Source organism: Metabacillus crassostreae (genome assembly GCF_016908395.1).
GTDB classification, from domain to species: Bacteria; Bacillota; Bacilli; order Bacillales; family Bacillaceae; genus Metabacillus; species Metabacillus crassostreae.
Window position 1 is genome coordinate 57672 of the sequence record NZ_JAFBDU010000011.1, and the last position, 57671, is coordinate 115342.

Consider the following 57671-nt stretch of genomic DNA (forward strand, 5'->3'; position numbering starts at 1 on the left):
CACACAGTAAGAGGCGTTGGCTATGTCTTGAAGGAAGCAAAATGAAGCTGCGAAATAAAATAAATGTTTATACAACAGGTTTATTTATCATTTTATTAATTATTATGAATATCTCCATCTATTTTATTTTTAGCGAGCTTATGCTGAAAAATGAACGTGACCAAGCAAAGGCTGAAATGGAAAAAACAGCTTATGAGATTAGTCAAAATAGTTCTCAAATCCCACCAACAGACCTACTTCGTGCCTATGTTCCTATCGATGGAATGATCCAAATTGTTAAGGAAAACAATCAAGGTGAACCACCGATTACCACCGATCCAGAAAATCAATTGTATCAACGAAAACCAACCTTTTACCAAGGAGAGCATCTAGAAATCATCACCCATAACGAAAGAAGCTTTGTATATGCTTCAAGTCCAATCATTTGGAATGACGGAAGTATTGTCAATTTACAGGTGACAAAAAGTATTGAGTCAACTGTAGCGATTCTTTCTATACTGAAAATTGTTTTACTCACAGTTACACTGATTGCAATGATTCCAATATTTATCTCAACAACTATTTTGAGTAATTTAATCAGTCGTCCGATTCGATCGATGATAAATACAATGAAGGACATTGAAGCAAGTGGGCAATTTAAACAGTTAGAGCTTGAAGGGAAATCAAAGGATGAGCTCTTCGAAATGGGTAGTACCTTTAATCATATGATTGAGCTGCTGCAAAATAACTTTGAAAAGCAGGAGCAGTTTGTTTCAAATGCTTCACATGAACTTAAAACGCCAATCACGATTATTGAGAGCTATGCAAGTCTTTTAAAAAGAAGAGGCTTCGAACGTCCCGATTTAGTTGAAGAATCGCTCGAAGCCATTCATTCAGAAGCGGTACGAATGAAGGATTTAACAGAACAATTGCTTTTATTAGCGAGGAACCAGGAGCAATGGAATAGTAATAATGAGATGTTAAATTTAACTGAACTTTTAACAGATTTAGTGACTAATTTTCAAAATGCCTTTCATCGCAAAATTGAATTCATAAGTAATGCCAATATTGAAATCGTGACGGATGCCCAAAAATTAAAGCAATTGTTATTTATTTTTCTAGATAATGCAAGAAAATATAGTGATGATCTGATATCGATTAAGGTTGGCGAAACTGGTGATGAAATTTATATTGTGATAGAGGATAGAGGAATCGGAATCCCAAAGGAAGATCTACCTAAAGTGTTTGATCGCTTTTATCGAGTTGATAAAGCAAGAAGCAGAAAACATGGAGGATCAGGATTAGGGTTATCCATGGCAAAAGAGATTGCAGATGTAATTGATGTCAGGATTGAGCTGGAAAGCTTAGAAGGTAGAGGCACAACAGTTAAATTATTTTTAAAAAGTTAACTTTTCTCATCAAGTTCTCATTTTTACAAGATATACTAAATCAAATATTGTGATGATAGAGGTGAGATGATGAGTAAGAAAAAAGTGGTTGTTATATGCAGTGCTTTGCTAATTCTTGTACTAGTGATCGTTGGCTTTCAGTATTTGCCTCACTCAATTTCAGCTAAAGCATTAACAGAAGCGGAAGCAAAACAGGTGGCTTTAAACAAATATCCTGGTGAGATTTTGGAAATAAAGAACGTTAAAGGTGAATTTAGAGTGGAAATGCTACTTGAAACAGGAGTATATCAAATTAAAATTGATGAACAAAATGGTGATGTTGTTTCAATTGAAAGAGAAGAAAAAACTGAAATAGTAAAAGAGCCACAAAGAAAAATGCTATCTGAGGATGAAGTGGAGAAGCTTGTTGCATCATATGGTGATCTTCAGTCACTTGAATATGTGGAAAAAAAGGATACATCACATTATCTAGCGGTTGTTACCAAAAAAAATGAAACAACTACAGTCAAGGTTGAGCCATATACAGGTGAGATTTTAAATACGGATATAGAAAAGGAAGTAACACGTGTTATTTCAGAAGCTGAAGCAATTACTCTAGCCCAACAGCATGTCAATGGTATGGCTGATGATGTTGATTATGTAGAGCCAGCTGATCCAACTATCACTCCATATTTCCTTATAGAGGTGGAGGTTTCGAATGAAAAAGAAGGTGTTGTGCAAGTTGATGCAATAACTGGCCAGATAAGGTCAGTTACATGGGAAGCTGCTGATGAAGGTGATGATGACAATTCAGAATAATTAATGTGAAAAAGAGCTGTTTCTCATCAAATTTTAATCTTCCTATCTCTTTCCTCTCATCTTACATGTTTATAGTTAGAAATGTAAGATAAAACAATTTAGGAGGAAATTAGGATGAAAAAAACTGTAACAATAGCATTGGCAGCTGTCATTGTTTTAGGTGGTTCTATCGCAATTAATCATGGATATGCTCAAGAAGATCAGGCAAAAAAGAAAGTGGAAATCAATTCAAAATATATTGGAATTGAAAAGGCTAAAACAATTGCACTGGAAAAAGTGGATGGAACGGTTAAAAGTGTGGAGTTAGAGAGTGATGATGGTCAAACTTACTATGAAGTAGATATTGAACAAAATTCTAAGGATTTTGATATAGATGTGGATGCAGCTACTGGGAAGATAATTAAAGTTGACGAAGAGCAAGCTGATGATAACGACAACAACGACCATGAAGATGACGTAGAAACACATGAGGCAACTAATTCTAACCAACCTCTACTATCAGAAAAAGAAGCCATTGAAATTGCCAAAAAGAAAATCACAGGTAAACTTGTAGAAATAGAGCTTGACGAAGATGATGGTCGATATGAATATGAAATGGAATTCGATACTTCGGATGGAGAAAGAGATATTACAATCGATGCAGTGACAGGAGAGGTATTGGAGTTAGAACAGTAAGCGGTGCCTGTCACCACCCGGTTTTTCTTGTTTCACATTCAAAATGTTCCACAAACCAAAGGGACCATCAACTAGTTGATGGTCCTTTTAATCATTTCCTTCCTCATTTCTTCTCCAATTGCATAGGCAGCATCTGAATTGAATGATTTAACGTATCTAGCTTGCTTTCTATCCTATTAAGCAAAAACAACGTGACAACAATAGGAAAGCCCACTTCACTAATAACTGATAACCATTGCTCCATCTTCTTACACCTCACTTTCATTAAAAAAGGACTAACATGACTAGAATTCACATGTTAGTCCTTTCTATCATTTGTTATGCAAGTCCAATATCAGATACATTACGTTCAATCATTCTTGCACCTTTTTTAGCTACGAATTCACCACCCGTTGTGATGAAAACATTAGCAGCTAAAATTGCGTCCATTGCAGATGCAAGTGTTGCTGGATCAACAGGGTCGATTGGTGAATCTATATTGACTTTTACTGTTTTTCCTTCTGTGTTCAAAAATTGAAGCTCTAGAGTTTTAGCCATTCTTTACACCTCCTTCCTAAAGGTAATATCAACTCAAAATGTTACGCCAAAATTTGATTTGAGTTATTACGCTCAACAGATGATAATGTTTCAGTTTGTAAGCTAACGATTGCTTGAGCTACACTCAGTAATTCATCAGCCGTTGCAGATGTTTTGATGTTGTTGTAGTTTTTGTTTTTGAAAATGATCTTACCTTTCTCATCAACACCCATATCAAAGACTAATCGTAACTGTGAATCTAGTAAAACTTGATTTGCCATGCTTTTCCACCTCCTTTCACCTGTTATATACAGAGAAGGTGGAGGTAGAGTATCGTGTGTATGGATTTTTTTTTGACAGGCACCTGTTTCGACAGGTGCCTGTCACGCCCCGGTTTTTGTCGAATGGGTTTATTTGAATATAGACTTATCGTTTGTGATATATAATAATAGTAATATTGAAGTTTTTGTGCGAGTTGATCGTTTAATAGAAAGGTAGGGATTACTTTAGATGATTGATATTCATTGCCATATTTTAGATGGAATTGATGATGGTGCGAAAGATATTAATGCTTCTTTAGATATGGTGAAGCATGCGGCAAATGAGGGTATTACAAAAATCATTGCTACACCACACCATAAAAATGGGAAGTATGAAAATACTGCTGAAACGATTAAAGATAAAGTGATCATGTTGAATAAATTGATTAGTGAGCATAATATCCCACTTGAAATTCTTCCTGGACAAGAACCACGGATTTATGGGGATCTTTTGGAGGATTATGAAAAGGGTGAGATTTTAACTCTTAATCAATCAAAATATGTATTTATTGAATTACCTTCAAATCATGTTCCGAGATATACAAAGAAGCTATTATTTGATATTCAGTTAGCTGGTCTTTCACCAATTATCGTTCATCCTGAGCGTAATTCAGAGATTATTGAAAATCCTAATATATTATATAAATTTGTTGAACAAGGTGCTGCAACACAGGTGACAGCTTCAAGTGTTACAGGTGATTTTGGGAAAAAGATTAAGAAGTTTTCACTACAATTAATTGAGTCAAGTCAGGCTCATTTTATAGCATCTGATGCACATAATCTATCTGGACGAACATTCCGTTTAAGAGAGGCTTATGATGTAATTGGCAAAGAATTCGGTAGTGAGCTTGTTTATATGTTTCAGGAAAATGCCGAGTTAGTAGTAGAGGGAAGTACGATATACAGACAGCCCCCACAAGAGATTCAGCGTAAGAAGTTTTTAGGGATTTTTTAAAAGGTGCCTGTCACGCCCCGACTTTTGTCGGATATTGAAAGTTTCATAGACTATACTAAAACAGATAACCAATTTTAATTGGTTGTCTGTTTTTTTTCTTTATCTATTCCTCTGTAATGAAAGAGAACTCTTTAAAATAGAATGAAAAATTCAACATTATAGACTAGTATGATTTCACTATTACTTATATTTTTGGGATACATTCCCTTACAGGATTGTTCACAAAAATATTATTTACTCTACAATCAAGTTAGATTAACTATTGGTTAATATTAATCTAAAAAGAAGTGCGGATTAAGTAATCTGAATATTCATAAATTTGTTAGTAGATCGGTAAGAATTTTTTATCATGCAATATGTGACCATAAAAGCTATGAAGGGAGAGTAAAGAAAAAATACATTTACAAAAATAGAAAGCATGAGATGGATTAATCGAGATACTTTGTGGATTTTCGACGGAAATCTATAACAGAGTAGTTGAAAACCGACTATAGTTCTACCAAATTTTACAAAGGTTTACATATTTTTAATAGTTGATTAACAATCATGAGCTATTGTTGTATTTGTATGTTAATTTAGTAAACATTATTTAGGAGGAGAGTTATGCAGAGATTAGCAATAAGGAAGTATTTTGCTTTTGTTCTAATTTTATCGTTAGTTCTACCATCATTTTTAACTAGCTTTGCTCCACAAGCGAGTGCTGCAAGTGATGTGTTAACTGTTGAAGAGGCATTAACTGAATCACGAGGTAAAGCCGTTACAATGAAAGGGATTATTGTTGCAGCAACAAATGGAGAATATGCTATTAAGGTAGCTAATCGTGTTGATAGTGAATCTACGATCGTTGTTCAGCTAACAAAGGATTATCGTGCAGAGTTTAGTCCACAAAATAATCCTGCAGCTCTTAACAAAGAAATTATTGTATCAGGTAAAAGAGATGTATATTCCGGAAGTGAATCTATTGAGAGTGTCACTTCTTTAAAGTTCACTAAGCCTACTTCTGGTGAACCTTCACCACAACCTGCAGAAGGTACAATTGCTGATGCTCGCACTAAATTGGGACAAACTGTAACAGTAGAAGGAATCGTTACAGCTGATAATTCAAGCATTGGTGGTGGGAAATTATCTACATACATTCAAGATGAAACAGCAGGAATTAATATTTATGCTTATGATGGAACAGGTTTTCCTGCTTTAAAAGAAGGTCAATCTATTAAGATAACAGGTAATATCGAGGCTTATAAAGGACTTACTGAAATTGTGCCAGCAGCTGGCGGGATTGAAGTTCTTTCTGAAGGAAATGAACTGCCCGAGCCGAAGAAAACTAGTTTAGTAGACTTAAACAATAACGATAAAGCTGAGGCTTTAGAAGGACAGCTTGTTAAAGTTGAAGGCTATGTTCAAAGTGTGCCAACTAGCCCAGCTGGTGGGGGATATAATGTAAGTATTATCGACAAAGAATTTAACAGTACAACAGTACGTATTATGGAAGGTACAAATGCAATTGAAGCAGTACAAGAAGGAAAATGGTACAGCTTTACTGCTATTGTTAGTCAATATGATTCATACCAAGTGTTGCCGCGTAAGCCAGCAGACATAAACCTGCTTCAAGAGCAGCCTGAAGCTCCAAGTGTTGCGGGTGAATATACTTCAAAAGTGGCAAGTGTTGTTGATGGAGACACAATTCATCTTTCAACACCTGTATTAGGTACAACAAAGGTTCGATACGTTAACATTGATACACCAGAAACGTATCATTCTCCGAAAAATGCAGAAGATGAAAGTCAGAAATATCATGGAGAGCAAGCGAAGCAATACTTAAATCAGCTCCTTAAAGCTGGTGATGAGGTTATTGTAAAAGTAGGCGAGGAAGCATTAGATACTTATGGTCGTTTACTTGCACAAGTTATTCATAAGGATACTGGTGTGAATACGAACTTAAAAATGGTTGAAGAAGGCTATGCTACTACCTATTTTATTTGGCCTGTAGGAAATCAAAGTGAGTATGAACAGTATCAAGCAGCTGTAAAAGAAGCAAAGCAACAAGAAAAGGGAATTTGGAATCCTGATAACCAGCTTGCTGAATTGCCCTTTGAGTTCCGTGCAAGAGAGCAGGGTAAAGGTTTATTAAGATATGTTGGTAACTCTGAGACAATGAAATATGTTTCTCCAGAGAATTTTGAGGATGTACCTGTTGAGGCACGTGTTTTCTTTAGTAATGAAAAAGAAGCCCAAGATAATGGGTATAAAGCAGCTACTGCTGAAGAACCAAAGGATAATTTACTGCTGCAATTATTAAGCATTAATGATTTACATGGCAAAATCGATCAAACGTATAGCTTAGATGAAGGCACTTTAGGACGCATGGATTATGTTTCAGCGTACTTAAAAGAGCGTGAGAACGATAACCCGAATACAATAAAAGTTCATGCAGGAGATATTATTGGTGGAAGCTCACCAGTATCAGCACTTTTACAGGATGAACCTACAGTAGAAATTATGGAGGCAATTGGGTTTGATGTAGGTGTTGTTGGTAACCATGAATTTGATGAAGGTGTAACAGAATTAAAGCGTATTTTAGAAGGTGGAGCTCATCCTAATGGTACGGAAAATTATGATGGTCAAAACTTTCCTCTTTTATGTGCAAACTGTGAGTATAAAGAAACAGGAAAACCTTTACTAGATTCATACTTTATTAAAGAAGTAGATGGTGTGAAGGTAGGTTTTGTTGGAGCGATTACTCCTTCAACGGCTGGAAAGGTTATTCCTGATGGGATTAAAGATATTCGTTTTACAGATTATACAGAAGGTGTAAATAAAGCAGTTGCTGAGCTAAAAGAGCAAGGTGTAAAATCTATCGTTGTTCTTGGTCACTTAACAGCATCACAAGATGGTGACACAATTACAGGTGAAGCAGCAACTTTAGCAAATGGTGTTGATGATGAAGTAGATATTATCTTAGCTGGTGATAATCACAAAATCGTCAATGGTTATGTTGATTCAAAATTAATCGTACAAGCTTGGGAATATGGAAAAGCTTTTGCAGATATTGGTGTAGAAATTGATCGCTCTACAGGCGATATTGTGAAAGAAACAGCTGAAGTTGTTTATGTTGATCAAAGTAAAATCGAGCCAGATCCAGTTGTAGCTGATATTCTAGCTAAATATGAAAATAAAGTATCAGATATTTTAAATGAAGTTGTTGGACAAGCCGCAACTGAAATGAGTGGTGGATATTCAGCATTTGGTGCAATTGGCGATAATGAGCTTGGAAATTTAATTGCTGATGGTATGCGACATTCAATGGATTCAGATTTTGCCCTAATGAATGGTGGGGGAATTCGTGATGGATTGAACGCAGGTCCAATTACATGGAATGAGTTATTTAATATTCAGCCTTTCAACAATGTATTAACAAAGCTTGAAATTAAAGGTGCAGATTTATATAAGATTATGAAGGCGCAGCTTTCAACATCTTATGGTCCTGATTATAGTATTTCAGGCTTTAAATACAAATGGACAAAGTCTCCATTAGAAGTAACTGAAATTACAATGCCAGATGGTACAGTAATTAATGAAGAAGAAACGTATACAATTACTGTAAATAATTTTATGGCAACAGCAACTGGAGCGAAGTATCGTCCAATTGGTGAATTGGGAAAAAATCCTATTGTTGGATCAGAAGACTTAGAAGCTACAGTTAATTTTGTAAAGAATTTCAAAGGTCCTATTTCATATAATGTAGGACGTATTTTCCAGGAAGATGCTGAAAAGCAAGCAGAGCTAATCGATGCACAAATTTTAAGTGTAAATGATTTACACGGGAAAATTGATGTTACATCTAAAGCTGAAATAAATGGTGTGAAAGATACAAAAATTGGTCGTATGGATTATTTAGCTACTTATCTTCGTCAGCATGAAGCAGAAAATCCAGCTAACACACTAATCGTTCACCCAGGTGATATGGTTGGAGGAAGCTCTCCTGTTTCTAGCTTGCTACAAGACGAGCCAACAGTTGAGATGATGGAGTCGATCGGTTTTGATGTAGGTACAGTTGGAAACCACGATTTTGATGAAGGTGTGGCAGAAATGCTTCGTTTAAATCAAGGTGGAGAACATCCTAACGGAACAAAAAATTATGATGGAATTAATTTTCCAATGGTTGCAGCAAATGTTGAATATAAGGATTCTGGTAAGCTTGTTCTAGATCCGTATACAATTAAAGAAATTGCTGGAACAAAGGTAGGATTTATCGGTATTGCAACAACTGAAACACCGAATATGATCATTGCAAAAGGTAATGAAAATGTACGCTTCACTGATGAAGCTGAAGCAATTAACAAATATGTGCCAGAGCTACAAAAGCAAGGAATTGAGGCAATTGTTGTTTTAGCACATGTTCCAGGTAATCAAGAAGGAAATACAATTACAGGGGAAATTGCTGATATTGCTAACAAAGCAAATGATGCGGTAGATATGATTTTTGCTGCACATAATCATGTAAAGCTGAATGCAGAAGTTGATAACAAGTTAATTATTCAAGCGTGGGATTATGGAAAAGCATTTGGTGATGTTGATTTTAAAATTGATCCTTTAACAGGTGATATTGTTGAAAAATCAGCTCAAATCGTAGATGTTGTTCAAGAAGGAGTTACACCAGATCCTGAGGTAAATAGCATTTTAACGAAATATCTTGATGCTGTTGGACCAAAACTAAATGAAGTAATTGGTGTTGCCGCTACAGAAATAAATGGTGGTTATGCAAAGAAAGGCGAAATTGGTGACAATGCGCTTGGTAACTTAATAGCCGATGGTATGATTCAAGCAATGGACAGTGATTTTGCACTAATGAATGGTGGTGGAATCCGTGCTGGAGTAGATGCCGGAGATATCACATGGAGTGAGCTATTCAATGTTCAACCATTTGGTAATACATTAGTGAAGCTAGAAATTACAGGTGCTGAGCTTAAGGAAATTCTAAATGCACAATTTAGTAAATATGGTCCTGATGTTAGTGTTGGTGGATTCAAATACACTTGGAACAGCTCCCTTGGAGAGTTCGGACAAGTTGTCGATATTTTCCACTTAGATGGAACAAAGATTGATCACAATGAAACATTCACTGTTACTGTGAACAATTATATGTATCCTCATAGTAGTGATCAATATCGTTTAAATGAATTTGGGGAAAATTCTGTTCAAGGTCCTGATGATCTTCAAGCAACAATTGATTATATCAGTAGCTTAACAAGCCCAATCTCATATAACGCAGAAGGTCGCATTAGTGAAGTGACTGATGGTGGAGAAGATCCAGGCAATGGAGAAGATCCAGGCAATGGAGAAGATCCAGGTAATGGAGAAGATCCAGGTAATGGAGAGGATCCAGGCAATGGAGAGGATCCAGGCAATGGAGAGGATCCAGGTAATGGAGAGGATCCAGGCAATGGAGAGGATCCAGGTAATGGAGAAGACCCAGGTAATGGTGAGAATCCAGGAGAAGATCAAGATCCAGCAAAAGACAAAACGAAAACAACAAAAGCAGTTAAAAAAGGAAACACATATAAAATTTCAACTGATGTGATAGAAAGTATTCAACAAGATGGTTCACTTACTATTGAAGTGAATACAAAGGGAACAGCTAAGGTGGAGCTTTCTAAAGAGCAAGTGAATATGCTTAAAGATAAAAATATTCCAATTACAATCTCTAAAGAAGATATTCAATTAGTGATTCCAGTGGAAAATCTTTTAGCTGATAAAAAAGTTGAAATCTTGATTTCACCGATGAAAGCAAAAGGCTCATTAGCGGTATTCGACTTTACTATTTTTGCAGATGGTAAAGAGTATCACCAATTTGAAGAAGATATGACATTAGTTTTTCATGTAGATTCCAAAAAGGTGAAAAATCCTAATAATGTGAAGGTTTTCTATTATAACGAAGAAAAGAAAGCCTGGGAATTAATCGGTGGAACTTACAAGGATGGTAAGATTACTGCTAAAACAAAGCATTTTAGCACATATGGAGTGTTTGAGGTAGAAGCTGAACCTACTAAAGCTGAGGAAGATAAAGATACAAATACAGGTACAGATACAGATACTGATACTAATAAACTTCCAAGCCCAACTCCTAAGAGTGGAAATAGCTTACCAAGCACGGCAACAAATGCATATAATACGCTAATTTTAGGTGCATTCTTATTATTTGTAGGCTTTAGTGTTTATGGAGTTAAAAGAAGACGAGGAATTGGTGCCTGACACCACCCGAATATTGTCGAATAGAATAATAGTTTGATTGAAGGAGAAGTGCTTAGCTGTTGGCACTTCTCCTTTTCTTAGAAAGCCCTTTAAACTTCATTATAATATTGTGCACTTTCAATCATCAGTTCGCAATCTAAGTAATACGAATCCTGTAAGTCAATTTCGAAGATAAAATCAGTGTCCTTAATAAATGGCTTCACCATTTTCCAATCGACTTTTCCCTTTCCAAGTGGTAATGAATCATGCTCGACTCCATAGGAATCAACAAGATGAAAATAATCAGCATAGTGATGATATAATTCCAAATGCTTTTTGAGAGCAGTATTATCTCCTCTTAGTGCAATAAAGGAATGACTAATATCGATATTCAGTGATAAATTGAGCGGCTGAACAATTTCTGATAATAGATAGGGATTAATTGCTGAAAATATCCCTTGAGTTGTGTCTTCCCATAGAAAAACTGTTGGGCAAATCGTTAAAATTTCTTCTATTCTATGCTTGGTTTCAAGTCTCTTATTTCTGTCAGTAAGATGGCTGCTTTCTGATTGCATGTAATGACAGTGAATCACACACTTAATGTTCTCTTTTTTGCAAATGTCTGCAAGTACTTCACAAGACCAATCATAAAATCTCCGCATGTCAGGATCTGTACTTATTATATCTAAATATTGCCCTTTGTATTTCATAGGATGATGTAGATAAACCCTAGCTCCTTTTGATTTTATTAGCTGTATGTATGATATGATTCTGTGTGGTTGATATAGGTCTTTTTCGACTAAGTGTAGTTCTATAATCTCAGGTTTGTAGGCTAATCTATTTTGAATTTGTTCACGGTTTAGAGCGGCTTTTAGACGAATGTTTTGGATGTGTGTTCACTCCCTACATAATTTCTCTCCTCTTTTACCATATCATTGTTTTTGTGTATTCATGTCTTGTTTTTTATGAAAAGTTCGTCAAAAAAAAGAGCACCCATATAGAGTGCTCTCAGTAACTCAGTAATTATATTTTTAATATACGCCAACCTTATCCCATGCTGATTTTACGCCGTTATAAGCGCTGCTTCCATTTCCATATAAATCTGCAGCAGATTGTAGAAGGGCTGCTCGTGCATAGCTAAAGTTACTTGTTGGAGTTAAGTAAACTGTTAGAGCACGATAGTAGATTTTTTCAGCTTGAGCTTTACCGATGCTGCTAATTGTGTAATAGGCTGCTTTATTAGGGATACCGCTGTTTGTATGAACGCCACCGTTATCAGATGTTGTGTTTACATATTGGTTCATATGCTCAGGCTGTCCGAATTGACTCGGGTTTGAGAGACTTCGTAGTGCATCACCTGATTTGGTAGGTGTGTACACATCTTCACCCATTAGATAATCCTGTGGATCTAGGAAATACCCGAAAACATCTGAGAAGGATTCGTTTAGAGCACCTGATTGATCACGGTATTCAAGTCCTGCCGAACGTTCTGTCACAGCATGTGTTAGCTCATGTGCCACAATATCAAGAGCACCTGATAATGGAGCAAATACACTTCCATCGCCATCACCATAAACCATTTGAGAGCCATTCCAGAATGCGTTGTTGTAGTTGCTTCCGTAGTGAACAGTTGATCTTATTGTTGCACCATTATTATCAAAGCTATTACGGTTGTGAGTGTTTTTATAATAGTCATAAACTTGTCCAGCATAATAATGAGCATCAACATCTGCTCCTTGAGTTGATGATGTCCAAGCATTATTACTATCAACAGAACGTGAGCCAGGATATGTTGAACGATTTTGAGCTGTGAAGGTTTCGATTACACCATTCATTGGTTTTGTGACATCATATAGATAATATGTCCCACCTGATGAATAGGTGTTTAATGTTTTACTATCACCTTTTATTCCGTATCCTGATCCCGTTGTAGCGGCATCATTCACTGCATTATATGAATCAACAATTGAACCATCTTTAGCGTTAACGAAGATTTGCCAGTTAGCTCCGTAAGGCTCAATGAATTGTAATTGAACCTTATAGGCCAACGTAAATTCGCCATCTTTTTCGTAAACAACTAAGTCTTTTTTGACCTGATTATGCTCTGTAGCTGTGTGTGCTTTTGGAGATAAATCCTTTACTGAATCATTGTGTATATTTGTTTCTTCTTCAGAAAGATTAATCAAGCTCCATGAAAGATCTATTGCTTTCTGCTCTGTAATGGAAGGCTTTGTATCCTTAAGCTTAGCTGATGCTTCAGGATATAACTGACCAGCTGTTGTGATGACTTCATTATTTTTATTTGTATGAACGGAGAAAACTGCACCTTCTACAGGGACATTTTTTACTACCTGTGAAAAGGTATAATGTGTCATTCCTAATTCATCTGTTTGCTTATCTAGTAGTTGAAGTTCTTTAGTAGAATCAATTTTAAATAATTCTTTATTGGCTTTTAAAAATGCTTTTACTTCTTTTTCTGTTTTTACTTTGTTTTTTGATAGTTTACCTGATAAAAAATTAGGAACTTGTTTATCTTTCTCTAGTAGTTTTTGTTCTAGCTGCATGTTTTCCATGAGTTTCTCTGAGGGTGTTAAGGCAAAGGAAGTTGAGGTAGGTAAGATGGTGCTAAAAGCTAATGAAGTGCCGAGTACAATGGTTGCTAGTTTTTTTGACATTTTTCATTCCCCTTTTTGCTTATTTTAGAATTAGCTAACTCTATTACCACGTGTTAAAGCTAGTATAGTAGGATAATAGTTTTTCTACAAAGCTGATATTATGGGCTATTTGGTGGTTTGAAGCTAGTAAAGTGTTAACAAGATGGAGGTACTTGCTAGTTTAGAAAGTTATATAATTTTACGCATAATTTACTGGTCTATTGACCTAGAGAGTTAGGACTATAGAATACCTAGCTAGGTTCGTGGTATGTTGGTTTTAATGAAGGCTCTTTTCTGAATTGTGTGTCTAGGCGCAATAAGGTTTATGAAATAAGCCTCCATAACTTGACTTGAATTCTACTATATAAAGGGGAGCTTGATGATGTATGAATCTATCGAAATAGGACATGTAATCAAGAGCTTAAGAAAGTCTATGGATTTAAGTCAGCAGCAATTAGCAGAGGGAATATGTACACAAGCCCAAATTAGCAAAATTGAAAATTCGAACGAAATTCCTTCTTCATTGATTTTATATAAGCTATCAAGAAAGCTTGGCGTTGATATGAATTATTTTTTTGAAATAGCAGAAACACCAAGACTAGATTATGTAAGAGATGTTTATAAAATGATAAGGTTTTTTATAAGAGAACGTGATTATCATTCAGTTTCACAGATTGTGACACAGGAAAAAAACAATCCATTGTTTCAGTCAGTTGAACATAAGCAATTTTTAGTATGGCATGAGGGAATCTGTGATTTTTATTTAAATGAAGATATTCATAGTAGTGTTGAGAAGGTAACAAGGGCATTGTTCATGACATATAAAAATGAACGATCTCTCATGAAAGAGCGGGAAATTGAAATAGCTAATAGTTTAGCCATTTTATATAAGGAACAGGGGAAATATACTCGGTCATTGGAGCTTTATACAAAGCTTTTAAGAAGTATGAAGTCAATTGATGTTATGAAGGATGACTCTATTAAACTTCGGATTTATTATGGAGTTGGTAAAGCGTACACAGATATGGGGGAATATCAGAAATCCCTGCATTATTGTCAAAAAGCTATTAAGCTTGCGATGAAAATGGAGACAATGTACTTATTAGGTGAGCTTTATTTTCAATGTGGTTCAAACTATTATCGGATGGGTGATGGGGAAGGTGGTTCATCACATATTAGAAAATGCTTAACCGTTTTTAAGCTGCAAGGTAAAGATGAGATGATTTCTTTTGTGGAGAGTTTACATGATAAGCTACGGCGGAAGCATATTTCTTAGATAGATGTTTGTCGAAAATATTCCAATAGTTATATTCACGGCTATGTATGCTTAAGAACATGGTATATATAGTAGGAATTCCTGTTACATCATCGCTAGTCAAGAATTCAGAGCAGTTATTATTTTTATATAATAGAGCTACAGTTTAAAAAATAAATTAGGAGGAATTATTAATGAAAAAAACATTACTTAATGGTTTATTTGCAATTGCACTAATTGTTTCCACTGTTTCATTTTTACAGTATGCACCAGTAGAGGTTTCAGCTCCTTTTTATGAGGATTTACCTGATCAGCATTGATTGATTTGGTGCCTGTCACCACCCGGTTTTTGTCTGAACATGTCGAATAACTGAATAGCTATCTTGTAGACTAAACGAAAAAAAGTCACCCTCACATGTCAAGAAAGGGTGACTTTTTTAATAGCTTCTCCACGCTTTTTCGTATTTCTCAATGATTGTAGGACGCATTAGTGTGTTTGTTTCGAGTTCAACAGCTTCACCGTCTGCATTTGTTATTTCAGAGTCGATATCTTTACCAAAGGTAGTGAGTCCTTTTAACACATCATCTGTTAGAAACTTTGTTTGTACTGAAATTTTAGACTCTTCAAGTGAAAATTCTTCTCTTTTTGCTAAAATAAATCCCCAATCACCAAAGCTTGGAACATCTACATGGAGATTTTCAGTATATAGCTGTGCAGCTTGTACGGTTTTATCGATGGACCAATAAACTTCTGTTGCAAATGTTGGGCTTGTTGCTTGGATCATAATTGATCCACCAGGTGCTAAATGATTCCGTAGAAGCTGGTAAAATTCTAATGTATAAAGCTTATTTAAAGACTCATTATTAGGATCAGGTAAATCAACAAGAATCACATCATAAAAGGTTGTTTGCTGCTTTTGTAAAAATAAGAAGGCGTCCTCATTTTTTACTTCAACACGCTCATCTTCAAAGGCATGCTTATTTAAAGAAACGAGATCTCGGTGTTGTTTTCCTAACTCAACAACTGCGGGATCTAGGTCGACTAACGTCATTTTTTTGATATCATCATATTTTTGTAATTCTCTTAAAGCTAACCCATCACCACCACCAAGAATCAACACATTCTTTCGTGTGTTGGCAGAAGCGATTGCAGGGTGAACGAGTGTTTCGTGATAACGATATTCATCGTTTGAGCTAAATTGAAGCTGTCCATCTAGAAATAAGCGTACATCTCCTTGTTCCTTCGTCAGAATGATTTGCTGGTAATCTGTTTGATCTGTATAGACAATTGGGTCACGATAGAGCTTTTGTTCGAATGAAAAGGCAGTTTCTTCACCAAAAAGAACACCAGAAACTAGTAATAATAGAATGACAATTCCCGCAGAAAAATGAAGCTTAAATCGTTTAAATTCTCGTTTGAAATAAATGAGAATCCATAAAGCAATAGCTACATTTATAATTGCCACTAAAAAAGCAGTTTTAACAAGTCCGAATTCAGGTCGTAATAAATAAACAAAAAGAAGACCACCAATCAGTCCTCCAGCATAATCAGAAAAAAGAACTCTTGCCGTACTTTTCTTAAGAGTAACGCCAATTTCATTCGCCTTCCTAATTAAAATAGGTAGCTCAACACCAGTGAGGGCACCAACAATTAACGTAACAGAATAGAGGAAAAATGCGTCCATTCCAGAAGAAAGGTAGGCAGTTACTCCAAATAATAAAAATGTGGAGAAGCCAGCAATAATCCCAATTAAATATTCAATCCAAACAAATGATAAAATTAAATTCTTTGTCACTTTCTCACTAATTGATGCACCAATTCCCATTCCTGTTAGAAAAAGAGAAATGGTGAGGGTGTATTGTTTAACACCATCACCAAGTAAATAGGAGCCGACCGCACCAAATAAGACTTCAAAGATAATTCCGCATACAGACACAATTCCTGATGCCCAATAAATGGCATTGCTTTGTTTTCGACTTTGATCAATCACAAAAGAATCTCCTTGCTTTGTAAAATACATGTGTTCGACTGCTTTTTAAATCCGCAACTTATTTTTAGGTAATGGAATTAGCGTGGGAAATCTCTTACTCTTATGTAATCGAAGCACCAATAACAAAGGCTAATCCAATTGACACACACATGCTAATAATTCCTACAGATATATTTCCTTTGTGTAGCTGCTCTTCAACAGAGAATTTTCTAGTGAAAAGCTCAAATAAAAGATAAGCAATCATTTGTAAAAGAACACCAAATGCACCCCAAATCAATGTATCTAGCACGCTAGCACTATGATAGATAGAAAAAGATAGTATGATGCAAATACCGATAATTTTACCACCAATTGAAAGGGTTACAGCATGATTTCCTTTTAATACCTCATCCCAGTCTTTATACTTCTTTGTTAAGGATTCAAATATAGCTAAGCCAATTAATACGATGACAATTGCAATGGCAAAGTATACGGCTGTTAAAATAAATGGTTCCATTGTATTCATCCCTTCTGAAATTAATTACTTACCTGTACCTGGTCCACCACCACGGACAGATGAAGTGCCACCTCGAACGGTCGAGGATGATCCTGGTGTTTTGAATAATCCACCTGATGATCCGTAGCCTCCATAACAATTATCATTATTATTTGAGCACTTTTGACGTTGCTTTTTGCCCCAGTCATCAACATCTAGAATTTCATCTAACACCCATAAAACTAATAAACCATCAAAAAAGCTAGGATTATAATGATTGCGCACAAATTCATAGTCTGACACTTCAACCATCGTATTTTCAGGATTGTCAGGATCATTTGTTAAAATGACAAACAGATTGTCATAGACTAGTACTTGTTTATTATCTTTTTTCTCACTTATTTCACGAGGTTTTTCATAGTTTTGTAAATCACTTGCTAATGTTTCAATAGACTGATTTTCAGCTATATAAATCTCGGAAATTTCAGCAGAGCCTTCTTGACTTGATACAACATCTTGAAGCATATACGTTGTTTGAATATATTCTGCGATTCCATCTTTAAAAAGTGTCCCACCGGTCGAACCTTGGACACCACTTCCGCAAGCTGACAAAATAAGGACAAGTGACAGCATAACAAAAAGAAGTGGTTTTCTCATGTACTCACCTTCTTTCACCACAATCTATGAGACAGACATCAAATCTATGTCCTTTATCTAAACCTTCATTTAAAGTCCCAGCAAAGAGGGATTGCTAGGACCTAATTGGTAAAAAGGTTCGTTATCTTGATTATTTTCCGAGTTTTTTCTTTAAAGCAGCTAATTCATCATCAACTTCATTTGTTTCAAGAGATTTAAATTCATCATCAAGGCTTTTATTTGATGAACGCATATCTTCACTTGTTTCAGCTTCAGCTTCATACTGAAGAACCTTTTCTTCCATACGATCAAAGCCATGCTTAGAATCATCACTACCTATTCCAGAAAGTGTACGATTCATTTTTGTTCTCGTTTTCGCAGATTCTGCACGAGCTTTTAGTGAATCTTTCTTTAGTTTCATTTCATAGTATTCAGCTTTCATTTCATCTAATTTCTTTCGTACTGAATCAGAATCTAGCTTTGCGCGGTCATATGATTCTTTTAACGTATCAGCTGTTTGGCTGTGAATCTTTTTATCTTCTAGTGCACGACGAGCTAGATCATCATTTCCTGCTTCAATCGCTTTGATTGCTTGCTCATCACGTTTATCAACCATTTTTTGCGCATCTTCGTATTTCTTTTGAAGCATTTTTTCATTTGCGATTTGCTTTGCAACAGCTGCTTCAGCTTCACGAATATCACTTTCCATATCTCTCATAAACTGCTCAAGCATTTTTACTGGATCTTCAGCTTTGTCTAGTAAAGAATTTAATTCAGAATCAACAACGGTTTTCACTCTTTTGAATAATTTAAACATAGAAATCCTCCTAGTTACTTGCTATAATTTTTAATTCAAATTGTTCGATTTCATACCCTACACTAACTTCAACTTCACTGCCCCATTTTTCAACAGACAGAAATTTTTCCTCATCATCATCACAATAGTCAAAGTATTGACAGTTCATTCCATTAATATTTTGACTTCTCCCTAATCCAGTTACACGTGCGGTTCCAGATTCATCAAGATAGAAGGTAGTTCCTTCGTGTTCGATTTTCTTCGGAAAAGGCTCTTGCGGCTTAAGTTTAATTTTCTCATACATTCCAAGATAAAGCTCATCATCCATTTCAACACTCAGCCACATCGTTCTGTTCACACCTTCTAGCTGATAAGCATGCCATGTAAACCCATGATCATCATAACTAATTTTTCCAACAACCTTATAGTCCTCTAAATCATAGGTGATAATGTCATCCGTTTGCAAATTGAACATGTTCCGTTCCTCAACAGGTTTTGTAGAAGAAGGCTTCTTACCAAACAACTTACTAAAAAAACTCATGTATCCACCTCAACCTTTTGTCCATTTTACTTCCATTATATAACTACGTAGGAGATTTGAGAAAGTTTCATTTTTTTTTGGTGCCTGTCACCACCCGAGTTTTGTCGAATAGAAAAATAAAAAAACAGCCTCTTGTTTAAAAGGGGCTGTTTTTAGTTGCTATCGGACATTCTGTTCAGACTAGACTAGCTCAGTCTGTTTTGTTTCCTGGAAGCTATATTTATTTTCTATAAAGACTTGATGCCAAATCATAAAGATCAGAACAGTCCAGATTTTTCTACTGTTATCAGCTTTTCCATTACAGTGATCTTCTAATAGGTTGGTAATCACTTTTTTGTTGAGCAGATGATCTGTTTGACTTTCATTTATAATATTAATGACCCAATCATGCATTTCATTTTTTAACCAATGACGGATTGGAACAGGGAAGCCAAGTTTTTTACGAGTTAATACATGCTCAGGAACAACACCTTCTGCTGCTTTTCGAAGAATGTATTTTGTTGTATTATTGCTTGTTTTGAATTCAGTTCCCACTTTTGAAGCGACTTTAAATACTTCTTTATCTAAGAATGGTACGCGAAGCTCAAGTGAATTAGCCATTGTCATTTTATCTGCTTTTAAAAGAATATCTCCTCTTAACCAAGTATGAATATCAATATATTGCATACGATCAACTGGATCATAGTTCTTTGTTTGATCATAAAAAGGCTTTGTGATGTCAAGATAATGTGAATTCGGATTATACCATTTGAAAAGCTTTTCCTTCTCTTTTTCATCAAACATTTTTGCATTTCCGATATAGCGACTTTCCATCGGAGTACAGCCGCGTTCGATAAAGCTTTTGCCTGTTACACCTTCTGGGACAATTTCCGAAAGTCTTCTAAGTAGCATTTTCATGGTTTTTGGCACTTTGTTGAAAATAGCTAAATCCTGTGGTTCACGATAGATGTTATATCCACCAAATAATTCATCTGCACCTTCTCCAGAAAGCACTACTTTTACATGCTTTCTTGCTTCACGTGCGACGAAATACAATGGAATTGCAGCAGGATCAGCTAAAGGATCATCAAGATGCCACACAATCTTCGGTAATTCTTTCATATATTCCTCAGGACTGATCAGGTAGCTGATGTTTTCGATGTTTAATTTATCTGCCGTTTCCTTTGCTACATCTATTTCACTAAAGCCATTTTGTTCGAAGCCAACAGAAAATGTTTTAATTGCAGGATTGTACTTTTGTGCAATAGACGCAATTAATGATGAATCGATTCCACCTGATAAAAATGAACCAACAGGAACATCACTTCGCATGTGAACATTAACTGAATCAAACATTACATCGCGAATTTCTTTTGCTAGCTTATCCTCTGTTGTAGCTACTGGTGAAAATGAAGCATTCCAATACTTTTTGATTTCCATGTTACCATTTGGTTTTTTTGTGAAATAGTGTCCTGGAAGTAGCTTTTGAATACCATCAGACATCGTGGCAGGCTCTGGTACATATTGATAAGTTAAGTATTGTTGAAGTGCTTCACTGTTTATCACATCATTTTTCATAGCTAGCAAAATGCTTTTCTTTTCTGATGCGAAATATGTGCGATCTTCCTCCTTTTTGTAGAAAAAGGGCTTTATACCGAAATGATCTCTTGCTCCGAATAAAACTTCCTCTTGTTTATCCCAAATAAGAAACGCAAACATTCCTCTTAGCATTTCAGGAGTTTTCTCTTTGTACTTACTGTACATGGCAATGATAACCTCTGTATCAGAATGTGTTTCAAAATGAAAGCCTTCCTGTGCTAATTCATTTCTCAGTTCAACATGATTGTAAACCTCTCCATTAAAAATAATCCAATAACGAGAGTTCTCGTATGAAAGTGGCTGATGTCCGCTTTCAAGATCAATAATACTTAGTCGTCTAAATCCGAAGCTAATATAGTCGTCATAAAAATAACCAGAATCATCTGGTCCTCTATGTTCAATGATGTTATTCATATTCTCAAATAGGTGTTTGAATTGTTGACCTTGATTTATCCCTTTCTCGTGTATGCATCCAATAAATCCACACATGAAAGTTCACCTTCTTTTCTATTAATTAATACATCGTACGTTAAACGGATGTTTATTCTAGATTGTTTCAAATCTGAAGAAAAATATCCGGAAAATTAGAAAAAACATATTTTTACAGATATTTCAACATAAAGTAACACTAAGTCCAATCTTAACACAAAAATTACCTAATTAATATATGAAATGGTGCCTGTCACTACCCGAAATTTGTCGATTAAAATTTACTAGATTGTGGTATAGTCTTAGGTAGGAGGGATGTATGATGATTAGTGAAAAACTTGTTGATGGGTTAGTGAAACAGATGAATTATGAGTTCTATTCTGCTCATGCATATTTAGGGATGGCAGCTTATTGTTCAGCAGAAAGTTTAGATGGTTTTGCTAATTTCTTTCTTGTGCAAGCTGAAGAGGAACGCTTTCATGCGATGAAATTTTATAACTTTATTAATGATATGGGAGAGCGTGCTTTATTAGAGGGCTTTCCAACGCCACATAATGAATTTGATTCGGTTTTAGATGTGTTTGAAAAAGGTCTTTTACACGAAAAGGAAGTAACACGTCGTATTTATGACCTTGCAGACATGGCTCTAGATGAGCGTGAGCATGCAACAATGACATTTTTAAAATGGTTTATTGAAGAACAAGTAGAAGAGGAAGCTAGCTTTGATACGCTAATTCAGAAATTAAAACGTATTGATAAAGACAGCAACGCATTCTTTATGCTTGATAGTGAATTAGGAAAAAGAACGTTTGTAGCTGGAGAGTAAGAGGGGGAGGCGGTGCCTGTCACTACCCGATTTATGTCGAGGGATATAGGTATTCTTCTTGTTATAACTCTTTAAGATATACTTAAAAACAGTCACTCCTAAAGGGATGACTGTTTTTTTATTCGACGGGTGCCTGTTTCGACAGGTGCCTGTCACGCCCCGAGTTTTGTCGAAGCTACAGCTAGCTTCGACTATAATCTCAGTTAAGTAATTCGACAAATACCGGGTGGTGACAGGCACCACAGCACAGCATCGGATACCGCGCCTCCTAAACCGCCTTCCTCTGAATATACATCAATCCACTCACAAAAAAGACGATGAAGCCAAGTGTAATAGCGTAGATGATGGATTCGAATGAGACGAAGAAGCCTCCCCAGGGGCCTTCTTCTTTTGGAATCATTGTAAGAAATGGCTGAACCCACGGGTAGTAGGGCGCGTATGTTTCGGAATTTGCGACAAGTATATTTGGCATAGTGAAGAAAACGTTAAACGCAAGTGGAGCAGCAAAACTTGACCAAGCCATTGAAACTAAAAGCATAATGGTAGCTAATGGTAGCGTTGAAATCCATCCTCCAAGAATACTTTTAAGGATCATCTCCATAGGAAATGGATCTGTAAATCCTTTCACAAGTCCAACGACAATCCACCCCCCCATAAAAACAAGTTGATTAAGAGCAATTAGCAGCATCACAAGTAGAAATTTTGACATGTACACATGAGTTCGTTTCACAGGTAAGCTTAATAGCTGTTTCCAGCCGCCATTTTTATGCTCATAACGACAGATGAAGCTTGTGAAAACACCAATAATTAAAGGTAGAAATAAAATCGTGTGCATCGGTGTCATGATGAGTAATGTTAGTGACCATTCATTTACTGCTTCCTCGATCGGTGGGGTAGAAGCTAGAGCGGCCACTGTTGCAAGAAATGGACTAACAAACAATAAAAGCCACACATGGGTTTTTCGCATTTTCAGAATTTCTGATTGTAGTAAATGGATAAACATTATTTCACATCCCTTTTTTCAAAATCAATCATTCCTATCAAAAGGATGATGATTCCGAGCGTTGTTCCTGCTGTTACATACCAAATCGGCTCATGCTCCCCCAATAATAACGGCCATTTCCAGATCACCCAATCAGGGGCATAAAAGGCAAACATTGAAAAAACAGCTCCGAAAATTCCAACGCTCAATGATACAGCTTGATTTTCGATCGTAATAGATAACCATATTTGAAGAGCTAAAATCGGTAAACCAGCCAAAAGTGGATAAAAGCTATTTTTCAAAATATCTGTTAGTGGCATGCCAGAATTGAATCCTAGACCAAGTCCTAATAAAATGGTTCCAACAAACAATAAAATTGATGAAAGTAACAGCATCATTAATGTCACGAAAAATTTCGATGAAAACACAACTCGACGTTTTATAGGTAAGCTAAGTAGTTGTTTCCATGAGCTTTGCTGGTGCTCAATTGTGGCAATTTGTGATGCTAAAATCGTTATCCCAAGAAGAAGAGCAGGGCAAACAAACATATTCACATTTGCAATCAGATCCTGCCAGACGTTTTCGCTATTTTCTACTAAATAATCATAACGAACACCGTAATTCACCATTTGCATGGCAATCACACCAAATGGACCTAGAAAAACAAGGAACCAAAACCATTTTCGCTTAATTTTTAATAAGTCAGCTTGAAAGACTGTTAGCATGCTTAAGTCCTCCCTCACTTGTTAGGTCGAGGAATATATCTTCTAATGATTTACGTTTTTCCTCCACACGATAAACCGAGTGACCACCTGTAACAAGTAGATTTATCATTGCTGCAATTTTTTCATCAGACATATCTTGAGAAATTAATCGATCCTCTACAATATCAGTCAAAATACCCTTCGATAAAAGCAGTGCTTTTGCTTTTTTCGTATCCTGAACTTTTACTGTGATTTCAGCCTTTGCTTTACTTCGAAGGTTTTCAATTGAATCCTGAAAAATCATTTTTCCGTTTGAAATAATGCCAACCTGTGAAGCCATTTGATCGATTTCACTAAGAAGATGACTAGATATTAGGATTGTGATTCCAAATTCTGTTGGCATTTTTTTAATTAAATCCCGAATTTCATGAATGCCTGATGGATCTAGTCCATTTGTTGGTTCATCCAAAATGAGTAATTCTGGATTTCCTAATAAAGCAGACGCAATGCCAAGACGTTGCTTCATCCCGAGTGAATATCCCTTCACAGCTCGGTCGGCGTCTTTCGTTAAACGTACAATTGATAAGACCTCATCAATTCGACTTTTCGGAACCTGAAGGATTCTGCGAAGAGCTTCTAAATTTTCTCGTGCTGTTAAATGTCCATAATAAGAAGGAGATTCTACTAAAGAACCAATCTTTTTAAGTGCTTTGATTTTATTTGCTTTTGCATCTTCACCAAACAACTCAATTTGTCCATTTGTTGGCTCCATTAACCCAAGCAACATACGAATCGTTGTTGTTTTTCCCGCACCATTTGGACCAAGAAATCCGTAAATTTCTCCTTTATTAATCGATAAATTAATTTTGTCCACAACTGGTTTTCCTTTAAATTTCTTTGTTAAATTATTTGTTTTAATAATTTCGTTCATGATTAATCACCTCAGTTAAAGCTTAGACGGCTAGAGTTAAAACGAGGTATTTGTTTTGTTTAAATTTTGTTTAAAAATCTTCAATAAATGAGAAAAAGCACCTTAAGAAGTAGGTGCTTACACTTTTTTATGATGTTCGATTGTAATTGTTGTTCCTTGATCACCAGTTTCGATTGACCAGGTTAAATTCATTTCCTTTATCATCACATCAACTATTGTTAAACCAATTCGGGCACCTTGTTTTTCACTTTTCTCATTAAATCCTTTGCCTTTGTCTGTGATCACAAGCTTTTCAAGATTTTCTTCACTAATGAGGGAAATCTCTAAAAATTTACCTTCTGCTGCATGGCGAACGACATTTTGTAGAAGATTATCGAAAATTCGCTCCATCCACTGTGGATCAATATTCCAAAAAATCTGTTCAGGATTTGTGTTAATCGTAATATCAAATTTCTTTTCTTCAAGAACTGGATACCACTGAGCTGTTATTTTTCTAATAAAACGATTTAGCTCTGTTTTTTCTGGATGAAAAGGATATTTTTTTGCTGATAAAAGTGTGTACGATAATAAGTTATCAATGAGACTACCAAGATAATCAATTTTTTGATCGATAGAAGCTAGTGCTTCTTTTCCTTTGATTGTTTTAACTTCATCTTTTACATGGTCTAGCTGAGCACGAATCGTTGTTAGTGGTGTTCGCAGATCATGTGATAAATTGGCGATAAGGTTTTTACGCAATTCCTCTTGCTTTTGTTCTCGTTGATTACTTTGCTCTAATTCTTGAATCATCCTGTTAAAGCTATCCTCAAGCTGACCAATTTCATCTGTTTTTGAAACAATAACCGTTTGAGGTATACCGTTAGCACCTTTATTTTCCATAGCGTGTGAAAGTCGAAGTAATCTTTTATGGATGCTTTTGAAAAATAACCACGATAGAAAAATAAATAGAAGTAGTATAAGGATGTTTACAACAATAAAGATATATGTGTAATGATCGCCTAAACGTTGGATTGGTGGCTCGAGTAAAATTCGATCAACTTTAATGACCATAAATCCATTGTTAGGATTATTTTCAAAAAAGGCAACAACTGTGAACGGATCTGCATCATAGGCGTTCTTCATAAACTGAATGGTGTAAGAAGAAGACCATTTTTCAGGAAGCGTATCTTCAACAGAATAAGTATCCCGAGTGATCCCGTCTGAATCTACCCAAAATAGCTGTGCTTCTGGATGCTTTTTTTGGATACTTTGTAACCTATCACGGATTTCATCTTCGTTTTCTTCTGATAATGATTTTGCTTGTTTATGCCACATCTCTTCTAAATCTATTGAACCTGAAAAGGAAGACTTTTTTGCTGGGTCTTCGACAACTAGTGCTGGAATATAAACAAGCATCGAAATAAAAGGGACAGAGATGGGGAGAATTGCCATAGCTAGAAAAATGATCATCAAGTATTTAAATTGTAATGATTTTATCCATTTCCATTTCATGCTTTCACCCTGTATCCAATTCCGCGAATCGTTTCAATAATTTCTGGCTTGGAAGGATTGAGCTCAATTTTTTCTCTAAGAAAGCGGATATGTACCATTAGGGTTTTGTCTCCTTCGATATAGGGCTCCTTCCATACGCCCTCATAAAGTTGCTCCTTGGTTAAAATTTGGTTAAGATGCTGTAAAAAGAATGAGAATATATGGTGCTGCTTTCCTGTTAAAAGTATTTCCTCACCAGTTGTTGTATTCGTAATCACATGATTGGTGGTATCTATTTCAAGATGCTTGATTTGCTTTTTTGTTGTGGTTTCTTTATGAAATCTGCGGAGTAAAACCTCAATTCGTTTTGAGAGCTCCTGTGGATGAAAGGGCTTTGTCAGATAATCATCTGCAAATTCTAAGCCTTCAAGCTTATCTTCAATCGATGAACGTGCTGATAGCATAATGATTGGAATATCGCGGCTGTTTCTCTTTATTCTCTTTCCAATCGAAAAACCATCTAATCCAGGAAGCATCACATCCAAAATCACAATAGAAAACTTACTCAAATCACCAGGCAAATCAAGACCAGACGTTAACCAGCTAACATCATACCCCTCAGCAACTAACTCACGCTCAACCCACTGACCAATCTCCTGATCATCCTCAATATATAATATTGAATTCATTTTATTGCACCGCCCTTATTTATTTCGGGCGGTGCCTGTCACCACCCGGAATTTGTCGAAAGAATTGATCGATTCGTATTCGTATCTATTTTGATAGTACTTGGAAATGTGGTGCCTGTCACTACCCGGTTTTTGTCGAATGATAGTATCTTGACGAGAAGTCTGGTTTCAAATATATTTAAAGCGAAAAACATATATTGGAAGGGAATGGTGGTTAAGATCAAGTTATCAATAGTAGATTGTTGTTTTAGGATGTATCATAATGAAAGGCAGCTTTTTGCCACGGAAAAAAGTAGTTTAACAGTTTCCAGCTATAGCACGCTAAATTCCTCCTTCGTTTGCTGTTGTAATAGATAGCATGGGAAGAAAGCCGCGTATATTATCACCTCTATATTTCTATCACATTGTTTGTCGTGGAAACCGCCGCGATCCGCTTTTTATGGATGAAAGAGACATTCAAGCCTTTGTATTTATTCTCAGAAGAATTCATGAAAGACTCCCCTTTGAAATTGCTTCCTTTTGTTTAATGACAAATCATTATCATCTTCAATTAAAATCTCAGGATCACTCCATCTCGAAAATCATGGCACTCATTAATAAGCAATATGCAAATTACTATAATAATCGATATAACCTTACAGGACATGTGTTTGAAAAGAGGTTTTTTGATAGTGTAATTCTTGCGAGAAGGGGAATGCTTGAGGTTTCTCGGTATATACACCTAAATCCTGTTGAAGCTAATATCGTGAAGAGACCTGAGGATTATCTATGGAGTAGCTACCATTTATTTTTTATAAACGAAGCCGAATATGATTATTTGCCGTTTTTTAATCCGGGGATTTTATTAGATGAAATGGAAGGGGACACGTTAGATGAAAGGCAGGAGGAGTTTCGAATTTATCATAGGTTAAGAGATATTGATTTTGAAATTTATAAAAATGATTTATGAATGAAGTATTAGTAATTATAGGAGTTAAAAAGCAGAAATATATTTAATTAGAAAAAAGAAGGAGCCGCCAAGCCTCATTGTGAGGTCTGGTGGCTCCTTCTCTTTATAAGTTAAACATCTCAATCGACAAAAATCGGGTGGTGACAGGCACCCCGACTTTCGACAAAAACCGGGAAGTGACAGGCACCAACTCTGGCACCAAATCTACTCCACAATCTTATCCGATATCCATCCAGTTTTACCGTTTGGGGTTTCGACTTTGAGCCAGCGGATTCCTTGGTTGTCGGTTTGTTCTTCTTCTAGGTATGTGATGGTTTCGCCTTGCTTGATGTCATCAACGATGTTTCCGTTTAGGGACGGGGTTTCACGGATGTTTCCGCCTTCTTGATATTTTTCTTTGAGTTTTAATGTTTTCGGGTTCACTTTTGAACTGACTTCCTCGAATTTTCCTTTTACATTTGCTTGCAGCTTGGTGAGATCATAGCCCAGCTCTTTTTGAACCTTTTCCTTTGTTACCCATGTTTCGAAATCGATCCAGGTTTTTGAGTAAGAAGTTGTTGGGTTATTAACGATCGCAAGTGGAAGCAAAATGGCAAGAGAAAAGGCAACAAGTCGAACCATTTTTTTAATTCTTGCTTTGTTTCTCGTTCGTCTTTTTGATAAATCCTCTAATCTTTCAAAACTCTTTAGTAGCACAGCACATAGGTCTTCACCTGCTTCGAGCCAGTAGGGAATTCGGTGATCTCCATTACTACGTCGCTTTGATAAAAATTTATGAAAAAATACCATAAGCGGATAAGAAAGATATTCAACAGCTTTCTTCACCAATATGCTAGCCCATTCGATTAGCTTAGGTAAAAGTAGAAAGATAATCGGTCTAGCAAGAATAATGAGAACATACGTAACAATGGCGATTCGCAGCCAGACGGGCAATAATGTGAGTGGTACCCAAATCCAGAAAACTTGATTAAGTATGGTTTCCACTTATTTTACTCTCCTTTAGTAGATTGGTAGACACTTCTTAAATCCTCAAGAGGGTCTTCTGCATATTCATTTCTGTTGCTATTTTTTTGAGCTTCTGCAAAATTTTCAGAAGGGAAGTACACTCTAATTTTTTCTAGCTGTTGCTCGATTTCGATTCTGTCTACTGTTGGATCTGAAATTAATTTCCGCACTTGATCTTGAACCTCTGATCGGAATTTCTCTTGGTTTGCAATTCTACCTTGAACAATTTCTAGAGCTGCTTTGTTTTCCTCAGATAATAATAACGCATTAAATAGGTTGCCATTTTCAATTTCTTTTTGAATTCTTTCGGCAAGAGCTAGTGCTTGGCGTTGTTTTACTTCTCTTTCATGCTCAGCAAGCTCACCTTCACGATCAATATCCCAATATTTCTTATCATGCTCTTGATCACTTCGACTTTGCTTCACAAGTACATTTATATCTGAAACAACAATGCCTACCTGCTTTAAGCCTGCTACCATTGAGGAGTGCTCATGTAAATCCTCAATATGCTTCTTCACCCGTTTTGCATCAGAGATTGAATAATCTGTTGTGATTTCTTCAAGCCAGTAAGGAAGCTTCTTTTTTATATACGTAACAATTTCACCTGCATCTTGCTGGACAAGGGAAATTGGATCAACCACTTTATAATCGATTGATAGATTAATAAGGAAGCTGCGACCTCTGTCTAATGAAAGATATTCTTCTTCACTTTGATAATTTTGTGTTGCCATGTTGACGATATATACCTTCGTATATTTTCCTGCACGTAAATCACTACGAGTTAACCGGTCACCATTTTTAACAACCTGAAAGTTATTTTCTCCATTCACATAAACAAACGCTTGATTAAGTGAAGAAGCTGGTGGTTTTTCAAAAAAGCTAAATTTTACTGGTTGAACTTCAATCAAATTCATTGTTATTTCCTCCCTTTAACACTCATCATTTCTTCGTATAAATCATTGAATGCTGTATTATTTTGCTTCATCATATTTACTTTTAAAAGATCCTTCGCTCGTTCACTTACAGCACGATCATCATTGTATAGGAGTGAGATCATAAGTGGTGCCAGCTTTTGTGGAAAATGAGCAACAGCATTTGTTATGAACTGTTCACCAGATCTTTTTGTTTTACTGGATTTTAGTGAGGTGCTCACAAATGGACCAATATGCTCGGTTATTTCCTCTTTTGACAAAATACTAGTTAGTTCATACCTGTTTCTTCTAATAATTGAAAAATAAAAGTGTAGTAGTTTAGCTGGATATTGTTCTTCTGTTAACCAGCTTTGGAAGTGCTGCAAATATGCAATTACATAATCGCGCTGATTACTTCCTAGCTTAAAAAGATTTATGTAGCTTTGTCCGACGATATGCCTTAAAGATGCTGGATTTGTTAAAAAAGTTTTCTGTAAAAGCTGAAGTGTTTTTGGATAAAGAAAAACACCGATCTCAGAGCCAAGTGCACTTGCTGCTGTCCACTGTAAATTATGGTTATTACGCTGAGAGCTCCAGCTGTTCACGAGGTTGATTACTTCTTGAACATAATGCCCTGATTTAATGAGATTTGTTAAAATGCGTACAGCTGCTAAGCGGTATAATGTATTGTCATGCTTTGCCCATTGCTGTAATAGCTCTTGACGAACAGAAGCCAAATCATAGCTAGCTAAAACGGTGAGAGCTGAATTCATTTCAGGAAGTGCCGCTTTTTTAGCTTTCTCTAGATATTCATTAAACCATGCGAAAACTGCATTTCTTGAAAAACGATAGTGTGTCCAAAATTGAGCTAGCATGATGTCTGCTTCATCTGGACGTGTAAGCTTAATATGTTCAACTGAAATATAGCCCATATCCGAATTTACTTTTTTAGAAAAACGTTTCGCCTGTAAAAGGTCTAGTCGTACATCATCAGATAAAAAGGTTGTATCTTGTCCAAATTGCCAGGACTCTTGTAAATAAGCTTCCATTAATTTTGAAGCTTCTAGGAGGGTTTTCTCAGGCACTTCCTTCAAAATTGCTAGAGTTACATAATTAGCCACAAGTGATAATGACTGTCCGTTTTGCTCAAACCATTTCGCTACACGATCTTCAACATGACCTTGAAATTGCTCAACCATCTCAACCATTGTTAATGTACCTTGAACAACATTAACAATTTTCTTTGAAATATCACTAATTTCATAAGGAAGCAATTTCTCTAAAAAAGGCTCAATTCTATCTATAATAGTGCCTTCAATGTTTTGTAATCCAGCTTCTTCACCATGCTTGATTAGTACGGTTATTTTATCAACAGGCGGATAGATCGTAAAAACCTCAATCCAATCAGGTAGCTCAGAATCTTCTGTACTTAAAATAAGATAACTGTTTGCTTCTCTAAAAGCTTGGAACAACTGATCCCACATTACTGGAATGAGATTTTCATAAAATCCAAGACTTACCTTATCTATTATATATCCTGTGTTATGCTGTAGTGGCATTTTTAATAAATCTACTGGTGTAATAGTAGGCAAAATCTCAATGATTTGCTCTACATTTTGATGTAGTAGCAAGTTGATGCCTGTGGAATATTTGCCCGTACGTTCTGCATTCTGTAAGATAGTAACGTGATTTTCACTTAGACTCTTTTGTGCTTCCTCAAAATTTTCTACAGGGACATAAACACGTTTTAATTGTTCAATACGCTCATTTTTCAGCAAAAAGGCTGTTGTTGAATTGAGTGCGTAATGCTTGCTGATAATTGGCGTACCTAAGGATTGCACCCAATCTGTTGATACTTCCTGTTGCTGGGACTCAAGCTGATAAGCCACCAATCGACTATTTAATACTGCAGCTGCTTCTGAAATCGATGGAAAATCAAGCAAGGAAGTCATTTGCATGCTTCGTATAATTAGCACAAGCTGCTTGGCAATTGGTGCATCATCAATTAACACAGGTAAAATAAGCTTATTCATTTGATCAGCATATTCAATTTCTCTGTACACATATTTTGACTCATGAACTTCTTTAGAATGAAGAAGAATTACCACATCCATTTGCTCAATAGCATCAACAATATCAACAAGATAATTGTTGCCCTTCGCGATATTTCGCGGAGCATACCAACAAATATAGCCAAGACCTTCAAGAATATCAGCTATTTCCTTCATAACAGGGAAATTAACACTAGCATGACTAAGAAATATCTTTAGTTTATTTGTCATTATGGTCCTCCTTTTTATATAGAATTGTATTGTTCTAAAGTTAAGTAGCTTCCCTTAGGGTGAAAAAAATCATCTGTGGAACGTGGTGTTATAATCCAAACTGTTTTTCGATCAAAAACAGGTGTTTTTATTCGGAAGGACTCAGGAAAACCTTCAAGCTGACATCTGATAATGTGATTTGTTCCACCAGTTTTCTCCGGGAATTTTTCTCCATTCCATAACCCAAATAAAAGCTGACTACGTTGAGCAACAAAAGCCCCAACTGCGAAATAACATAATGTTTCATTCTTTTGATTAACAGCAACATCTGGTATGAAAATACGATCAACTTTGTTAGTTAGTTTCAAAAAAATGTTTCGAGCTTCTCCTTCTGGAAAATCGAGACAATAACGTTCAATAGGGAAGGGAATAGGTGCATGCACAGTTATTCCTCGCTCAAGAGCTAATATGGCTAAAAGCTGATCTGCTCCAGAAGCTAACGGTGATAAAAGCAGTAGGTTTGAATGAACTTCCATGAGCTGATCAAGATAGTTAATCGTTACTTTTTTTACTTCCTCATAGGCTTTGGGATGAATATCTCGATGACCAGTTATCCCGAGTATGTATGGTTTATTCAATGTTTTTAGCAACCCCTCGCCGATATAAAGCTTTGCCCATTTTTTCTGTTAAATCATATAATTGTAGAATTGTATCCCGATCATATTGTTTAAAATCAATATCACGAATTTCTGAAATTTTATCTAAATCATCCCACTCTACTAAACAAGCATGAAGCTTGTTTTCAGCATCTTTATGGTTGGTTTTAGTTACATGCTTTAAAGGGTAAGCATCCCAGCCATTACTATAATGAAAAGCATTCCAGCGTCTATGTTCAACAATTGCTAGCTGTTCTAGCTTTTTTCGTACTTCATTTGTGAAAATACGTTCTGAAATGCTTTCTTTCTCAGGAGTTTCTTCAGCAGCTTCATATCCTAGTAGAAATAGTTTTGCTTCATAGTGATTCATTAACGCGCGGTTAGACTGCTTTTCAAAATGAGATAATTTTTCCCATGATTTTGACTGAGCTGTTTTATCTGCATACATATCATGAATTAAATTTGCCATTTTATCCAGTTGTTCTTGTATCACAATTTCCTCTGTTAATACGTCTTCTAGTGCACCAAATTGATAGATATGGTGAAATGCTTCTTCCTCATGCAGCCATTTAGCGAAAAATTGGTCGCGCTGCAGCTTTATATAAATTGGTATCTTCTTAAAGCGCTGATGAACTCTCATTCCTTGAAGAATATCTTTTTCATCACTATCTAATGAAATATAAATAGACGTAATCGGTAGGTTTTGTTCTTCAATTAATTTTCCGATATCTTCTGCTTCAACATCTTGCTCTATAAATTGAAAGCTAGCCATTTCCTGTAGTCGAGGATAGGCTTCCTTCCAGGTTTGAGAAATCGCTTTTGCATGAGTATCGACTATAGTAATAGCAAGAGGTTGTTTATTAAAAAAGTGACCTCTTTGAATAGCTTGAAGTGCAATTTGCTGACCTGTTAGTCCAAATCCGATGATAAGTAAATGATATGGTGAGCTATCTTGTTGTAGAGCTTTTTCTTCATGATGTTTATATATAGGATGTTGATTAAATAACTGACGAGCAATTAATTCATGTATAGAAATCGGGTGTAGCTGTATGGAGATTTGACTTGATTCAGTGTTTAGTTTCTTTTCTAATATAGTAAATAAGCGCTCAGTTCTAGTATGGTTTTGCTGAACGTAAAATGTTATCTGACGCTCTTTAAGTTTTGCTTTTTCTTGAACAAAATAATGATGAACAGCTTTTACGATATTTAAATTATACGCATCTTCATGGTGAAGAGTCACTAAGCATTTTGCTTTATGAATGGCTGCTTTTCTTAGTGTTGTTGTGCTTAATAAATCACCGTCAAGAAGAACTGCGCCCTGTTGCGTAAGGTTGTCTTCTAGTGGAAATGATGTATCTTTTATGATTATCACTTGGTTTTTGTTTTTTAATAGATTACTAGCAAATGTATAGGACTCTTGATTCAAACCTAAAATAACATAGTGATTTCCTCTGTTTGTCATGTACCATAATCGCAATGATTGTCTAAAATAAGATAAAATCAGCTGAGAAATTGCTGAAATGATATAAGCAACAGCAGAATAGCGAGCAACTTCAATTGATGGTGGATAGGAGATAAACCGATCACCATTTTTTGAAAACACTGGATCAACATCAAGCGCAAATAAACGAACAGTTGAATAAATCACATTCGTCAGGTTATAATCCTTGATACTTTCTATTGAAAAACCATAAATTCCTGATGACAATGCTAATAATAGTGTAAAGATTTGCAAAGAATATTGCTGAAGCTTTGGTAGAAAAACAATACAGCCTAATATGATAATGGCTGGTATGATTGCATAGCTTTTATCAAAAAAAGGTACTGAAAAGGTAAATACACCTAACAGTGAGAGAAGTGAAAAATAAAGCAGAATATATTTCCAATGTGTTTTATAAATGGCAAAAAAACGTGTTTTAGACATGTAGTGCTCCTTATATTTGTAGTAAATCAATTTCGATTAAATCCCAAGGAGTGATAATTCCAAGAGGTCGCTCATTGCGAGATCCATTTTCAGTAACAATCACAGCCTCAAGCTTTTTCTTTTGTTGAAAATACTGTTCAAATAAATCTTCAAGCTCTAATATATTCATATTTTTGCTTACAAATGAAACATTGTGTTTATCTTCGAAACCATTTAATTCATTTGCAGTCGATTTTGTTAGATTTATTTGTCCATCCTTGATATTGCTAGCTAGCCAGCTGGTTAATCCTCCCTCTGTTAACAAAAACGAAAACTCATGATCTCGATAAATTGGGAATTGATTATATGAAGATGTGTCCATTGTCTTAATAACATATTCAATGGAGTGTGTGGATTGAAGTGTTACAACTGTTTTTGTCGCAATCTTCATCACCTTAGGTGGAGCAGACAGCTGCCTTGCTATTTTCTCAATTTGAAGAACAACATCTTCATTTGGAGTAGCAATATATGTATTCGTTTGTAGCCTCTCATGAACAAGAGCATTTCGAAGCTTAGCAAATTGTTTTAAATCAACATAAAATGAGTTAATAAAAGGATGCTTTCGACTAGAAATGGATAATAACTTTACAAATGCATCTTGATATTCATGTGGATTTAATGTCTTTAACACATGATGAATTCTATTAAATGCAACCTCAAAACGCTCTGCAAGCGCGGAATTCTCCTGAATTTTCAACCTGCTTTCCATATCCTCACAACCTTCTATTAAATAGATACTATGAAAATATTATACAAAATTAGGGTCTAATTTCCTAGTGGAGATCTGAAATTGATTCAATTGAAGGGTGTTTTGTTAGAAACACAATGGAGATTCGACAAAAATCGGGGAGTGACAGGCACCGCCCGAATGGGTACAATATAGGTACTACCTCAATATGATTAGGGGAATACAACATGATGTCGACAGAGCCGAAGTGGTTAAAAATTATTATCAGTGTTATGATTGTGATCTTTTTTAATCAAGTAGTTCTTTTTATTTTCCATTTGAATGACTTGTTTCTACATTTATCTTATGTAATGGTTAATATTGTGACTATTATCCTAACAATAGTTATGCTTTTCGTTCTTAGAAGAACGACCAATGAGCTAAGGAAAAGTAATCAAAAACTAAATAATATTTTCGATTCATTAAATGTGGCTGTTTGGTCACATGATTTTAAATCTGGTCATGTATTTATTAATCAAGGAATTGAAAAGCTTTATGGCTATAACTTGAAGGATTTTTATAAGGATTATGACCTTTGGAAGAAAGTTATCCATCCAGATGATTTAAACATATTAACAGAAAGAGCACAGCAGCTTGAGCAAAGAAAGCCTGTGACTAGTAATTATCGTATTATTAGGCAAGATGGTGATGTTAGATGGATTCAAGACACGGGGATACCGACTTATGATGATAAAGGCAATTTCGTTAATTTTTCCGGTGTTTTATTTGATATTACTGATCAAAAAGAAGGAGAAGAACGGTACCGTGGAATCGTGGAACTATCTCCAGATTTTATTGCTGTTATTAGAAATTGGAAATTAGACTTTATCAATGAAGCCGGGAGCAAACTCCTTGGTGTAGAAAGTCAATTTGATCTTTTTGGTAAATCAATTACTGAATTTGTCTCAGTTCCTGATGTAAGGAAGATTAGTGATGCGCTTCTTGAGATTGAAAATAAAGGGTATCACATCAATAGATTTGAGCTTCAGATCATACGAAATGATCAAAAGAAGGTTGACTTAGAAATGTCAATCATGAGAATTCCTTATGAAGGTAAAGTGGCTACATTAGTAGTAGGAAGAGATATTACAGAACGTAAAAAAGCAGATCAAATTATTCATCATATGGCTTATTACGATACGTTAACAGGGCTTCCTAACCGAAATATGTTTAAAGAGCATCTAAACAATCGTTTGCTTAATTCAGAGGATGAAAAGCTGGCAGTGCTTTTTTTAGATTTAGATCGCTTTAAAGTGATTAATGATACAAAAGGACATTCAACAGGTGATCATGTTCTGCAGCTTGTTGCGAAGCGTTTATCTGCAGCTGTTTTGGATGAAGGATTAGTTTCTCGACAAGGTGGAGATGAGTTCTTACTATTATTAAATGATGCAACAAACGATAAAATTGAATGCATCTCACAGCGAATTATAAATGATTTTTCACAGCCATTATATATAGAGGACGATGAATTCTTTGTTACAACTAGTATTGGGATTAGTATCTATCCTATTGATGGTGACGATCAGGAAACGTTAATAAAAAATGCTGATACAGCCATGTATTTGGCAAAGGATCGTGGAAAAAATAATTATCAATACTATAATCCAAATCTAAATAATCTATCAACTAGAAAAATGAAATTAGAAGTAGAGCTACGAAAAGCATTGGAAAATGATCAGTTAACAATTTATTACCAGCCGCAAGTAGAGCTTAGTACGAAAAAAATTATAGCAGTAGAAGCATTACTACGTTGGAATTCTCCAAAGTATGGAAGTATTTCACCAACTGAATTCATCCCAATTGCTGAGGAAACAGGATTAATCGTACCAATTGGAAGATGGGTGCTGCAAAAGGTTAGTGAACAGCATAAACAATGGAAAAGTGCTGGTATCACTTCATTAAGAGTTGCTGTTAACGTATCAGTTCGACAAATGCAGGAAAATTGCTTTGCAAATGATGTGAAGCAGGTGATCAAAGAACATGACCTAAATCCGTTAGATCTAGAGCTCGAAATCACTGAGAGTATTATGCAAAATATAGAAAACTCAACAATTGTGTTAAATGAGTTAAAAGAGCTAGGTGTGACATTATCTATTGATGACTTTGGTAAAGGTTATTCTTCATTGAGTTATTTGAAGCATTTACCGATCGATACAATCAAAATTGATAAATCGTTTGTTGATGATATTTGTGATACATCTAATAATGGATCTATAGCTAAAGCGATCATCGATATGGGACATAATTTGGGCTTTACGATTGTTGCTGAGGGAATTGAGCAAGAGGAACAAGCTGAGTTTCTGAAGGGGAATTCTTGTGAGTATGGACAAGGGTATTTCTTTAGTAAGCCGATGCCAGCTGAGAAAGTTTTTTTGTTGCTGGAAAAGGGATTGGATAGATAGTAAAAGCCTTGAAGAGATTATACTTTTCAAGGCTTTTTAGCTATCGTTTGTTTAAAAGGTTGTTTTTAGAGACCATTTTTGTGGGGAATTTGTTAGTAATAATAAATTCCGTTTCATTTCGCTGCAGACACTCGCTTTCCGCGGGGAGGAAGTCGAGCCTCCTTCGGCTGCGCCTGTGGGGTCTCGACCTTTCCTCTGCACCCGCAGGAGTCGAGTGTCTTCCGCTACATTCCACTAGGTTACCTCAAGATCCTTGTGATCCTTGTGAGATAAAACATTAATTACTATTTTAAAGAAGAAGAGACACTTATCTTGTTTTTTCTAAATAAAGCAACACCAAGGTTTTAACCAATTAACCCTTGTTAGTTTTTCTGATAACTCATCATCACACCCAAAACAGCTCCTACAATTGCGGGTACAAGCCAGCCAATTCCAATGGTGAAAAAAGGGATATAGGAGAATAATTGATTAATTCCTTCTATATGAATGTTAGCTGCTTTTAATCCATCAACAACACTAATAATTGCTGTTGCTACTAAGCTATATTGATAAACAATTGGTTTAATTCCAAATGCGTAATCAATAAATGATAATAAAATCAACACGATTGCAATAGGGTAAATTGTAAATAATAATGGAATAGAAACTGAGATTAGCTGTGATAAACCAAAGTTTGCTATCGCTGTACTAAATAAAGATAATATGAAAATTAATAGTTTATAGCTTAATCCTGGTATAACACTTGATAGATAATTACCACAAGCTGATACTAAGCCAACACTTGTTGTTAAACATGCAAACGTAATGGCAAGTGCTAGGACAATTTTTCCTAAAGGCCCAAATAATTCATGTGCAATACCAGACAAAATCGCCCCACCATTATCTAAATAGCCAAGACTAGATACACTTGAAGCGCCAATAAAGGAAAGTGATACATACACAAGAACAAGACCTATTGCAGCAATGATGGCTGCTTTTATGCAAACCTTAGCAATATCGATTTTTTCTGTTACACCACGTTCCTTGATAACTGACACAATCACAATTCCGAAAACTAGTGCACCTAAAGTATCAAGTGTTAAATAGCCCTCTAAGAAGCCTTTGAAAAATGCACCCTCAATATAATCTCCCTGTGGTTGTTGAAATTCTCCAAGCGGTGTTAGTGTAGCTTTTACTGTTAACAAAACAAGAATAATCAGTAAAGCGGGAGTTAGAATTTTACCAATACGATCAACAAGCTTACTTGGGTTAAGTGCAAGCCAAAAGGTAATAACGAAAAAGATAATTGAATAGACCAAAAGTGTTAGCTGTGAATTTATTAGTGCTTCTGAAAGAAATGGTGTGATACCAATTTCATAAGCTACTGTAGCAGTTCTTGGAATCCCAAAGAACGGTCCAATTGTTAAATACAAAATAATCGGAAAAATCAGTCCGAACATCGGATGTACTTTGTTGCCGATTGTCCGAATATCACTACCAGCTAATGCAATAGCCACAATTCCTAAAAAGGGAAGACCTACACCTGTGATTAAAAATCCGATTGTTGCTAACCATACATGTTCACCAGCTTGCTGTCCTAGTGCTGGGGGAAAAATCATATTACCTGCACCTAAAAATAGCGCAAATAACATTAAACCGATAACGAGGATTTCTTTACCGGATAATTGTTTACTCATATTGTCCTCCTGAAATTTAACTATTGTAAGATATAATTATTATTCTCGTTTTTTCGACACAAAAATCAGTTTAGCACATATTAATCGTGAATTAGTAGAAAAAAATAAATTTTATAAAAACTTTTTCGGTAAATATGTAAAAATTTTAATATTTTAGGATAAATTATAAGTCAGAAAAATTTTAATAATCAAACATCTTTAACTTAGCTAGCAATCACCCTTTCACCTTGGTATAATTCACCTCATTATACTTAAGGAGCAAACAAGAATGTTTAAGAAAAAAGAACTTATATTTATTAGTTTTATGTTATTTTCCATGTTTTTTGGTGCAGGAAATCTAATCTTTCCTGCATTTTTAGGTCGTTCAGCTGGTGAAGATGTATGGATTTCGTTAGCCGGATTCATTTTAACTGCTGTTGGATTACCAATATTAGGCGTAATGGCGGTAGCGAAGGCTGGTAGCTTACATACATTAGCCATGCGTGTTCATCCTGGTTTTGCGTTTCTTTTTCCTTTATTAATTTATGTATCAATAGGACCTGGATTAGCGATACCACGTGCTGGTTCAATTTCATTTGAGATGGGACTAAAACCATTTTTACCTGAATCTCTAATGAATCAACCATTCATGTTGTTAATGTACACAATCGTATTCTTCTCTATCACACTTTGGTTAAGTCTACAGCCTTCAAAGCTAGTAGATCGATTTGGTAAGCTACTTACACCAATTTTGTTAGTCATGATTGTCGTAATTTTTGTCAAAGCAATTTTCACACCGATTGGCTCGTTTGGAGAAGCAACAGGAGTGTATGCAAATAATTCATTTTTCCAAGGCTTTTTAGATGGGTACTTGACGATGGATGCTTTAGCGGCACTAGTATTTGGTATTGTTGTCGCAAATACAATTCGCTCTAAAGGCGTAGAAAGTCCAAAATTAATTTCAAGATATATGAGCATTGCAGGTATTGGCGCAGGAATTTTACTTGCTTCGATCTATGGGATTTTAGCGTATCTTGGCGCATCTAGTGCTTCAATAGGTCAGCCTGAAAATGGGGCACAAGTGTTAACACTTGTGATGAATTCGTTATTCGGTCAAGGTGGCATCATTATGCTGGGCATGTTATTTACCCTTGCCTGCCTTTGTGTGTGTATCGGACTCATTATTGCTTGTAGTCAATACTTTACAGGGATCTTCCCAAAGCTTTCTTATAAAAAATGGGCAGTTATTCTAGCTGTACTTAGTCTTGTCGTAGCAAACTTGGGGCTAACTCAAATATTAACCGTTTCTGTTCCAATACTAGGGGCAATCTATCCGATTGCAGTTGTGTTGATCACACTTGGATTAATGTCACCAAAAGTAAGTAAGAAAGTTTACTTGTTCACGATCTTGTTTACAGGAATATTTAGCGTGTTAGAAACAATAAATCTTACATTTTTTGCTGGAGCAATGGATTCAGTTTTAGGAAATGTGCCTCTTTACGAACAGGGAGTAGGCTGGTTGGTACCTGCAATAATGGGTGCTTTAGTTGGATTAGCGTTAAGTACTATTATGAAGTCGGGTAATGATGTTGATTCTGATATTGCTGCTTGAGTGATGTGGAGTGAGGGTGTTGGCGCCCTTGCTCTTTTTTTTAGGGGTTTTGTTGATTAGTCATTTTTGTGGGAAGGTTTGAACATGGTCGATGAAAGAGGCTGAGTGGTCGGAAAAATGTAATGAATGGTTTGCAAGTGATCGAACGGCGTGGAAACATGTGAACATGGTCGATAAGAGATGCTAAATGGTTGGAAAGATGTAATTAGTGGTTTGCAAGTAATCGAACGGCGTGGAAAAGTGAGAATATGGTCGATAAGAGATGCTGAGTGGTCGGAAAGATGTAATAAATGGTTGGCAATTAGAATTCATTCTCTAATAAAATTTGTATAAAATAACATTTGTATCTTGGGGGAACCACGTTTATACAACCAATAACTTGTACAATTGCATAAATAAAAATCCCTTCAATTACTCACTTCCGACAAACCACAAATCACAAAAAAGCCACCTCAACAAAAGGTGGCTCATCTAATCTAATCCTTAAACCAAACTCAACATTTTCTCTTCTTCCTCTTTCGCCACATCAGCCACAGTTTTACCAAGAGAGGATGATTTCTTCCCTTTATCTAACCATTTTGCTAATGCCTTGATTGTGCTTGTGAAGTCTTTGATCACGGTTTTGCTTATTGGGTCATATAGAGATGGGAGATCAGCTGTTAAAACCTGTTGCCAGAATTCTTTGTCACAATCATTCCAGCTTGTTTTTGCATGACTCTCTAATATTTCTCGTAAATCGAATAAGCAGTTACGGTATTTTCTAACTGTTCCTTCTGCTTTTCCATCTGTTTTTTCTTTGAAAAAAATAACAAGATCTCCAGAATAGAAATTATCAACAGTGTTTGGTGCAAAGCCCAATAGTTCATACACTGGAATGTCTTCTTCCTTTACCAGTGGTTTTTGCTTCGTTTCTGATAAAACAATAGGTGTGTAGATTGTACTTCTATTTTCTCCACCTGTTACAAATGGTGATAATGGAAGACCTAGCTCTCTACGAACTGCGTTAAAATCGGCTGAGACAGGAACACTACCATAATCCTTTTCCACTTGCACATACATGTTATATTCTAGTGATTGGAGGTAAGTTTCTACCCTTTCTGTTTCACCAGCTTCTATTAGTTCTTGAATTGACCTATCACCTAATAATGGGATTTTTATATCTAGTTCTTGTCTAATATCGTTTTGTGCGTATAAAGCGAAATACGGTGCAGTACCTTCCTGGAAGGATGCAATTGTATTTTTCAGCTCCACTTGATATGGAATGGTTTGTGTATGTGTATCAATAGTAATAAATGATACAGCATTTGAATCTAGTTCACTTTCTAACATGTTTTTAAATTCATCAACAAGCTTTTTTTCAAAAGTATTAAACGTTAATTCGTTATTTGTTTGAGAAATTGATCCAAGAACATTTCCGACTAAAACAGGCTTATTAAGTTCGCTATCTTTATACTCATGCCAATCCGTAACCCAGCTAGCTAGCTTTTTCTCAAAGTTCCAACTATCAATGACAATTGCTTCCTGAGAGTTAACAAAGCTTGCTACAGCTGAATCATTCACTACCTTGTATTTTAAATTGTAATGAGTAATTTCAGTAGGTTTTTGTGGTCTTTCTTCATTTGTAGTGAGAGCTGTAAGTATTTCTGGAAAGAAATCAACTAAAGCTTGTTCTGTACTGATTTTCTCAGCAGAAACTATTTCCTCTAGTTTATTTGCAGCACGTTTTATACTTTCAGGATCCTTGAAAATTCTTACTCCATTAAAATAGTAGAACTGCTCAAATGGTTCTAATAGTCCTAATGTACCAAACCAAGGTACAAAGTTCGGAATATTTTCTTTAAACGTTGACACTGGATATTGCTGCTTCGTGATCACATCTTCAAATAAAATAGCTTCATCACTTTTGTTAACAGCTTGAATAAGCTTTGGCTTTAATGAAGCCCAAGTTTTAGCCATTTCCTTTTCAGTTTGGGAAAGTCGTGATTCATTTTCGTGAAGAAACCACTCAATTCCTCGGAATCCATTTTCAAATGTGTTAAAAAAGTTTAACCAATAATCATATATCGCTTTTTCTGCACCTTTATCTTTAATAGAATGGTTAGTCCTATTTTTAAATTCACTATGCAATTGATATAATTGACTTGTTGGAATAGCTTTCTCAATAAAATCTTTTACTTTAATAACAAGAAAATGCTTTTGCTGATAAAAGCGCTCTTCTTTCACTTCATGTAACTGAATTATATTTTCTTGCAGCATACAGCATTTTTTATATTTCTTTCCACTACCACACGTACATGGATCATTTCGTTTTATTGACATTTATATCACCTAATCTGTATATGTATTTTTCGTTTATGTATAACAATTGTGATTTTAGTAGAAACTTTACATTTGTTCAAGTGGCTGTTTTTGAATAATTAACCGGTCTATTTTTCAAAAGGAAACTTTTAATATATGATGAAAAGTGCGCTGTTACTAGAGTTTCATTATCTTCAAATCCCCAGTAAACAATGTGTGCTTACGAATTGTTTACTTTAACTTTTATTAATGTTGTTTAGGTTTTACTGTTTATTACTAAAAAACTAATTAAGTTGATTGGAGCGGAAGGGTGCGAGACTCCTGCGGGAACAGTGGGACAGGTGAGACCCCGCAGGCGTAAGCGCCGAGGAGGCTCACCGCCCACCCAGCGGAAAGCGAGCAACCCTGCAGCGCAAATCAACCAGCAACATGCTTAATATGAGGGTTTTCAAATAAACCTAACTCAATTCTTTTTCCTACAAGATATCGAGTATTCACAAATTATGATCTTTCAAAAATGAAACCTTCAACAACTTAAAACGTACTATATACTAGTAAGTTTTCTATAGGAGACGATAAGATGAAACAAACAATAAATTTCTTTATTCAATCATCCGCAGCGTTATTTTCAACGGTTGCCATATGGACAATTGGTTATTTTCCATTAGATCAAAGCTATCTTCTAGCAAGCACCTATGCAATAGGTGGAGGAACAGCAGTCTTCTTTTCCGCCAAAGCAATAACGTTTCAGCAATTTTTAAAGCAAAATCAGCTTACTAGAAAAGAATATCGATATATTAAACAAAATTTAAAGGAAGCAAATCATAAAATCAAAAGATTACGTAAAGCCCTTTTCACGATTAGAAATGTTGCTTCCATTAAGCAAAATCTTGAGATTTACCGAGTTGTTAGTAAAATTTATTCGATTACGAAAAAAGAACCAAAGCGGTTTTATCTTGCAGAGCAATTTTATTATTCACATTTAGATTCAATTGTTGAGCTAAGTGAAAAATATGCGTTTCTAGCTTCTCAGCCTAAGAAAAATAATGAATTGACAAAATCATTAAATGAAACTCGCAGAACAATTTCTGATTTAGAAGAATCACTAGAAAAGGATTTGCATGATGTTGTCTCGAAAGATATCAATCAACTGCATTTTGAATTAGATGTTGCAAAGCTCTCACTAAATAAATCAATTAAGAACGATAAATAGGAGGTATGAAGCATGACGAACAACAATCAAAACGAGCTAGATGATCTTCTTTCAAATCCATTTGGACAAGATGAGCTAGTTATGAATAAAACAGATTTACCAAAATCAGCAAAATTAATCGATGTGTTACCAGAAGAAAATCGTCAAAAGGCAATACAGCTAGCAGAGCAGATTGATCCAACAAACCAACAGGCAATTGCTTTGTATGGTACACAGGCTCAGTCTAAGCTTATGAATTTTTCACATTCGATGCTTGATCATGTGCAAAAAAAGGATACGGGTGAAATCGGTGAAATCATTGGTGATCTCATGAAAAAGCTTGAGCAGGTGAGTCCAGATGATTTAAAGACTGAAAAACGTGGCCTTATTTCAAAAATGTTTGGTAAAGTATCAAATTCAATTCAAGAGGTATTAACAAAATACCAAAAAACAGGTGTGCAAATTGACCGAATCAGTGTAAAACTGGATCATTCAAAAAATAGCCTACTAAATGATATTAACATACTTGAGCAGCTCTATGAAAAAAACAAAGAATATTTCCATGGACTTAATATTTATATAGCAGCAGGAGAGTTAAAGCTAGAAGAACTAGAAACGAAAACAATTCCAGAGCTTAAGAAAAAGGCAGAAGCTACTCAGGATCAAATGGCATATCAAGAAGTAAATGACTTAATGCAGTTTGCCGATCGTTTAGAAAAACGTACTCATGATCTTGTACTAAGCCGACAAATTACGATGCAAAGTGCACCGCAAATTCGCTTAATTCAAAGCGCAAACCAAGCTTTAGTAGAAAAAATTCAATCCTCCATCACAACAGCGATTCCGCTTTGGAAGAACCAGGTGGCTATTGCTTTAACATTACTACGCCAAAAAGATGCAGTTGAAGCACAAAAGCTCGTATCAAAAACAACCAATGATTTATTATTAAAAAATGCAGAAATGCTTAAGGTGAACACATTAGAAACGGCAAGAGAAAACGAACGAGGACTAGTTGATGTTGATACATTAAAAAAAGTGCAGGAGCATTTGGTATCAACACTAGAAGAAACACTCCGTATCCAAGCAGAAGGCCGAGCAAAACGCCTTCAAGCTGAACAAGATCTAGCTTTAATGGAAACAGATTTAAAGAAAAAGCTTTCGGGGATGTAATATAGAAATGGGATCAGAACTCAAGTCTGTAGTTCAGACTATGTGATGAAACAATATAAGTAGAATTGGAAATTGAGTATAAAATAGCAAAGGTTTTATACTCGATATCTTTATCTTATTTATTTGTGTATATAAAGTTAGGGGGTACTAATAGGTTTGAAGAAATCTATTTTAGCACTTATTAGTATTTTAATGACAGTTATTATCTATGAATGGATATCGGCTCATTTTAATTTTGAATATAATGTGTTTAGCGACAAATTTAATTTACTATCATTTTGTATTGATATAGGTATTTGGGTGATCATATTTGTACCTGTCCATCTTATTGTAGAGAAAGCAATATTTAGAAAAGGGTAAGACAAGGTGGGGAACGGGTCTCTAACATAAACAGACTCATCTAAAAAGCTCAGAGAAATACACTCTGAGCTTTTTAACGTGCTATTAACAGTATGATTTAACGTGTGTTTCAATATAACTTAGCTTTCCATTTTTTGTTTCCTGCACAACAACATAAGTTTGAGCTGTTAACTTTTCACTATTGAAATAGCCTTCTTTACCAATTCTGTTTTGCGTTCTTGTTTTTGCTCATTATAAATCTCTTTAAATTCTTCTGCAACTTCCTCACTGTAGCCATGCTGTTCAAGCTTCTTTGTTAAGTCTTCATATAATATGTAAAACTGCTGCTCTGTTTCTTCCTCAATTACCTGACCAGCGGAAGCGTATTTTTGATAAAAATCAACTAAAGAAGTTTTTTCTTGAGTTCTCTCCAAAGTTTGATAGTCCTCTTTAGCTTCCTCTAATAAAGAATCAATTTTTACATTCGTACTTTCTTGTAGATCCTCAAACTTCATCTTGTACGTAGATTTTATTTCTTCGACCGATTTTTCATTATTCACAATCGTTACTTCATCAATTTTTCTATTTGAAAACACAGTACTTACAGGTAATGTTAATTCTCTCTCAATTTGTCGTTGAGCAGTATGGTCACTAGATAACTTCTCCTCTTCAGTGATCGCATTACTTCCAATGATAATAATCCCTATAAATAAAAAAGCGAATATCATTAAGCTTCTATTATTCAAAACCTTAACCTCCTCATATCTCATTATTTTTGTCATTTTTGCCAAGTATTAAACTAAAGATGATCAAGTTGGCATAAAGTTTTTTCGTGCGATATGATAATGAGTAGAAATGGATATTTTTTCTAGGAGGCTGTAAGATGACAGATTCAGTAAAATTTGATTTACATACACATCATCATCGCTGTGGACATGCAATCGGAACAATAGAAGACTATGTTAAACAAGCAATACAGTATGGGTTACATTATATTGGCATTTCCGATCATTCTCCGTACTTTTATAGTGATGAAGATCACTTATATCCGACAATAGCTATGCAAAAGAGTGAATTTGTTCCTTATATTGAGGAAGTTCTTCGTTTAAAGGAAAAATATGAAGATAAAATCCATGTATTACTTGGTGTTGAAAGTGATTTTTTTCCAAAGTATATTGATCTATATCGTAACCAATATAGTAATCAACCCTTTGATTATATTATTGGCTCTGTACACTATGTTTCTGATGTCAATATTTTTAAAAAAGGACGTTGGGAAGGACTAACATCTGCAGATCAAAGAGGTGTTAAAGAAGAGTATTATGCACTAATTGAGCAATCAGCAAAATCAGGTTTGTTTCAAATTTTAGGACATATTGATGCAATGAAGGGTTTTTATCCTGCATTTTCTGACATTCAAACTGATGTGATCGATAATACGCTTAATATTATAGGGCAAGAAGGTGTAGCCATAGAAATCAATACATCTGGAAATACAAAGGATTGTGGAGGATGGTACCCTGCAGATGATATTTTAGAACGAGCTTTATTTCATAATGTTTCAGTTACATTCGGATCTGACGCCCACACACCTGAGCGAATTTGTGATGATTTTGAGCAGGTGAAAAAAAGATTAAAGGAAATTGGTTTCCGTGAATGGGTTTATTTTGTGGAGAAAAAGCCAATGAAAACGTCTTTATAAAATTGGTTCTTTTTAAAATACTAGGTAGTAACAAAGTTCGACATAATGATTAAATTTTCGGCAAATTATGCTAAATTAACTAGACTTTATACCCTGTTATGTAATAAAATTAAATAAAATTGGTAAATTAATTCCGATAAATGGCAAACTTACTGAAAAGTAAGGACGCAAAGCTATGAACCTAAGGTGAAAGAACTATGGTAGTCGAGCCACCGAAGAATGGTTATAGAAAAGAGATATCTTTTTCCATTCGGTTAAAGGTATCTCTTTTTTCTTGTTTACATCATATAGTCAAAAAAAGTCACTATTACACAAAATCTATAAAACAACATTGGGTGGGCTAAAGAATGTTAATAAAAGATTTGATCGTGGAGGATAGTTATTATCACTTTTATCAGCCAATAGTTAATATTGAGCTTAATAAAATTATTGGGTATGAAGGATTAATGAGGTCGGCCGTTCATTCTAATCCTGAGCAGATTTTTTTACAGGCTAAAAGGGAGAAGCAGCTAGTTGAATTAGATTCGCGGTCTATTCAAAAAGCTACTAAAGCCTACCAAAAAGCAGGCTATCGAATACAAGACGGATGTTTGTTTTTAAATGTATTTCCAACAACTCTTTTAGATTCGAAATTCCCTCTCTTCACAAAGGAAATTATGCTTGATGATCCTCAGCATTGTCAACATTTAGTATTCGAAATAAGTGAACTAGAAGATATTCGTGAGCATTCTCAACTAATTGAACGAATAATGATATTAAAAGAAATGGGATTTAAGTTTGCGATTGATGATGTAGGAAAAGGGTATTCTGATTTCCAAACAATTATTGAAATGGAGCCTGATTACATCAAGGTAGATCGATATTTTTCACAGCAGCTATCACAATTTCCGAAAAAGCAATCTTTTATTCAATTAGTTAATGAATATAGTAAGAGAAATGGTTGTCAGCTTATTTTGGAGGGGCTTGAAACAGTTGAAGACCTAGAGGTGGCACGACAATTGGGTGTAGAGTATGCACAGGGGTATTTGTTAGGAAGACCTGAGCCGTTACGACAGATTAGTTAGGAAGCATATCATTATTAAAAAGTCATGACTTAATTTCTATTAGGTCATGACTTTTAATTACATCGTAATATTCTTCTTGTTTTTAAATTTCTTAGTAATAGCTTTTATAGCCACTACAAGTAAAACACCGCCTAAATAGACTAAAAACAGCACGATATATCCCCAAAGACCAATAATTGCATCAATAAAGTCCATATTCCCTCTATTGGTAATTGCCTGCTGAATTTCAATGGCAAATACTAAAACAAACATAAAGGTAAGTGTATATAAAAAAGCAATTAAGTGGATGCCGATCTTAAATTGTGATAACCACTTTGAAATCATATAAACAACAGCAAAAGTGATGATTCCAATAACACCCATAATCCAAAAATGCATATCTTTATCAGTAAGCTGCAGCCCTAACATATCATTTAACAGCACAATTAAAACATCATGAGCATTATTCACAATTTCCGCTAAAAACAAAATAATATCTTTCATAAAATTCCTTTCTGGGAATGTGACTTTTCATATTTGTCCATGCCTGTGCATAGTTTGTATAAAGTAAGAAGACAGGCAGACGAGGTGAGGATTGTGAGAAGACGATCAAATAAACTCCCATTAATACTTATTATAATCGGACTTATCGTACTCATTATTATAGTATTTAAGTTTATACCAGGTCTAGGGGAAAAAGAACCCAGAGATGTTGTTGATGCCTTTTATCATTATGAACAAGAAGGGGACTTTGGAAGTGCATGGGAGCTATTTCACCCTGTGATGCAAAAAAAGTTCACTAAAAATGCCTACGTGACAGAAAGATCTCATATCTATATGGGCCATTATGGTGTGAATACATTTTCATATAACATAAGTGATGAAAAAGAGATCAAAAGCTTTAAAATGGCAAAGGGCTCTGAAGCCTTTCCTATCGCCAACTCCATTACAGTAGAACAAACCTTTAAAAGTAAATTTGGGACATTTACAGTACTCCAAGATGTTTATACGGTTGAAGAAGAGGGTGAGTGGAAAATTGTATGGGATTTTAAGTAATAGGGGGGTCTGACCCCAATCTAGATCCTAATCTAGGACACAACAACAAAACCCCTTCATCCAATTTCATGGTGAAGGGGTTTTTTGAGCTGATTACTTAAATACCTTGGAATATTAAGAAAAAGCCGACTGCGAATAATAATATTAGCATTAAAATTAGGATTATAGCAATAATAAGGATAATCCAACCAGCTACTTTACGTCCTGTTTTAATGAAATAAATTCCGAGAACAATTGGACCAAAGACAAAGCCAAGGATTCCCCACATCCATGGGTTTTTACCATGCTTAGGTGCATCGATTGCAAGGTAAATGGCAATCGCTATTGAGAGTATAAATCCAAATGAAAATTCCAAAATGAGTCCCTCCTATATATAATTTCTTTAAAGGATATGGAAGATATAAGTATTTCATGCATTTTCGATTAAATATATATAAAATACCAATTCCTATTATATATTAAATTAAATTCCCTAATTTGGAAATGGGAAACCTACAATTTTTAAAATAAATCAAAGAAAAAAGCCAGTCTACATTGTGAGACTGGCTTTCGATAATTAGTGAGAAGTTGTAGCTGCTGTATCAGCTGAAATCTCTAAATGTTCCTTCAGCTGATTCGATAAAGATAAACGTTCTTCTTCAGCAACAATATAATAGTAAATACCGCCAATTTTATCTCCTGTACCTTTTACCTGAAATTGTTCAAGGTTTTGACTAGCGGTTTTATAGTTAGCTTGTATTTCCCACATTTCATCAAATGTTAAGTTTGTTTTAACATTATCCCGAACAACTCCAAACATATCACCAAATTTTGTGATTGATGAGATATTTGCTCCCTTTTTCATCACACCTTCGATGATTTGGCGCTGACGTTCTTGACGACCAAAGTCACCTCGAGGATCTTCGTAACGCATTCTTGTGTAAGCTAATGCTTTCTCACCATCTAATGTAACCTTACCTTCTGGAAAATCAAAGCCTCCAGAACTGAAATTCAATGTGTTGTTAACCTCAATGCCACCAACAGCATCAACTGTATCCTTAAAGCTTTCCATATTAACTTTCACAAAATAATCAACTGGAACGTCTAAAAAGTTTTCAACAGTTGCAACTGTCATATCAGTTCCACCAAATGCATATGAGTGGTTAATTTTATCTTGTATGCCTTTACCAACAATTTCTGTACGAGTGTCACGAGGAATACTCACCATTTGAGTTGAATTCGTGTTTGGATTAACCGTCATAAGAATTAATGAGTCTGAACGACCTTTATCACCTTTACGCTCATCCACACCCATAAGAAGGATTGATATTGGGTCTTTTTCTGTAAATGTTACGTTATCAGATCGTTTGGGAGATTTGTCACGATCTAATTCTTCATGAATACTAGCAACAGTATCTGTAGCAGATTTATACAAGTAAAATGCATAACCACCTGTACTTAAAACAAGTAGACCGATAATACTAAGCGTAATCCATAGCCACTTTTTCTTCTTTTTTCTTGCTTCTCTCATTATCTATGTCATCCTTTTTATTTTAGATTTTAATTAATTAGCTTAATTATTTTGAATCTATAAAGATTATAGTGCTACTTTACCTAAACTACAATGCTTTTTTGTAAAATATTGTTTCCAATTATATGACGAAGCATATTAATGAAAGGTTTCACATTTTGTAGAAATTTGTCTAATAATATATGTATCTATCTCATGAAATAAAAACTATAATTTATTTGACAAAATATAGTAATTTATAGGAGGAAAGACGAATTTGAACAAGCGTCTTGTGTCAATATCACTAATTTTCACAGTACTTTTAACACTATTTACCCCATTTTCTCAAAAGGTAATAGCATCAACCACTGACAGCATCTCTCTATTACCACCTGCAGTAAATACAGAAGAAGGTGTGCAATTACAATGGGTAACCTCTTCTTCAATTCAAGGAGATGAACGTTTTACTCTAATTAAAAATAACGAGGATATTCCGTTAACATCAATTGAGAATGTAAATTCAACAGTTGGTGAAAACGGAGAAGTGATAAATACTTATCAATTTCTTGATAAACAGGTTGAAGAAGGTAAGAATTATACTTATTCTGTTAAAAAAGTCGCTGATAGTATCCTTCAAACAGAACAGATTGAAATCACTTATCAAAAAGAACAAGTTGTTCAAGAAAACATAGATTTACATGTAACAAATATAACAGATTTAGGATTTAAAGCCGAATGGTCTACTCTTCAAAACGCAGAAGTTTATCACCTAGTCCTAGATGGTAAATTGCTTGGTCAATTCAAAGAGGAACAATCATATGAAATAAAAGAGGTAGCACCTAATACAAGTTATACAATCAGTGTTCGAGCAATTAAGGATGGTGAGGTTTTATCTGAAGCAACAAAAACAGTGACAACATTAGCTTCAGAAATTTCTGCCGAACAGCTAAAAGATGATCTTGTAGAAGAGCCTAAAGTGACTAAGAAAAGAGTAAAGGCTACAGCTACAGCAACAGCTACACCATCAGGAGAGGTGGTAACCATTCCTGATTTAGCATTAAAAAGAGCAGTTAAAGGTGTATTGAAATTAACAAGAGACGAAATATACACATCAGATATGGAAAGATTAACAAATTTAAATGCTTCGGATATAAATATAAAGGATTTAACAGGATTAGAAGCGGCAACAAATCTAACAAAATTAGAGCTTTCGGGAAATGAAATCAATTCTGCAGCAGAATTAGAAAAGTTAACGAAGCTTGAGTATCTCGATTTATCTTATTATAAAGGAACAGACATTGAATTCTTATCATCACTATCAAACTTAAAAACACTTATTATATCAGATACAATCGTGAAAAATATTGAACCAATCTCAAATCTTTCTTTGTTAGAAACATTGGATATCAGTTTTGGACAAGTAACAGAACTATCAGCTTTAACAGCTTTATCTAACTTAAGAGAATTGAATATAAGTTATTTAGAAGAACTTACATCAATTGCTACTTTACAACAATTAACTAACTTAACGACTTTAGTTATCTTTGGTGATATTTATGTAAGCTTAAAAGCTGAAGTAGACCAGCTTAAACGTGCTGGTTTAGAAATTGTTCATGATGAAACATTTTATTTGTATTTTGACTCAATGAAGGTCAATGAAAACCGTGCTATTTTGAACTGGTCTTATGATGGGGAAGGTGATGTTGCTTATTACGAAGTTAAAGTAGGTGACACGACATATAAGATTGATGCACCTGATGATACTTTAACAGTTAATGACCTTAATGAAAATACTCAATATCAAGTGACTATTAGAGCGTTTAACAGCGCAAACGAAGTACTTAGTTCTTTTGAAACGACAATAAAAACATTGGTTAAACCAACAGAAGAAAGCAAGAAGGTCATTTTCAAAGATTTACAGCTCGAAAAAGCGATTAAGAATCACTTCGGTTTAGATCGTGATATTTATGAAAGTGATATGGTGGAATTAACTGAATTATCAATAGAACGCAAACGAATCAAAGATCTTACGGGTCTAGAAAAAGCGACTAATTTAGCCTATTTATATGCTCCGTCAAACGTTATTGAAGATATCACTCCTATATCAAGCTTGAAAAATCTTCAAGGGTTATACCTTGATACTAACCCTATAACTGATTTTTCGGCTTTAAGTGAGCTTTCAAACTTAACATCTCTTGGTTTAACAAATACAGGAATAAAAGATTTATCTGTACTAACCAATTTAAATAAGTTAAATGATTTAAATTTAGATGAAAACGAAATCACAAGTTTATCTGCTTTACCAGCATTACCTAATCTTGTTTATCTATCGATTTATAACAACATGTTAACGAATCTTGAAGGAATTGAAAAACTAGCAAAATTAGAGTCATTATACATTGATGACAACCCTTTAGAATCTCTAGCAGGAATTAACACTCTGATAAAATTAAACAGTATAAGCTTAAGTAATACGAATTTAGTTGATATCTCAGAGTTATTACAAATAGATTCACTTCAAAATGTGTCACTATATAATAATGAAAAGTTAGATTTAAATGATGACAACTCTGATGCACGCAAAGTAATTGCTCAGCTTGAAGAGTGGGGCGTGTATGTTGACTATGATTTCCATAATGAAGAAGAATGGTTTGAAGCATATATCAGCTTTATCACCGAGAATTCATTACTTGTTCATTGGGATTATTATGGTGAAAAAGAAATAGAAAACATTGAAATTCACGTTGATGGTGAAAAAAAATCATCAGTACCTTATGAGGATTATGAATTTAAGATTACGGATTTAGATCCTAATACAGAATATAGAATAGACGTTAAAGCTTTTAATAGTAAAGGTGAGCTTGAATTTACTAGCTCAACTACGGAAACAACTTGGTCAGAGCCAAGTAAAGAAGTTGCCGAAATTAAGGATGAAAATCTAAAAGAGTTAATCAAAGATCAGCTTGGTTTAGATCGTGATCCAAGAGTAAGTGATATGGAGAAACTAGATTCTATTTATTTATATGAATCAGAGGTATCTGATTTAACTGGTTTAGAATATGCAGTAAATTTATTTGATTTTAATGTATCTGATAACACGGAAGAGCTAGACTTAACACCACTTAAGAATTTGCAGAATCTTTACAGTATCTATATTACGAATACTTCTATAAAAGATTACGCGATATTTAAAGACATGAAAAATATTCGTTCATTATCGATAGACAATAATAACCTTGAAGATCTTTCATTTCTATCTGGAATGAAACAACTTGAGGATTTAATGTTAATGAATAACAATATTAGTGATATTACAGTTTTATCTGGGTTAACTAAGTTAGCTTTTGTTAACTTGGCAAACAATAAAATAGAGGATATTCGTCCACTGCTTGGTTCTAAAGATCATATGTATACCCTAGATCTTAGTGGAAATCCTATCAAAGACATTTCTAGCTTGTCACAATTTGAAAATTTATTTGATTTATATTTAGATCAAACGTTAATTACAGATCTCACACCATTACTTGAGTTATATAGCTTGGAAAGTGTTTCTTTATATAATATTCCGTCTCTTGATTTACCGAACGATGTAACTAATCAAGGTGTTATTGATGAACTATTAAATTACGGTGTTACAGTAAATATTGACGTAGACCTCACACCAGAGCTAACTATTGATGAAGTAACCCAGAATTCGATTTCTATCTCATGGGATCCGATGCTACCAAAAGGTACTGGTGAGTATGATGTTAAATTATACAAAAATTATGGTGAAGAAATCGTTAAAGAACTTAAACTAGATAGTGCAGAAACTAGCTATCAATTTACCGAGCTTTTACCTAATACAGATTACTATATTGAAGTCTCTGTAGAAGAGGAAGAAGCAGAGTATTATGGTTATTTATCAGCTGAAGTGACAACTTTACCTGTTGAAGGTTCTATAAAAGATGTAACCATGTATGTTGAAAAAACAGAAGGTGTTCCTGAAGTAGAGGCGATGTTTGATCTTTATGGAATTGATGAGTCTAACGAAGAAGTTTACCACTACGGTTGGTCTGATGAAGAAGGTAAACTGTGGGATTACACATTAGATGAGCCTGTTGATATATTTGCCCTTCCTGTTGGTAACTATGGGATCACGTTTATTACAGCAGATGATGAAGAAAAAAGCTTTGAGTTTGAAATTATAGCTAACGAAGAATACTTAGTGCAGCCTATTATCTTCTTGTTAGATGAAGGTGAGGATGATGAAGAAGTCACATCTCCAGGTAAAGATGGAGAAGATAGAGATGATAATGACAATGACGACAAAGATCCTAACGAAGACAAAGCAAAACCTATTAAAGTAAGTGAGCCAAAGAAGGAAGTAAAATTGAAAGTAAAGCCGGTAGGGAAAGAAGAGCTACCTAAAACTGCAACGGATGTTTATAACCTTATGATGATTGGTCTTGTTGTGATCAGTTTAGGTGGAGTTATATTATTCATTAGAAAACGTAAAGGAATTAATAATGGATGAAAATGAAGGGGACTTATGTTCCCTTTTTTAATTGGAAAACATATTTAGAATTTAATGTGATTTGTACATTTAAGACAAATATAAAAAAGTGAGTGCATTAATATGCACTCACTCAAATTAATAGCCTGAAGCTAAATAAGTACCAGGATAATAATAGTATAATATTTCAGAATATGATCTACCAGCACTGGCTTGTGCCTGTGCACCATATTGACTCATCCCAACACCATGGCCAAAGCCTGTACCACTTAAACGGAGTGTAGTAATTACACCAAGTTTATCTTTTAATTGGTTTACTTTACTTTCTGAGACTGCACCAGTGCCTCCTAGTACATTAATTTCTTTTACACTAGGTTTATAGCTTGTGAGGAAGTTTGAAAGAGTGTTGCTAATTCCTCCACCAACAAGAACAAGTGGTGCCTGTTTTGCAGCAGCTAGTGAAGAACTTGCTAATGCATCAGGAAAATCTTCTCCTGTAGAGTAAATAACACTAGTTCCACTGAAGGAGCCTTTAAATTCAGTGAGAATTTTTGCCATTGTTTCATAGCGATCTACTCCAGATAGCCTTTCTGTATTACTTCTCATGGTTCTAATTTGATTGAACACATTATCTGAAACTGCATTAGATCCACCGAGAATATAGATTGGCTTACTTTTATGAGTTGAAACAAATGCTTGGCTTTCTTTTGGTAATGTATTTTTATCTGTTAAAACAACAGCATAGTTGTTAATAGCTGCAACTGATGAACCTGATAATGCATCTGCAAAATTCTGTCCAGAAGCAACAAAGGTACCTTGAATATTTGTTAGCTTCTTGTTGATTTCTGCGTTGGTTTCGAAACGAGTTGGGCCGCTTATCCGATTCACGGTATTTACTGAACTTATTTTGTTTAATTGGTTAGCTACAGCATCTGAAACTGCTGTTTTACCACCTAAGATACTAACGTTTGTTGCTTTTAATCTCTTAATTTCTGCTTCTACTTGGCTACTTAAACTTGATGCAGCTGTAAGTAGAATTGGGGCATTGCCATATTGATTAGCAAGGGGACCAGCTGATAATGCATCAGCAAATTCATTGCTAGTCGCGATAAAGACGGTTTTATTAGAATGGTTCGCTGGGAACCCATTTGGATAAAGCTGCTTTGAAACTGCTATAGAAGTTGCAATACGATCTGATCCACTTACACGGTTAATTATTGTAGATGTAGGTGACTCAATAGTATCTACAAGTAAGCTTTTCATATTTAGTGTACCTAACATCGACCTAATTTGATTGCCGGTAAGCTTCGAATGCTGGTAGGTTTTAATTTGAATATTTCCATTTGAATCTTTAATATAGCCAGAACTGCTTTTCTCGATATATTTAATCTTCACTGCACCAGTTTTTATTCTTTTTCCTGTTGTTCTCTCAGGATGAATGGTTAATTCCTCAATCGAGAGTATTTTTATGTCTGTTGCAGTAGGGAGAGATAACTGACCTTTAAGCCAAGTTTTCATATTTGATTGAGCAATAGAGTTGACTTCTTTTACACTACTCCACCATTTCTCAGGATTCTTTAAATCAAGACCTAGTAGAGAGATTTGATTTTCTTGTAATTGTACATCCCAACGGTGAATGGGATCATAACTATCTACTTTTGCTGGAAGGTAAGAAAGGCTAGTGTAACCCCATGCTCCTCCATTTGATTCTGTGTGTCCTCCGTTACTTGAAGTAAAGAGAGTACTAGCTAAAGAATTACCGATTTTTAACACTTTTCCTCTTGTGTTTTCAACAATGTCGGAGATTTTTTGTTTATAAACTGTTTCTTCGATGCCTCCATAAACCTGGTTTCCTTGTGTATCATTAACATTATATTTATGGCTGGTTACATAAGTTCTAGCG

At 35.1% G+C, this 57671-nt stretch carries 48 protein-coding genes and 1 riboswitch (2 of these 49 cut by a window edge); of the genes, 19 read left to right on the top strand and 29 right to left on the bottom strand.

Annotation, left to right across the window (positions count from 1 at the left end; all coding sequences use genetic code 11):
• The 4 genes from JOC75_RS21335 to JOC75_RS21350 all read left to right on the top strand — a co-directional run.
• Window positions 1-45 carry the final stretch of a response regulator transcription factor gene (locus tag JOC75_RS21335; RefSeq protein ID WP_204956000.1) on the top strand. 660 nt of this gene lie to the left of the window's left edge, so 45 of the gene's 705 nt are visible here — the last part of the coding sequence; the start codon falls outside the window, past its left edge; the stop codon is at window positions 43-45.
• Window positions 42-1388, top strand: coding sequence for a sensor histidine kinase (locus JOC75_RS21340; RefSeq protein WP_204956001.1), 1347 nt, complete (start codon window positions 42-44; stop codon window positions 1386-1388). The genes JOC75_RS21335 and JOC75_RS21340 overlap by 4 nt, the downstream gene beginning before the upstream one ends.
• Window positions 1389-1457: 69 nt before the next feature.
• Complete coding sequence (locus JOC75_RS21345) at window positions 1458-2186, top strand: PepSY domain-containing protein (protein WP_204956002.1); 729 nt, start codon at window positions 1458-1460, stop codon at window positions 2184-2186.
• A gap of 114 nt (window positions 2187-2300) precedes the next feature.
• Complete coding sequence (locus JOC75_RS21350; protein ID WP_204956003.1) at window positions 2301-2861, top strand: PepSY domain-containing protein; 561 nt, start codon at window positions 2301-2303, stop codon at window positions 2859-2861.
• Between the two features lie 103 nt (window positions 2862-2964).
• Here JOC75_RS21350 and JOC75_RS21355 read toward each other — a convergent pair whose 3' ends face one another.
• From JOC75_RS21355 to JOC75_RS21365, 3 genes are all read right to left on the bottom strand, one after another.
• A complete protein-coding gene (locus tag JOC75_RS21355) occupies window positions 2965-3105 on the bottom strand; it encodes a YvrJ family protein (RefSeq protein WP_146950657.1) in 141 nt (46 codons plus the stop codon).
• A 74-nt stretch (window positions 3106-3179) separates the two neighbouring features.
• Window positions 3180-3398 (bottom strand): DUF2922 domain-containing protein, encoded by a 219-nt coding sequence (locus tag JOC75_RS21360; RefSeq protein ID WP_204956004.1) that lies wholly within the window; start codon window positions 3396-3398, stop codon window positions 3180-3182.
• 41 nt (window positions 3399-3439) lie between these two features.
• Window positions 3440-3658 carry a DUF1659 domain-containing protein gene (locus JOC75_RS21365; protein WP_204956005.1) on the bottom strand — a complete coding sequence of 73 codons (219 nt, stop codon included), beginning with the start codon at window positions 3656-3658 and terminating at the stop codon, window positions 3440-3442.
• 229 nt (window positions 3659-3887) lie between these two features.
• Between JOC75_RS21365 and JOC75_RS21370 the strand changes: the two genes are divergently transcribed.
• Both JOC75_RS21370 and JOC75_RS21375 read left to right on the top strand, forming a co-directional pair.
• Entirely contained in the window at window positions 3888-4652 is a 765-nt protein-coding gene (locus JOC75_RS21370) for a tyrosine-protein phosphatase (protein ID WP_204956006.1), read from the top strand.
• Window positions 4653-5255: 603 nt separating this feature from the next.
• The gene (locus JOC75_RS21375; RefSeq protein WP_275580348.1) at window positions 5256-10904 is read left to right on the top strand and encodes a 5'-nucleotidase C-terminal domain-containing protein; all 5649 of its coding nucleotides are present in this window, start codon (window positions 5256-5258) and stop codon (window positions 10902-10904) included.
• A gap of 89 nt (window positions 10905-10993) precedes the next feature.
• Here the strand turns inward: JOC75_RS21375 and JOC75_RS21390 are convergent, their stop codons facing one another.
• Together JOC75_RS21390 and JOC75_RS21395 are read right to left on the bottom strand one after the other, a co-directional pair.
• The gene (locus JOC75_RS21390; RefSeq protein WP_239589612.1) at window positions 10994-11593 is read right to left on the bottom strand and encodes a TIM barrel protein; all 600 of its coding nucleotides are present in this window, start codon (window positions 11591-11593) and stop codon (window positions 10994-10996) included.
• Between the two features lie 321 nt (window positions 11594-11914).
• Complete coding sequence (locus JOC75_RS21395; protein ID WP_204956007.1) at window positions 11915-13558, bottom strand: M4 family metallopeptidase; 1644 nt, start codon at window positions 13556-13558, stop codon at window positions 11915-11917.
• A 361-nt stretch (window positions 13559-13919) separates the two neighbouring features.
• Between JOC75_RS21395 and JOC75_RS21400 the strand changes: the two genes are divergently transcribed.
• Together JOC75_RS21400 and JOC75_RS24300 are read left to right on the top strand one after the other, a co-directional pair.
• Entirely contained in the window at window positions 13920-14813 is an 894-nt protein-coding gene (locus tag JOC75_RS21400) for a helix-turn-helix domain-containing protein (protein ID WP_204956008.1), read from the top strand.
• Window positions 14814-14986: 173 nt separating this feature from the next.
• A complete protein-coding gene (locus JOC75_RS24300) occupies window positions 14987-15112 on the top strand; it encodes a hypothetical protein (RefSeq protein ID WP_275580349.1) in 126 nt (41 codons plus the stop codon).
• Between the two features lie 117 nt (window positions 15113-15229).
• On the opposite strand, the gene JOC75_RS21405 is transcribed toward JOC75_RS24300, so the two are convergent.
• The 6 genes from JOC75_RS21405 to asnB form a co-directional block, all read right to left on the bottom strand.
• Window positions 15230-16813, bottom strand: a complete 1584-nt coding sequence (locus tag JOC75_RS21405; RefSeq protein ID WP_204956009.1) for a polyamine aminopropyltransferase — start codon at window positions 16811-16813, stop codon at window positions 15230-15232.
• Between the two features lie 70 nt (window positions 16814-16883).
• On the bottom strand, window positions 16884-17279 hold the full coding sequence (locus tag JOC75_RS21410) for a DUF350 domain-containing protein (RefSeq protein ID WP_204956010.1): 396 nt from the start codon (window positions 17277-17279) through the stop codon (window positions 16884-16886).
• A 24-nt stretch (window positions 17280-17303) separates the two neighbouring features.
• Entirely contained in the window at window positions 17304-17915 is a 612-nt protein-coding gene (locus JOC75_RS21415) for a DUF4247 domain-containing protein (protein WP_204956011.1), read from the bottom strand.
• Window positions 17916-18045: 130 nt separating this feature from the next.
• On the bottom strand, window positions 18046-18711 hold the full coding sequence (locus JOC75_RS21420) for a PspA/IM30 family protein (protein ID WP_146950829.1): 666 nt from the start codon (window positions 18709-18711) through the stop codon (window positions 18046-18048).
• Between the two features lie 10 nt (window positions 18712-18721).
• Complete coding sequence (locus tag JOC75_RS21425) at window positions 18722-19231, bottom strand: DUF4178 domain-containing protein (RefSeq protein ID WP_204956012.1); 510 nt, start codon at window positions 19229-19231, stop codon at window positions 18722-18724.
• A gap of 180 nt (window positions 19232-19411) precedes the next feature.
• Window positions 19412-21298, bottom strand: coding sequence for an asparagine synthase (glutamine-hydrolyzing) (gene asnB / locus JOC75_RS21430; RefSeq protein WP_204956013.1), 1887 nt, complete (start codon window positions 21296-21298; stop codon window positions 19412-19414).
• Between the two features lie 262 nt (window positions 21299-21560).
• Between asnB and JOC75_RS21435 the strand changes: the two genes are divergently transcribed.
• Complete coding sequence (locus tag JOC75_RS21435; protein ID WP_204956014.1) at window positions 21561-22064, top strand: ferritin; 504 nt, start codon at window positions 21561-21563, stop codon at window positions 22062-22064.
• A 268-nt stretch (window positions 22065-22332) separates the two neighbouring features.
• On the opposite strand, the gene JOC75_RS21440 is transcribed toward JOC75_RS21435, so the two are convergent.
• From JOC75_RS21440 to JOC75_RS21460, 5 genes are all read right to left on the bottom strand, one after another.
• A complete protein-coding gene (locus tag JOC75_RS21440) occupies window positions 22333-23067 on the bottom strand; it encodes an ABC transporter permease (protein ID WP_204956015.1) in 735 nt (244 codons plus the stop codon).
• Complete coding sequence (locus tag JOC75_RS21445; RefSeq protein ID WP_204956016.1) at window positions 23067-23771, bottom strand: ABC transporter permease; 705 nt, start codon at window positions 23769-23771, stop codon at window positions 23067-23069. Before JOC75_RS21445 ends, JOC75_RS21440 begins: the two co-directional genes overlap by 1 nt.
• Window positions 23749-24681 carry an ABC transporter ATP-binding protein gene (locus JOC75_RS21450; protein WP_204956017.1) on the bottom strand — a complete coding sequence of 311 codons (933 nt, stop codon included), beginning with the start codon at window positions 24679-24681 and terminating at the stop codon, window positions 23749-23751. Before JOC75_RS21450 ends, JOC75_RS21445 begins: the two co-directional genes overlap by 23 nt.
• A gap of 117 nt (window positions 24682-24798) precedes the next feature.
• A complete protein-coding gene (locus JOC75_RS21455) occupies window positions 24799-26172 on the bottom strand; it encodes a sensor histidine kinase (RefSeq protein WP_204956018.1) in 1374 nt (457 codons plus the stop codon).
• Window positions 26169-26840, bottom strand: coding sequence for a response regulator transcription factor (locus tag JOC75_RS21460; protein WP_204956019.1), 672 nt, complete (start codon window positions 26838-26840; stop codon window positions 26169-26171). Before JOC75_RS21460 ends, JOC75_RS21455 begins: the two co-directional genes overlap by 4 nt.
• Window positions 26841-27198: 358 nt before the next feature.
• Between JOC75_RS21460 and JOC75_RS21465 the strand changes: the two genes are divergently transcribed.
• Window positions 27199-27789 (top strand): REP-associated tyrosine transposase, encoded by a 591-nt coding sequence (locus JOC75_RS21465; RefSeq protein WP_204956020.1) that lies wholly within the window; start codon window positions 27199-27201, stop codon window positions 27787-27789.
• Window positions 27790-27993: 204 nt separating this feature from the next.
• Here JOC75_RS21465 and JOC75_RS24385 read toward each other — a convergent pair whose 3' ends face one another.
• Genes JOC75_RS24385 through JOC75_RS21495 form a run of 6 tightly spaced genes read right to left on the bottom strand, consistent with a single transcriptional unit; the run spans window position 27994 to window position 35294 of the window.
• On the bottom strand, window positions 27994-28773 hold the full coding sequence (locus tag JOC75_RS24385) for an SH3 domain-containing protein (RefSeq protein WP_204956021.1): 780 nt from the start codon (window positions 28771-28773) through the stop codon (window positions 27994-27996).
• 5 nt (window positions 28774-28778) lie between these two features.
• Complete coding sequence (locus JOC75_RS21475; protein WP_204956022.1) at window positions 28779-29708, bottom strand: hypothetical protein; 930 nt, start codon at window positions 29706-29708, stop codon at window positions 28779-28781.
• 2 nt (window positions 29709-29710) lie between these two features.
• Complete coding sequence (locus tag JOC75_RS21480; protein WP_204956023.1) at window positions 29711-31987, bottom strand: toll/interleukin-1 receptor domain-containing protein; 2277 nt, start codon at window positions 31985-31987, stop codon at window positions 29711-29713.
• 14 nt (window positions 31988-32001) lie between these two features.
• Window positions 32002-32604 (bottom strand): hypothetical protein, encoded by a 603-nt coding sequence (locus JOC75_RS21485; RefSeq protein ID WP_204956024.1) that lies wholly within the window; start codon window positions 32602-32604, stop codon window positions 32002-32004.
• Entirely contained in the window at window positions 32597-34546 is a 1950-nt protein-coding gene (locus tag JOC75_RS21490; RefSeq protein ID WP_204956025.1) for an NAD-binding protein, read from the bottom strand. The genes JOC75_RS21485 and JOC75_RS21490 overlap by 8 nt, the downstream gene beginning before the upstream one ends.
• 10 nt (window positions 34547-34556) lie before the next feature.
• A complete protein-coding gene (locus tag JOC75_RS21495) occupies window positions 34557-35294 on the bottom strand; it encodes a CBS domain-containing protein (protein ID WP_204956026.1) in 738 nt (245 codons plus the stop codon).
• Window positions 35295-35500: 206 nt separating this feature from the next.
• On the opposite strand from JOC75_RS21495, the gene JOC75_RS21500 reads away from it, so the two are divergent.
• Window positions 35501-37717, top strand: a complete 2217-nt coding sequence (locus JOC75_RS21500; RefSeq protein WP_204956027.1) for a sensor domain-containing protein — start codon at window positions 35501-35503, stop codon at window positions 37715-37717.
• A gap of 362 nt (window positions 37718-38079) precedes the next feature.
• Here the strand turns inward: JOC75_RS21500 and brnQ (JOC75_RS21505) are convergent, their stop codons facing one another.
• The gene (gene brnQ, locus JOC75_RS21505; RefSeq protein ID WP_204956028.1) at window positions 38080-39393 is read right to left on the bottom strand and encodes a branched-chain amino acid transport system II carrier protein; all 1314 of its coding nucleotides are present in this window, start codon (window positions 39391-39393) and stop codon (window positions 38080-38082) included.
• Window positions 39394-39661: 268 nt separating this feature from the next.
• Here brnQ (JOC75_RS21505) and brnQ (JOC75_RS21510) point away from each other — a divergent pair, with 268 nt between their 5' ends.
• Window positions 39662-40984, top strand: a complete 1323-nt coding sequence (gene brnQ, locus JOC75_RS21510; RefSeq protein ID WP_204956029.1) for a branched-chain amino acid transport system II carrier protein — start codon at window positions 39662-39664, stop codon at window positions 40982-40984.
• Window positions 40985-41467: 483 nt separating this feature from the next.
• Here the strand turns inward: brnQ (JOC75_RS21510) and JOC75_RS21515 are convergent, their stop codons facing one another.
• The gene (locus JOC75_RS21515) at window positions 41468-43303 is read right to left on the bottom strand and encodes an SEC-C domain-containing protein (protein ID WP_204956030.1); all 1836 of its coding nucleotides are present in this window, start codon (window positions 43301-43303) and stop codon (window positions 41468-41470) included.
• Between the two features lie 559 nt (window positions 43304-43862).
• Between JOC75_RS21515 and JOC75_RS21520 the strand changes: the two genes are divergently transcribed.
• From JOC75_RS21520 to JOC75_RS21530, 3 genes are all read left to right on the top strand, one after another.
• Complete coding sequence (locus JOC75_RS21520; protein WP_204956031.1) at window positions 43863-44495, top strand: 5-bromo-4-chloroindolyl phosphate hydrolysis family protein; 633 nt, start codon at window positions 43863-43865, stop codon at window positions 44493-44495.
• Between the two features lie 12 nt (window positions 44496-44507).
• The gene (locus tag JOC75_RS21525) at window positions 44508-45644 is read left to right on the top strand and encodes a toxic anion resistance protein (protein ID WP_204956032.1); all 1137 of its coding nucleotides are present in this window, start codon (window positions 44508-44510) and stop codon (window positions 45642-45644) included.
• Between the two features lie 156 nt (window positions 45645-45800).
• On the top strand, window positions 45801-46004 hold the full coding sequence (locus tag JOC75_RS21530; RefSeq protein ID WP_204956033.1) for a hypothetical protein: 204 nt from the start codon (window positions 45801-45803) through the stop codon (window positions 46002-46004).
• A gap of 167 nt (window positions 46005-46171) precedes the next feature.
• Here the strand turns inward: JOC75_RS21530 and JOC75_RS21535 are convergent, their stop codons facing one another.
• Window positions 46172-46729, bottom strand: coding sequence for a hypothetical protein (locus tag JOC75_RS21535; RefSeq protein WP_204956034.1), 558 nt, complete (start codon window positions 46727-46729; stop codon window positions 46172-46174).
• 137 nt (window positions 46730-46866) lie between these two features.
• On the opposite strand from JOC75_RS21535, the gene JOC75_RS21540 reads away from it, so the two are divergent.
• Both JOC75_RS21540 and JOC75_RS21545 read left to right on the top strand, forming a co-directional pair.
• Complete coding sequence (locus tag JOC75_RS21540; RefSeq protein WP_204956035.1) at window positions 46867-47685, top strand: histidinol-phosphatase; 819 nt, start codon at window positions 46867-46869, stop codon at window positions 47683-47685.
• A gap of 132 nt (window positions 47686-47817) precedes the next feature.
• Window positions 47818-47902, top strand: a riboswitch (cyclic di-GMP riboswitch).
• 130 nt (window positions 47903-48032) lie between these two features.
• Window positions 48033-48749 carry an EAL domain-containing protein gene (locus JOC75_RS21545; RefSeq protein WP_204956036.1) on the top strand — a complete coding sequence of 239 codons (717 nt, stop codon included), beginning with the start codon at window positions 48033-48035 and terminating at the stop codon, window positions 48747-48749.
• A gap of 57 nt (window positions 48750-48806) precedes the next feature.
• On the opposite strand, the gene JOC75_RS21550 is transcribed toward JOC75_RS21545, so the two are convergent.
• Entirely contained in the window at window positions 48807-49232 is a 426-nt protein-coding gene (locus JOC75_RS21550) for a hypothetical protein (RefSeq protein WP_204956037.1), read from the bottom strand.
• A 93-nt stretch (window positions 49233-49325) separates the two neighbouring features.
• On the opposite strand from JOC75_RS21550, the gene JOC75_RS21555 reads away from it, so the two are divergent.
• Window positions 49326-49784 carry a nuclear transport factor 2 family protein gene (locus tag JOC75_RS21555; protein ID WP_204956038.1) on the top strand — a complete coding sequence of 153 codons (459 nt, stop codon included), beginning with the start codon at window positions 49326-49328 and terminating at the stop codon, window positions 49782-49784.
• Between the two features lie 97 nt (window positions 49785-49881).
• Here JOC75_RS21555 and JOC75_RS21560 read toward each other — a convergent pair whose 3' ends face one another.
• Both JOC75_RS21560 and tagU read right to left on the bottom strand, forming a co-directional pair.
• On the bottom strand, window positions 49882-50139 hold the full coding sequence (locus JOC75_RS21560) for a hypothetical protein (RefSeq protein ID WP_204956039.1): 258 nt from the start codon (window positions 50137-50139) through the stop codon (window positions 49882-49884).
• A 201-nt stretch (window positions 50140-50340) separates the two neighbouring features.
• The gene (gene tagU, locus JOC75_RS21565; protein WP_204956040.1) at window positions 50341-51294 is read right to left on the bottom strand and encodes a polyisoprenyl-teichoic acid--peptidoglycan teichoic acid transferase TagU; all 954 of its coding nucleotides are present in this window, start codon (window positions 51292-51294) and stop codon (window positions 50341-50343) included.
• Window positions 51295-51550: 256 nt separating this feature from the next.
• Between tagU and JOC75_RS21570 the strand changes: the two genes are divergently transcribed.
• Window positions 51551-55789, top strand: coding sequence for a leucine-rich repeat domain-containing protein (locus JOC75_RS21570; RefSeq protein ID WP_204956041.1), 4239 nt, complete (start codon window positions 51551-51553; stop codon window positions 55787-55789).
• A gap of 117 nt (window positions 55790-55906) precedes the next feature.
• Here JOC75_RS21570 and JOC75_RS21575 read toward each other — a convergent pair whose 3' ends face one another.
• On the bottom strand, window positions 55907-57671 hold the 3' portion of the coding sequence (locus tag JOC75_RS21575; RefSeq protein ID WP_204956042.1) for a cell wall-binding repeat-containing protein. 503 nt of this gene lie beyond the right edge of the window; 1765 of the gene's 2268 nt are visible here — the last part of the coding sequence; its start codon lies beyond the right edge, outside the window; its stop codon occupies window positions 55907-55909.

Excerpts from the sequence above, each read along its gene's own strand:
- JOC75_RS21340 (WP_204956001.1), top strand. The coding sequence starts at position 42 with ATGAAGCTGCGAAATAAAATAAATGTTTATACAACAGGTTTATTTATC.
- JOC75_RS21345 (WP_204956002.1), top strand. The coding sequence starts at position 1,458 with ATGAGTAAGAAAAAAGTGGTTGTTATATGCAGTGCTTTGCTAATTCTT.
- JOC75_RS21350 (WP_204956003.1), top strand. The coding sequence starts at position 2,301 with ATGAAAAAAACTGTAACAATAGCATTGGCAGCTGTCATTGTTTTAGGT.
- JOC75_RS21355 (WP_146950657.1), bottom strand. The coding sequence starts at position 3,105 with ATGGAGCAATGGTTATCAGTTATTAGTGAAGTGGGCTTTCCTATTGTT.
- JOC75_RS21360 (WP_204956004.1), bottom strand. The coding sequence starts at position 3,398 with ATGGCTAAAACTCTAGAGCTTCAATTTTTGAACACAGAAGGAAAAACA.
- JOC75_RS21365 (WP_204956005.1), bottom strand. The coding sequence starts at position 3,658 with ATGGCAAATCAAGTTTTACTAGATTCACAGTTACGATTAGTCTTTGAT.
- JOC75_RS21370 (WP_204956006.1), top strand. The coding sequence starts at position 3,888 with ATGATTGATATTCATTGCCATATTTTAGATGGAATTGATGATGGTGCG.
- JOC75_RS21375 (WP_275580348.1), top strand. The coding sequence starts at position 5,256 with ATGCAGAGATTAGCAATAAGGAAGTATTTTGCTTTTGTTCTAATTTTA.
- JOC75_RS21390 (WP_239589612.1), bottom strand. The coding sequence starts at position 11,593 with ATGAAATACAAAGGGCAATATTTAGATATAATAAGTACAGATCCTGAC.
- JOC75_RS21395 (WP_204956007.1), bottom strand. The coding sequence starts at position 13,558 with ATGTCAAAAAAACTAGCAACCATTGTACTCGGCACTTCATTAGCTTTT.
- JOC75_RS21400 (WP_204956008.1), top strand. The coding sequence starts at position 13,920 with ATGTATGAATCTATCGAAATAGGACATGTAATCAAGAGCTTAAGAAAG.
- JOC75_RS24300 (WP_275580349.1), top strand. The coding sequence starts at position 14,987 with ATGAAAAAAACATTACTTAATGGTTTATTTGCAATTGCACTAATTGTT.
- JOC75_RS21405 (WP_204956009.1), bottom strand. The coding sequence starts at position 16,813 with ATGTATTTTACAAAGCAAGGAGATTCTTTTGTGATTGATCAAAGTCGA.
- JOC75_RS21410 (WP_204956010.1), bottom strand. The coding sequence starts at position 17,279 with ATGGAACCATTTATTTTAACAGCCGTATACTTTGCCATTGCAATTGTC.
- JOC75_RS21415 (WP_204956011.1), bottom strand. The coding sequence starts at position 17,915 with ATGAGAAAACCACTTCTTTTTGTTATGCTGTCACTTGTCCTTATTTTG.
- JOC75_RS21420 (WP_146950829.1), bottom strand. The coding sequence starts at position 18,711 with ATGTTTAAATTATTCAAAAGAGTGAAAACCGTTGTTGATTCTGAATTA.
- JOC75_RS21425 (WP_204956012.1), bottom strand. The coding sequence starts at position 19,231 with ATGAGTTTTTTTAGTAAGTTGTTTGGTAAGAAGCCTTCTTCTACAAAA.
- asnB (WP_204956013.1), bottom strand. The coding sequence starts at position 21,298 with ATGTGTGGATTTATTGGATGCATACACGAGAAAGGGATAAATCAAGGT.
- JOC75_RS21435 (WP_204956014.1), top strand. The coding sequence starts at position 21,561 with ATGATTAGTGAAAAACTTGTTGATGGGTTAGTGAAACAGATGAATTAT.
- JOC75_RS21440 (WP_204956015.1), bottom strand. The coding sequence starts at position 23,067 with ATGTTTATCCATTTACTACAATCAGAAATTCTGAAAATGCGAAAAACC.
- JOC75_RS21445 (WP_204956016.1), bottom strand. The coding sequence starts at position 23,771 with ATGCTAACAGTCTTTCAAGCTGACTTATTAAAAATTAAGCGAAAATGG.
- JOC75_RS21450 (WP_204956017.1), bottom strand. The coding sequence starts at position 24,681 with ATGAACGAAATTATTAAAACAAATAATTTAACAAAGAAATTTAAAGGA.
- JOC75_RS21455 (WP_204956018.1), bottom strand. The coding sequence starts at position 26,172 with ATGAAATGGAAATGGATAAAATCATTACAATTTAAATACTTGATGATC.
- JOC75_RS21460 (WP_204956019.1), bottom strand. The coding sequence starts at position 26,840 with ATGAATTCAATATTATATATTGAGGATGATCAGGAGATTGGTCAGTGG.
- JOC75_RS21465 (WP_204956020.1), top strand. The coding sequence starts at position 27,199 with ATGGGAAGAAAGCCGCGTATATTATCACCTCTATATTTCTATCACATT.
- JOC75_RS21475 (WP_204956022.1), bottom strand. The coding sequence starts at position 29,708 with ATGAATTTGATTGAAGTTCAACCAGTAAAATTTAGCTTTTTTGAAAAA.
- JOC75_RS21480 (WP_204956023.1), bottom strand. The coding sequence starts at position 31,987 with ATGACAAATAAACTAAAGATATTTCTTAGTCATGCTAGTGTTAATTTC.
- JOC75_RS21490 (WP_204956025.1), bottom strand. The coding sequence starts at position 34,546 with ATGTCTAAAACACGTTTTTTTGCCATTTATAAAACACATTGGAAATAT.
- JOC75_RS21495 (WP_204956026.1), bottom strand. The coding sequence starts at position 35,294 with ATGGAAAGCAGGTTGAAAATTCAGGAGAATTCCGCGCTTGCAGAGCGT.
- JOC75_RS21500 (WP_204956027.1), top strand. The coding sequence starts at position 35,501 with ATGATGTCGACAGAGCCGAAGTGGTTAAAAATTATTATCAGTGTTATG.
- brnQ (WP_204956028.1), bottom strand. The coding sequence starts at position 39,393 with ATGAGTAAACAATTATCCGGTAAAGAAATCCTCGTTATCGGTTTAATG.
- brnQ (WP_204956029.1), top strand. The coding sequence starts at position 39,662 with ATGTTTAAGAAAAAAGAACTTATATTTATTAGTTTTATGTTATTTTCC.
- JOC75_RS21515 (WP_204956030.1), bottom strand. The coding sequence starts at position 43,303 with ATGTCAATAAAACGAAATGATCCATGTACGTGTGGTAGTGGAAAGAAA.
- JOC75_RS21520 (WP_204956031.1), top strand. The coding sequence starts at position 43,863 with ATGAAACAAACAATAAATTTCTTTATTCAATCATCCGCAGCGTTATTT.
- JOC75_RS21525 (WP_204956032.1), top strand. The coding sequence starts at position 44,508 with ATGACGAACAACAATCAAAACGAGCTAGATGATCTTCTTTCAAATCCA.
- JOC75_RS21540 (WP_204956035.1), top strand. The coding sequence starts at position 46,867 with ATGACAGATTCAGTAAAATTTGATTTACATACACATCATCATCGCTGT.
- JOC75_RS21545 (WP_204956036.1), top strand. The coding sequence starts at position 48,033 with ATGTTAATAAAAGATTTGATCGTGGAGGATAGTTATTATCACTTTTAT.
- JOC75_RS21550 (WP_204956037.1), bottom strand. The coding sequence starts at position 49,232 with ATGAAAGATATTATTTTGTTTTTAGCGGAAATTGTGAATAATGCTCAT.
- tagU (WP_204956040.1), bottom strand. The coding sequence starts at position 51,294 with ATGAGAGAAGCAAGAAAAAAGAAGAAAAAGTGGCTATGGATTACGCTT.